This is a genomic window from Methylomonas rivi, from assembly GCF_024505165.1.
GTDB lineage: Bacteria > Pseudomonadota > Gammaproteobacteria > Methylococcales > Methylomonadaceae > Methylomonas > Methylomonas rivi.
In genome coordinates this window covers 1-57,671 of sequence record NZ_JANIBK010000004.1, presented here as the reverse complement: position 1 = coordinate 57,671, position 57,671 = coordinate 1, and the positions used below count along the sequence as shown (strand labels likewise).

The 57,671-nt window shown below is 54.0% G+C and carries 44 protein-coding genes and 1 pseudogene (1 of these 45 running past the window's edge); 27 read left to right on the top strand and 18 right to left on the bottom strand.

Going from position 1 to position 57,671, the window contains the following annotated elements; translation table 11 throughout:
• The 3 genes in view from NP596_RS01690 to NP596_RS01680 are tightly spaced (at most 51 nt apart) and all read left to right on the top strand, a layout consistent with a single transcriptional unit that may run on beyond the window.
• On the top strand, nt 1–846 hold the 3' portion of the coding sequence (locus tag NP596_RS01690; RefSeq protein ID WP_256613470.1) for a toll/interleukin-1 receptor domain-containing protein. Its footprint begins 573 nt before the window's first position; only the last 846 of its 1,419 coding nucleotides appear in the window; its start codon lies beyond the left edge, outside the window; its stop codon occupies nt 844–846.
• 5 nt (nt 847–851) lie between these two features.
• Nucleotides 852–4,556 (top strand): WD40 repeat domain-containing protein, encoded by a 3,705-nt coding sequence (locus NP596_RS01685; protein WP_256613469.1) that lies wholly within the window; start codon nt 852–854, stop codon nt 4,554–4,556.
• A gap of 51 nt (nt 4,557–4,607) precedes the next feature.
• The gene (locus NP596_RS01680) at nt 4,608–5,414 is read left to right on the top strand and encodes an alpha/beta fold hydrolase (protein ID WP_256613468.1); all 807 of its coding nucleotides are present in this window, start codon (nt 4,608–4,610) and stop codon (nt 5,412–5,414) included.
• Nucleotides 5,415–5,469: 55 nt separating this feature from the next.
• On the opposite strand, the gene NP596_RS01675 is transcribed toward NP596_RS01680, so the two are convergent.
• Complete coding sequence (locus tag NP596_RS01675) at nt 5,470–6,741, bottom strand: autotransporter outer membrane beta-barrel domain-containing protein (RefSeq protein WP_256613467.1); 1,272 nt, start codon at nt 6,739–6,741, stop codon at nt 5,470–5,472.
• A gap of 341 nt (nt 6,742–7,082) precedes the next feature.
• Here NP596_RS01675 and NP596_RS01670 point away from each other — a divergent pair, with 341 nt between their 5' ends.
• The 6 genes from NP596_RS01670 (at nt 7,083) to NP596_RS01645 (ending at nt 19,312) form a co-directional block, all read left to right on the top strand.
• Nucleotides 7,083–9,443: a penicillin acylase family protein gene (locus tag NP596_RS01670; RefSeq protein ID WP_256613466.1), complete on the top strand. Its 2,361-nt coding sequence runs from the start codon at nt 7,083–7,085 to the stop codon at nt 9,441–9,443.
• A 440-nt stretch (nt 9,444–9,883) separates the two neighbouring features.
• Nucleotides 9,884–12,241: a TonB-dependent siderophore receptor gene (locus NP596_RS01665; RefSeq protein WP_256613465.1), complete on the top strand. Its 2,358-nt coding sequence runs from the start codon at nt 9,884–9,886 to the stop codon at nt 12,239–12,241.
• 153 nt (nt 12,242–12,394) lie between these two features.
• Nucleotides 12,395–12,928, top strand: a complete 534-nt coding sequence (locus NP596_RS01660) for a TOL_0243 family YfiR-like periplasmic protein (protein ID WP_256613464.1) — start codon at nt 12,395–12,397, stop codon at nt 12,926–12,928.
• Between the two features lie 4 nt (nt 12,929–12,932).
• The gene (locus NP596_RS01655) at nt 12,933–16,232 is read left to right on the top strand and encodes a PAS domain S-box protein (RefSeq protein WP_256613463.1); all 3,300 of its coding nucleotides are present in this window, start codon (nt 12,933–12,935) and stop codon (nt 16,230–16,232) included.
• A gap of 7 nt (nt 16,233–16,239) precedes the next feature.
• Entirely contained in the window at nt 16,240–18,966 is a 2,727-nt protein-coding gene (locus NP596_RS01650; RefSeq protein ID WP_256613462.1) for an EAL domain-containing protein, read from the top strand.
• A gap of 145 nt (nt 18,967–19,111) precedes the next feature.
• Entirely contained in the window at nt 19,112–19,312 is a 201-nt protein-coding gene (locus tag NP596_RS01645) for a KTSC domain-containing protein (RefSeq protein ID WP_256613461.1), read from the top strand.
• Nucleotides 19,313–19,388: 76 nt separating this feature from the next.
• Here NP596_RS01645 and NP596_RS01640 read toward each other — a convergent pair whose 3' ends face one another.
• Genes NP596_RS01640 through NP596_RS01630 form a run of 3 tightly spaced genes read right to left on the bottom strand, consistent with a single transcriptional unit; the run spans nt 19,389 to nt 21,828 of the window.
• Nucleotides 19,389–20,894, bottom strand: a complete 1,506-nt coding sequence (locus tag NP596_RS01640; protein ID WP_256613460.1) for a cbb3-type cytochrome c oxidase subunit I — start codon at nt 20,892–20,894, stop codon at nt 19,389–19,391.
• A 3-nt stretch (nt 20,895–20,897) separates the two neighbouring features.
• On the bottom strand, nt 20,898–21,497 hold the full coding sequence (locus NP596_RS01635; protein ID WP_256613459.1) for a c-type cytochrome: 600 nt from the start codon (nt 21,495–21,497) through the stop codon (nt 20,898–20,900).
• Nucleotides 21,490–21,828 (bottom strand): hypothetical protein, encoded by a 339-nt coding sequence (locus NP596_RS01630; RefSeq protein ID WP_256613458.1) that lies wholly within the window; start codon nt 21,826–21,828, stop codon nt 21,490–21,492. Before NP596_RS01630 ends, NP596_RS01635 begins: the two co-directional genes overlap by 8 nt.
• Before the next feature lie 117 nt (nt 21,829–21,945).
• Between NP596_RS01630 and NP596_RS01625 the strand changes: the two genes are divergently transcribed.
• A complete protein-coding gene (locus NP596_RS01625; protein ID WP_256613457.1) occupies nt 21,946–22,398 on the top strand; it encodes an Rrf2 family transcriptional regulator in 453 nt (150 codons plus the stop codon).
• Between the two features lie 14 nt (nt 22,399–22,412).
• Here the strand turns inward: NP596_RS01625 and NP596_RS01620 are convergent, their stop codons facing one another.
• The 5 genes from NP596_RS01620 to dksA all read right to left on the bottom strand — a co-directional run bounded on the left by NP596_RS01620 (nt 22,413) and on the right by dksA (nt 28,397).
• Nucleotides 22,413–23,291, bottom strand: a complete 879-nt coding sequence (locus NP596_RS01620) for a DMT family transporter (RefSeq protein ID WP_256613456.1) — start codon at nt 23,289–23,291, stop codon at nt 22,413–22,415.
• Between the two features lie 5 nt (nt 23,292–23,296).
• Nucleotides 23,297–25,234, bottom strand: a complete 1,938-nt coding sequence (gene acs / locus NP596_RS01615; RefSeq protein ID WP_256613455.1) for an acetate--CoA ligase — start codon at nt 25,232–25,234, stop codon at nt 23,297–23,299.
• Between the two features lie 168 nt (nt 25,235–25,402).
• The gene (locus NP596_RS01610) at nt 25,403–26,932 is read right to left on the bottom strand and encodes a hypothetical protein (RefSeq protein WP_256613454.1); all 1,530 of its coding nucleotides are present in this window, start codon (nt 26,930–26,932) and stop codon (nt 25,403–25,405) included.
• A 143-nt stretch (nt 26,933–27,075) separates the two neighbouring features.
• Nucleotides 27,076–27,948, bottom strand: coding sequence for a tRNA glutamyl-Q(34) synthetase GluQRS (gene gluQRS / locus NP596_RS01605; protein ID WP_371927880.1), 873 nt, complete (start codon nt 27,946–27,948; stop codon nt 27,076–27,078).
• A 26-nt stretch (nt 27,949–27,974) separates the two neighbouring features.
• Nucleotides 27,975–28,397: an RNA polymerase-binding protein DksA gene (gene dksA / locus NP596_RS01600; protein ID WP_256613453.1), complete on the bottom strand. Its 423-nt coding sequence runs from the start codon at nt 28,395–28,397 to the stop codon at nt 27,975–27,977.
• Between the two features lie 112 nt (nt 28,398–28,509).
• Here dksA and NP596_RS01595 point away from each other — a divergent pair, with 112 nt between their 5' ends.
• The 5 genes and pseudogenes from NP596_RS01595 to NP596_RS01575 all read left to right on the top strand — a co-directional run bounded on the left by NP596_RS01595 (nt 28,510) and on the right by NP596_RS01575 (nt 34,819).
• The gene (locus NP596_RS01595; protein ID WP_256613452.1) at nt 28,510–29,673 is read left to right on the top strand and encodes a pyridoxal phosphate-dependent aminotransferase; all 1,164 of its coding nucleotides are present in this window, start codon (nt 28,510–28,512) and stop codon (nt 29,671–29,673) included.
• Complete coding sequence (locus NP596_RS01590) at nt 29,664–29,987, top strand: rhodanese-like domain-containing protein (protein ID WP_256613451.1); 324 nt, start codon at nt 29,664–29,666, stop codon at nt 29,985–29,987. The genes NP596_RS01595 and NP596_RS01590 overlap by 10 nt, the downstream gene beginning before the upstream one ends.
• Before the next feature lie 13 nt (nt 29,988–30,000).
• Nucleotides 30,001–30,723, top strand: coding sequence for a DUF3581 domain-containing protein (locus tag NP596_RS01585; RefSeq protein ID WP_256613450.1), 723 nt, complete (start codon nt 30,001–30,003; stop codon nt 30,721–30,723).
• A 247-nt stretch (nt 30,724–30,970) separates the two neighbouring features.
• Nucleotides 30,971–31,225, top strand: a pseudogene (locus tag NP596_RS21960) (PilZ domain-containing protein); the annotation flags it as partial.
• 18 nt (nt 31,226–31,243) lie between these two features.
• Complete coding sequence (locus NP596_RS01575; RefSeq protein ID WP_256613448.1) at nt 31,244–34,819, top strand: DUF1631 family protein; 3,576 nt, start codon at nt 31,244–31,246, stop codon at nt 34,817–34,819.
• A gap of 66 nt (nt 34,820–34,885) precedes the next feature.
• Here NP596_RS01575 and moeA read toward each other — a convergent pair whose 3' ends face one another.
• Together moeA and mobB are read right to left on the bottom strand one after the other, a co-directional pair.
• Nucleotides 34,886–36,136 carry a molybdopterin molybdotransferase MoeA gene (gene moeA, locus NP596_RS01570; protein WP_256613447.1) on the bottom strand — a complete coding sequence of 417 codons (1,251 nt, stop codon included), beginning with the start codon at nt 36,134–36,136 and terminating at the stop codon, nt 34,886–34,888.
• Nucleotides 36,129–36,653 (bottom strand): molybdopterin-guanine dinucleotide biosynthesis protein B, encoded by a 525-nt coding sequence (gene mobB / locus NP596_RS01565; RefSeq protein WP_256613446.1) that lies wholly within the window; start codon nt 36,651–36,653, stop codon nt 36,129–36,131. The genes moeA and mobB overlap by 8 nt, the downstream gene beginning before the upstream one ends.
• 79 nt (nt 36,654–36,732) lie before the next feature.
• Here mobB and NP596_RS01560 point away from each other — a divergent pair, with 79 nt between their 5' ends.
• Nucleotides 36,733–37,233: a DnaJ domain-containing protein gene (locus tag NP596_RS01560; protein ID WP_256613445.1), complete on the top strand. Its 501-nt coding sequence runs from the start codon at nt 36,733–36,735 to the stop codon at nt 37,231–37,233.
• A 432-nt stretch (nt 37,234–37,665) separates the two neighbouring features.
• The gene (rpoS, locus tag NP596_RS01555; RefSeq protein WP_256613444.1) at nt 37,666–38,652 is read left to right on the top strand and encodes an RNA polymerase sigma factor RpoS; all 987 of its coding nucleotides are present in this window, start codon (nt 37,666–37,668) and stop codon (nt 38,650–38,652) included.
• A gap of 11 nt (nt 38,653–38,663) precedes the next feature.
• Here rpoS and dnaQ read toward each other — a convergent pair whose 3' ends face one another.
• Together dnaQ and ppk1 are read right to left on the bottom strand one after the other, a co-directional pair.
• The gene (gene dnaQ / locus NP596_RS01550) at nt 38,664–39,398 is read right to left on the bottom strand and encodes a DNA polymerase III subunit epsilon (protein ID WP_256613443.1); all 735 of its coding nucleotides are present in this window, start codon (nt 39,396–39,398) and stop codon (nt 38,664–38,666) included.
• On the bottom strand, nt 39,395–41,479 hold the full coding sequence (gene ppk1 / locus NP596_RS01545; protein WP_256613442.1) for a polyphosphate kinase 1: 2,085 nt from the start codon (nt 41,477–41,479) through the stop codon (nt 39,395–39,397). Before ppk1 ends, dnaQ begins: the two co-directional genes overlap by 4 nt.
• Before the next feature lie 137 nt (nt 41,480–41,616).
• Here ppk1 and cysM point away from each other — a divergent pair, with 137 nt between their 5' ends.
• The 6 genes from cysM to NP596_RS01515 all read left to right on the top strand — a co-directional run bounded on the left by cysM (nt 41,617) and on the right by NP596_RS01515 (nt 48,384).
• Entirely contained in the window at nt 41,617–42,507 is an 891-nt protein-coding gene (gene cysM, locus NP596_RS01540; protein WP_256613441.1) for a cysteine synthase CysM, read from the top strand.
• 103 nt (nt 42,508–42,610) lie between these two features.
• A complete protein-coding gene (rlmD, locus tag NP596_RS01535) occupies nt 42,611–43,936 on the top strand; it encodes a 23S rRNA (uracil(1939)-C(5))-methyltransferase RlmD (protein WP_256613440.1) in 1,326 nt (441 codons plus the stop codon).
• A complete protein-coding gene (locus NP596_RS01530; protein ID WP_256613439.1) occupies nt 43,933–44,415 on the top strand; it encodes a L,D-transpeptidase in 483 nt (160 codons plus the stop codon). The genes rlmD and NP596_RS01530 overlap by 4 nt, the downstream gene beginning before the upstream one ends.
• On the top strand, nt 44,408–45,223 hold the full coding sequence (gene truA, locus NP596_RS01525) for a tRNA pseudouridine(38-40) synthase TruA (protein WP_256613438.1): 816 nt from the start codon (nt 44,408–44,410) through the stop codon (nt 45,221–45,223). Before NP596_RS01530 ends, truA begins: the two co-directional genes overlap by 8 nt.
• Nucleotides 45,224–45,237: 14 nt before the next feature.
• On the top strand, nt 45,238–45,555 hold the full coding sequence (locus NP596_RS01520) for a hypothetical protein (protein WP_256613437.1): 318 nt from the start codon (nt 45,238–45,240) through the stop codon (nt 45,553–45,555).
• A gap of 249 nt (nt 45,556–45,804) precedes the next feature.
• Nucleotides 45,805–48,384: an EAL domain-containing protein gene (locus tag NP596_RS01515; RefSeq protein ID WP_256613436.1), complete on the top strand. Its 2,580-nt coding sequence runs from the start codon at nt 45,805–45,807 to the stop codon at nt 48,382–48,384.
• Between the two features lie 32 nt (nt 48,385–48,416).
• Here the strand turns inward: NP596_RS01515 and NP596_RS01510 are convergent, their stop codons facing one another.
• Both NP596_RS01510 and NP596_RS01505 read right to left on the bottom strand, forming a co-directional pair.
• Nucleotides 48,417–49,061 (bottom strand): response regulator transcription factor, encoded by a 645-nt coding sequence (locus NP596_RS01510; protein WP_256613435.1) that lies wholly within the window; start codon nt 49,059–49,061, stop codon nt 48,417–48,419.
• Nucleotides 49,058–50,416 carry a HAMP domain-containing sensor histidine kinase gene (locus NP596_RS01505; RefSeq protein ID WP_256613434.1) on the bottom strand — a complete coding sequence of 453 codons (1,359 nt, stop codon included), beginning with the start codon at nt 50,414–50,416 and terminating at the stop codon, nt 49,058–49,060. Before NP596_RS01505 ends, NP596_RS01510 begins: the two co-directional genes overlap by 4 nt.
• A 200-nt stretch (nt 50,417–50,616) precedes the next feature.
• Here NP596_RS01505 and NP596_RS01500 point away from each other — a divergent pair, with 200 nt between their 5' ends.
• Nucleotides 50,617–51,081: a cupin domain-containing protein gene (locus NP596_RS01500; RefSeq protein WP_256613433.1), complete on the top strand. Its 465-nt coding sequence runs from the start codon at nt 50,617–50,619 to the stop codon at nt 51,079–51,081.
• Entirely contained in the window at nt 51,066–51,578 is a 513-nt protein-coding gene (locus NP596_RS01495) for a DUF2380 domain-containing protein (protein WP_256613432.1), read from the top strand. The genes NP596_RS01500 and NP596_RS01495 overlap by 16 nt, the downstream gene beginning before the upstream one ends.
• 15 nt (nt 51,579–51,593) lie before the next feature.
• Here NP596_RS01495 and NP596_RS01490 read toward each other — a convergent pair whose 3' ends face one another.
• The 3 genes from NP596_RS01490 to NP596_RS01480 are packed head-to-tail and all read right to left on the bottom strand — an operon-like array spanning nt 51,594 to nt 56,299.
• Nucleotides 51,594–52,229: an MBL fold metallo-hydrolase gene (locus NP596_RS01490; protein ID WP_256613431.1), complete on the bottom strand. Its 636-nt coding sequence runs from the start codon at nt 52,227–52,229 to the stop codon at nt 51,594–51,596.
• A 52-nt stretch (nt 52,230–52,281) separates the two neighbouring features.
• Entirely contained in the window at nt 52,282–53,472 is a 1,191-nt protein-coding gene (odhB, locus tag NP596_RS01485) for a 2-oxoglutarate dehydrogenase complex dihydrolipoyllysine-residue succinyltransferase (RefSeq protein WP_256613430.1), read from the bottom strand.
• Nucleotides 53,462–56,299, bottom strand: a complete 2,838-nt coding sequence (locus NP596_RS01480; RefSeq protein ID WP_256613429.1) for a 2-oxoglutarate dehydrogenase E1 component — start codon at nt 56,297–56,299, stop codon at nt 53,462–53,464. Before NP596_RS01480 ends, odhB begins: the two co-directional genes overlap by 11 nt.
• A gap of 140 nt (nt 56,300–56,439) precedes the next feature.
• Here NP596_RS01480 and NP596_RS01475 point away from each other — a divergent pair, with 140 nt between their 5' ends.
• Nucleotides 56,440–57,114 (top strand): DUF2914 domain-containing protein, encoded by a 675-nt coding sequence (locus NP596_RS01475; protein WP_256613428.1) that lies wholly within the window; start codon nt 56,440–56,442, stop codon nt 57,112–57,114.
• 70 nt (nt 57,115–57,184) lie between these two features.
• The gene (locus NP596_RS01470) at nt 57,185–57,502 is read left to right on the top strand and encodes an H-NS histone family protein (protein WP_256613427.1); all 318 of its coding nucleotides are present in this window, start codon (nt 57,185–57,187) and stop codon (nt 57,500–57,502) included.
• The last annotated feature ends 169 nt before the right edge of the window (nt 57,503–57,671 follow it).

The following is a 57,671-nucleotide window of genomic DNA, read 5'->3' as shown; positions in this document are numbered from 1 at the left end:
GCGGATACCCGCCCGAAACTGTTGTTCGATGCGTTAGTCGGACAGGGCCTGATGATTATCGGCTGCCAATTATTCGATTGGTTGGGGCGGTTTTTCGTGCGTCTCGGTAACAGGCACCGCTTGATTATTTCCAAGGAAAAAACCGATTTTTTGGTCGGCGACCAAATCCGCAAGGAAATAAACCTGGCCGAATTTCTGCTGCATTTCAGTAGCCGTACCAAAATTTTCCCCATGCAATCCATCGAGTTCGTCAACGAGTTGTATCAACGTTGGACGGCAATGCATCCTGCCGGCGTTGACGATGGCGAGCATTTCGATACGGCGGCCCGCGCCCTTCCCGTTGACAAAGCCGAACCGGTCGAACTTGTTGCCGAGCCGGATGCAAGGGAGCCAATGCGCGGCGGCGCCGTTTTTCTGAGCTACGCCCATGAAGATGAAGAAGCGGTAATAGCCATTAAACATGCTTTGGAAACGGCCGGTATTGAAGTTTGGTTCGATAGGAATACGAACGCCCTGCGGGTTGGCGACAACTTTAAAGCCCGCATCAAAACCAATATCGAACAATGCGCGCTATTCGTGCCTATCATTTCCCGCCATACCTTGACGCAGGAGCGGCGCTTCTTTAGGTTCGAATGGAAGTACGCGCAAGAATGCGCGGATTTTTATCCGGAAAGCCGGCGCTTCATCATGCCTTTGGCCATAGACGACACGCCGCCCGACGATCCCAATTTGGACGAGTATATTCGCGAGTTGCATTGGGAACGGCTGCAAAACGGTCAATGCGGCGCGGCGTTTTTAACCGAGCTCAAGCAGCTGCAGCGGGCCTACCGGCGCAATTCGGAGTAACCGTCATGCCAATGTCCGCCGACCCCGCAATAGAATACGCCCTTGTCGATGCGGAACATCCCTGGCCGGGGCTGGCGGCTTTTAAAGAACAAGAGGCGCAATTTTTCAAGGGTCGGACTCAGGATATAACCAAACTGCATCGGCTGGTCAATCGCGAACGTCTTACCGTGCTGTGCGGCGTTTCCGGCTTGGGTAAAAGTTCGTTACTGCAGGCCGGGCTGTTTCCGCTGTTACGCCTCGATCCCATGCTGCCCGTCATTATCCGGCTGAATTTTGCGGACGATGCGTTACCGCTACGCCGGCAGGTATACGCGGCCCTGGACCGGCAAGCCGATACGCATGCGGTAGAGGCGCCGGCGCGGATGGAGAGCGAAACCTTATGGGAATATTTCCATCGCAAACAGTCCGAGTTTTGGGACGCCCGCAACCGTATCGCGCTGCCGCTGCTGTGTTTCGACCAGTTCGAGGAAATTTTTACCTTGGGCCGCGAAACCCCAAACCGGCGGCGGGCTACCGATAACTTCATTACGGAGCTGGCGGACCTGATTGAAGGCCGTTGCCCCGAAACCGTGAAGAGGCGCTTGGATGAAAATCCGGAGTTGTCCGAAGATTTCGATTTTAGCCGCCACCGTTTCAAGCTGATTTTGAGCCTGCGCGAAGACTATCTGGCCAATTTGGAAGAACTGCGGCCGTTGATGCCTTCGATCATGCACAATCGTATGCGGCTGCGTCCCATGAACGGAAAACAGGCATTGGCGGTGGTCGACCAGACGCACGGCCGCTTGCTCGCAGCGGAGACAGCCGAAAGCATCGTCCGGTTGGTGGCCGGCGAGCAAGGCGAACAGGCGCTAAGCGAATTAGAGGATTTGCGCATCGAACCGGCCTTGTTGAGCCTGCTGTGCCGGGAGTTGAACGAACGCAGAATCCAAAACCGGGCCGAGCGGATAGAGGCGCGGCTGGTCGACAGCAGCCGGGAATCGATACTGGACCAGTTCTACCGGCGCTGCCTGCACGATCAAGCGCCGGCATTACGCCGGTTCATCGAGGACAGGCTGCTGACCGTCTCGGGTTACCGAAACAGCGAAGCCTACGATAATGCGCTGGAAACCCCCGGTATTACCCGGGATGCCCTGGATGCCCTGGTGCAAGGAAGGCTATTGATTTTACGCCAGGAGCAGCAGGGCGGCGTCAAACGGATAGAGTTGATTCACGATGTATTGGCCGGCGTGGTGCGTAAAAGTCGGGAACAACGGCAAATGTTGGAGAAACAGCGTCTGGACGAACAGGCCAGGGCCGAGGCCGAGCAGCGGGAGCGGCAGGCCAAGCGCTGGGCCATGGTTTTCGTCAGTTTGGCGGCGGTCTTTCTGTTGACCGCGGCTTGGGGCTGGTGGAACTGGTGGGATGCCAAACAGTCGCGTATTTCGGCCGAGCAAGCGCGCAATATCACCCAATCCGGTAAACTCGCCGCCCAGGCGGCCTTGCTGGCCGATACGGCGGCGGATGACCGTATTGTGGAACGGGCCGCGGCGCTGGCGCTCGAGTCGTGGCGTATTCAACCCAATGCGGAGGCCGCCGCCACCGCCCATGCGCTGTTGCGCTTGTTGCCCAATTATCGCATAGGGCATGAGCGGCCGATTTATGCGATCGGCATCGGCCCCGACGGAGGCTTGCTGGCAACCGGCGACGAAGGCGGACAATTGCGCGTATTCAACCGCCAAACCGGCGAGGAGATTTTTTCCATGGCGCATGACGGTTGGATCAACAGCATCGCTTTCAGTCCCGATGGACGCTTTATGGCCACCGGTTGCAGCGACCGCCAAGTCAGGATAATAGACGCGGTAAACCGGCGGACCGTGTTTCGGCTTAGCCTGGACGGCGAAGTCAATGCAGTCGGTTTCAGTCCGGACGGCCGGTTTTTGGCGGCGGCCGGCAAAGACGGTACGGCGCGCCTGATCGATGTGTCGGCCGGCCGGGAATTGTGGCGGTTTCGCCATGGCGGCGAAGTGTCGAATATCGCCTTTAGCCCTGGCGGCCGCAGCCTTGCCAGTGCCAGCCGGGATAAAACCGCCAGACTGATCGAAATCTCCTCCGGCAAGGAATTGTTGCGGCTCAAGCACGGCGCCGGGGTGACCCACATTGCGTTTAACGCCGATGGCCGTTTATTGGCTACGGCCAGCCTGGATAATCTGGCCAGCATTATCGATGCCGAAACCGGTAAGGCATTAACCCGCATCAAACACAACGAAGCGGTGGCGAGTTTGGCCTTTAGCGCGGACGGCCGCTGGCTGGCGACGGGCAGCGACGACAATACGGCCAAAATAACCGAAGTGGCCGGCGGTATGGAAGCCGCGCGGTTTAGCGGCGCGGACGATGTTTATAGCGTCAGGTTCAGCCCGGATTCGCACTTGCTGGCGATTGCCGGCCTGGACGGCAGTGTCCGCCTCCTCGAAACGGCATCCTGGCGGGAGATAGCCGGATTGATGCACGGTGGGGCGGTATGGAATGTCGTCTTCAGCCCGGATAGCCGCACGCTGGCAACCGTCGGCATGGACCGGCAGCTACGCCTGTTCGAAACCGGAAAATATCCGGACGATATCCGTATCCGGCGGACGGACAGCATTATGGGGGTGGCCTTCTATCCGCGCGGCGGTTTGTTGGCGGCGGCCAGCCAGGATAAAACCGCAACCGTCTACGATGTGGCGACAGGCCGGCAACTGATGGCGTTCCGGCACCATGATAGCGTTTATGCCGTTGCATTTAGTCGGGACGGGCGCTGGCTGGCTACCGCCAGCAAGGACAATACCGCCAAATTGATCGATATGGCCGCCGGCCGGGAAATCGCCTCGGTTCGGCATTCGGGAGAGGTGAGGGGGATCGCTTTCAGTCCCGATGGCCGCTGGCTGGCCACTGCCAGCCTGGATAAAACCGTACTGGTAATGGATACGGCCAGCGGCAAAGTGACAAACAAAATTGATCATGCCGACGAAACCAGGTTTGTGGCGTTTAGTTTCGATGGGCAGCTATTGGCCATTGCCGGCAAGAATGGCACGGTATCTTTACTCGATACCCAGGCCTGGCAACCCGTGCAAACCCTAAAATTTTCCGCGCCGGTCACGCAGTTGGCCTTTAGCCGGGACAATCGGGTTCTGGCAATAGCCGGCGAAGACAAGCGGGCAAGATTATTCGACTGGCGCACCGGCAGGGAAACGGCCGAATTCGTCCACGCCGGCAGCGTGCTTAACGTGGCTTTCAGTCCGGATGGCAAACTGTTGGCAACAGGCAGCATGGACAATGCCGTCAGATTGATCGAGCTCGCTACCGGCAAGTTGGTTTCTTTGATTAAACACGGCGGCGAAGCAAGAAGTATCGCCTTCAGCGCCAAGGGGGATTTTTTGGCTACTGCCGGCGCCGATGGGATAAGCAGAATCATCGAAACCGCCAGCGGCCTTGAAATAGACCGGATCGGTCATGGCGCAGAAGTCTGGGGCGTGGCATTCAGCCTGGACGACCCGCCGCTGCTGGCGTCGGCGCTTAGCGACGGGCGCGTCCGCTTACATGCCGCCGATCCGCAAATGGCCTTCGATGCGCTCTGCCGAAAGGCGGGACGCAATTTAAGCCCCGACGAATGGCAAGACTATTTGGGGGGAAGCTTGCCTCGGCGGACCTGCGCCGCCTGGCGGACTGCCGATGCCCTTCCGGCGGCGCCCTAAATCGGGCCGCCGGCATGAAATGGTTTGATTGCGGTTGAATCAGGTGACGCGATGAAAGGCTTATCGATCAAATGCATGGCCATCGTTGCCATGGGGGCAATCCTGGGAGGAGGCTGTACCCGCGCCGCGGAAGAATTTGCCCGCCAAGCCGATTTGCTGCATTTGCGGCGCGAGATTGTCGACGGTTCCGGCTTTCAACACGTGGTTTACAGCAAGCCGGGAAATTCAGCGAACACCTTGCATGTTTATATCGACGGCGACGGCACGCCCTGGATTGCCGGCCGCCCGGCCGACGACCCGACACCCCGCAATCCCATGATGTTAAGACTGATGAAGTTAGATCCGGCCCCCGCCGTTTATCTGGGCCGGCCTTGCTACCACGGCATGCAGTCTATGGGAGCCTGCCCGAACCGTTTTTGGTTAAGCCATCGCTATGGCGAGGCGGTGGTGGCCAGTTTGTCGGCAGCGATCAAGCAATTGCTTCGGCAGCGGAATTACCGAAATATCGCCTTGTTTGGGCATAGCGGCGGCGGGGCGCTTGCCGTGCTGCTTGCCTCGCGTTTAGCTGAAACGGTTGCCGTGGTGACCGTTGCCGCCAACCTGGACCTGGAAGCCTGGGCGGTTTATACGGCTAGCGACGATCTGAAAGGGTCATTAAATCCGGCCGCGCTGGCGCCGCTTGCCCCATCGATTCGGCAGTATCATTTTGCCGGCGCCGAAGATGATGTCGTGCCGCCGGTATTGATGGCGAACGCGGCGCGGCGGTTGGGCTCCCGCTTGACCGTAATCGAAAATTTCGATCATGCCTGTTGCTGGGAACGGCTGTGGACAAGCATTTTGGCCGATGCGGCCGAATAAGGCGCCTGTCTTGAACGAGCGGCGGCCGCATCGACAGCCAAAAGCGGGTTGTAACTTACCACTCCATTCTTACGCCCACATTGCCGCCATAGCTTTCAAAGTTGCTGTTGCCTTGTACCGTTGTAAAGTTGGCAAACGCTTGAATGCCTTTCTCCATAAGTAACGATGCCCCGATATCGATCAGGGCCCAGTCGCGGGCCGGATTTTCGGTTTGAAAGACAAAGCCGGGGCCGGTCGTGGAATCGGTGGCCTGAATGAAATGGGCGTTAATGGTGCGCGAATCGTTGGCATGTTCGTGTACCCAGGCTACGTTGATTTGCGGCACTAAAACCCCAAAGGAAAAACTATGGGCGGAAGAGGCGAACAAGCCCAGGTTGGTCTGCAGCGAGGTTTGATGTTGAGCGTTGTAACGCAACTCCAGGCCGGTGTTTGACGATTCGCGGTAACTGTCGATTTCCCATTGCCGCACGTCGACGCCGACCCGGGGGCCGAACGTAATATTGTTTATTGCGAAATCGTAGCCGCTTAAAAAGTTGAGACTGTATTGGTTGGCGTTGAAATTCCCGCTGGTCAGCCTGGAAATGACGGTAGTGTTACCGGTAAAACCGTCCGTTCCGGCAACGGCGAACCGGTCTATGGTTTGGTTCCGCCGGGTGTAACTGAGGGCCAGATTGACGAAGGCGTTATCGAAAGGCAGATAATTGACATACAACAGCGGGGTGTATGCGTTGCTGTCGAATCCGCCGCCGGAATGATAGGTCCCGTTTGTGTTGGCGTAATTGAACGCCAGCCCCACATCCAGATTATTCAAAATGGAATAACCGCCCCCGAGAGTTACCGCGGGAATGGTAGCGTTGTAGCCGTCCTCGAAGGGATTTTGATAATGGCGCAGCGTGGTGGCCCCGGCGGTTAAAAAGGTACTGAATTTATTCCATTGCGCGGCAATGACGTCGGCCGATGCCCGCGGCCTTTTTTTCTTTTCCTTTTGGGTTTGTATGTCTTTTAATTGTTGTTGGGAAATAAGCAGCGAACTGGGCTGAGACTGGCTGCCTATGCCGGATGCGGCCGGTACGCCTCCCGCTTGCAAGGCCGAACAAATACCGCCAAGTTGGTCTGTAGAATTGAAAGCGGAATCTTGCCGGCAGATACGATCGAGCTCGGCGGTGCTGGCGTCATTAAAAGTCTGCGCCGCGACAAACCGTCCACTCAAAGCCGCGGCAATAAATACCAAGGACGAAACCGTAACCGTAGGGAATCGCGGCGAAAAGCGCCAGTCTCTTGCGCATCCGCTTTGCACGGTCCCGTTTCGTTTTAAGTCATTATTCATAGCCGCCCCCTTATGATGAATACCAGTCTGAATAACCGCATTACAGTGTAGTATCTCCGGGGGATTTTGCTATCCGCATCACAAAAATTTATTAACTATTCAGCGAATGCCGGCCGCTGCGGTGCGATTGCGTAGGTCGGGTTAGTTCGATAGAGCGTAACCCGGCAATCGAAGCCATTGAGTCGCAATAAGCCGCTGCGTTGGGCTACGGCTGACGCCTAACCCATCAACCTACGCAAACCATCGATGTCGTTTGGGCTGCATAACCGACTGACATCACTGCCGGATTTCATTATCATTCGACCTATGACATTTCATAGCCTCTATTTTCAGATAATTTGATGCGCACGTTAAAGCTTGTTTCGATTACCGCTCCGATGATGGCGCTAATAGTCATTAGTGCGTTTTTTGTACTGATGCGGGCTTCTTTGCCGAACGAAGACGGCGATGCGGTGTTACCCGGCTTGAATGCCCAGGTAAAGGTAAATAGCGACGAATTGGGCGTTCCCGCCATTTTCGCCGAAAACCGGGCGGATGCGTTGCGGATATTGGGATTTTTGCACGCCCGCGACCGCTTGTTTCAAATGGAATTGATGCGGCGCAAAAGCGCCGGGCGTTTGGCGGAATTATTCGGCCGGGCGGCGCTGGACAGCGACCGCAAGCAACGCGTCTATCAATTATCGAAAACCGCCCAACAAATCGTGCGGGATTTGCCCGTCGAGCAGCGTCGGCTGTTGCGGGCTTACGTAGCCGGCGTGAATGCCTATCTGGCGCAAGCCCGCATTCTGCCGCCCGAATTTTTGCTGTTGCGGCACCGGCCCGAGCCGTGGCGGGAGGAAGACAGTATCCTGGTGATATTGAGCATGTTTCAAACCCTGAACGGTTACGAACAGGACGAGCGCATGTTCAGCGTCATGGAAAAGGCCCTGCCCAAGGATTTGCTGGAATTTTTAACCCCGGATACCGACAGTTACACTACCACGCTGGTCGGAGGCGAGACGCCGCGCCGGTTTAACCCCGGCGTTCCGCCCTGGGTTTTTGCCGGCCTGCCTGAACCCGGCGCCTTATTGGCGCAAGCCGGGGTCGATGCGGGGAATGTGGTGATCGGTTCTAATAACTGGGTGGTGGCCGGCAGTAAAACCGTTGATGGCCGGGCCATGGTCGCCAACGATATGCACCTGGGTCTGAGCATACCGAATACCTGGTATCGGGCCGGAATAGCCTATCCGAAGCGGCGCGTTTACGGGGTGAGTTTGCCCGGCGTGCCCGGCATCATCGTCGGCGGCAACGACGATATAGCCTGGGGTTTTACCAATGTCACCGCCGATTTGCTGGATCTGGTCAGTCTGGATGTCAATCCGGATAATCCTTTGGAATACCGCGCGCCGCAGGGGTGGGCCAAATTCGGCATCCATACGGAGACGATTCAGGTCAAGGATGCGCCCGCCGTCGAAATGACCGTGCGCGACACGATTTGGGGGCCGGTTTCTGAACAAAGCTTGCTCGGCAAACCGGTGGCCATTAAATGGACGGCCTTGGAACCGCATGGCGTCGATTTAGGTTTGTTGGACATGGATGATGCCCAAAGCGTGCAACAGGCCACGGATATTTTGAACCGGATCGCGGCGCCGCCGCAAAATGTGGTGATTGCCGACCGGGCAGGGCATATCGGCTGGACCTATATGGGCCGTTTTCCGCAACGAGTCGGTTTCGACGGCTTGGCCAGCCGTTCCTGGGCGGATGGCGATCTGGCGTGGCAACAATTTCTGGCGCCGGACGCATTGCCGCGCTTGATCGATCCGCCGGAAGGTTTTATCGTCACCGCCAATAATCGCACCTTGGGCCGCGATTACCCGCATGCGATCGCGCATAACTGGGCGCTGGGTTACCGGGCGTTTCGCATCGCCGAATTACTGCGCGGACAAAACCGGCTGACGGAAGGCGATATGTTGGCGGTGCAGTTGGATACCCGCAACGCCGTGTACGATTTTTACCGGCAACTGGCTTTGGACGAACTGAGCCATATCGATGTTAAGGAGCCTGTGTTACAACAAGCCGGGCAAGCGTTAACGGCTTGGGATGGCCATATGCGCACCGATAGCATAGGTGCGGCGTTATTGGCGGAGTTCAGGAGCCAATTAGCTAAAGAGGTGTTTGCCAAAATCGTCGCCGCCTGCCAAGTCTACGATGCGGATTTTAGATATGCCTGGCGCGAGATGGAAACGCCCTTGCGTTTACTATTGACGCAACAACCGGCCGGATTATTGCGGGCGCGGTATCGCGACGATTGGCGCCGAATGATAGTGGAAAGCTTGACTCGGTCCGCCCAAAAGTTACAGCAGGAATATCCAGATAAAGATCTGGCAAACTTGGCTTGGGGCGAAACCCACCCGATAATCTTGCACCACCCGTTCAACAAAGTGGCGCCGTTGCTGGGCGAGCTGTTGGACATGCCCCGTTTCGAGAGCGACGGCTGCGCCGGCCTCTGCGTAAAAGTCATGGATACCGCCCATGGCGCCAGCGAGCGCCTGGTGCTGTCGCCCTTACATCCCGAGGATGCTATTTTCCACATGCCGGGCGGACAATCCGGGCATCCGTTTTCCAGCCATTACCGCGACCAGCAACCCTACTGGCAAAACGGGGTTGCGTCGCCGATGCGGACTAATACTGTTGCGCACAGCTTATCGTTTTTACCGCGATAAACTTTTTGTCGATATATGGTATTTTTACGCGGCGGCTTGTACAAGACTTGCGCCGGGGTTGATTAGAGTGATTACCGATTTGGCTTACCGTTAGTAAAATTAGATACCAGCGGGTCGATTTGCATACTCTAAATGCTTCCAAAGTAGTAACGTCAATTCGCTTGCAAAAGTTCTGGTATGACCCGTTCGACGGTCTACGAAGCCTAAATTGATAAGAGGAGCCGCTAATGTTGCGAACCAACGTCCAATCTTGCTTGTTTTTGAATTTATCGAATGCCGCTCAGCCGGGCCGGCCTTAGTTGCCGGTTATTCGCGCCGCCCGTATTCAATTAAGCGCTCGGGTGCAAACGATGGTTTCAAACACTTTGCCGGGCTTGCTCCGCTGTTTAGCGAGGACATGCAGCGTTTTTGGGGTTTCTTTATTACCGTGTTGTTTATCCATGGCACGGGCCGGCGAACCGGCGGAACGACCCTCGATAGCCGCCGCCGAACCAATGCCGGTTCAGGCGATCGGCGTCGCGAAACCCAATTCGCCGCCCGCCGAAGAGGCGAAAGACTTGGCGGATATGGACATTACGGAACTGGTGAAAGTCAAAGTCTCGCCGTTCGAAGTATCTGCACAGCTCGACAGCGGATACAAGGCATCCAACTCGGTATCCGGTTCCCGTTTCGATACGCCAATCCGGGATCTGCCCTTTGCAATTCAATCTTTTACGAAATCCTTTATCAAGGATCAAAAACCGCGGGATATCTTCGATGTGGCCCGTTATTCGCCGGGCGTCACCTATCGCAGCAACGATTTCAATGAAGGTAACGCCAATCTGGCCATTCGGGGGTTCGCGGTCGGCTCCCTGGCCGGCGGCAACATTCAAGTTCTTCGCGACGGCGTGCATGGCCCGTCGATCTTCGATTTCACCAATATCGCCCGGGTTGAAGTGGTCAAGGGGCCGTCGTCGTTTTTGTACGGGCAGGTTGCGCCCGGCGGCATCGTCAATGTAATTACCAAAAATCCGCGGCGCAAATTCGCGGCCAATGCCGATGCCCGTTATGGCGCCTACGGCCAGCACCGTTTCGATGTGGACGTAACGGGGCCGGCCACCGATACGCTGGCTTACCGTTTTGCCGCTTCCTACGATCAGGATATCGACTATTGGAAACCTTACGATGCGCATAGCTGGAACATTTCGCCATCGATACTTTGGCAACCCAGCGATCGCCTGAGCATCACGTTTAAGTACGAAAACTTTCAAAAAATCGAAGAACCGCAACTGATGCAAAAGCCCGGCCGTAACACCCAAACCGGCGTCGTACCGACCGCAGCGGATCCGAACTTGGTGGGGGTCGATGTGCCGGGCCTGGCCAATAACTGGAATAGCATGGCCTACAGCGACTACCGCAACAGCAATACGCACAATCTGAGTACCTGGATAGACTTTCGGGCTAACGAGCACTGGAATCTGCGCAGCGGTTTTTCGCATTTGGAATACGAGGTCGACGCGCTGTTCACCGGCAACTTCGGGATGGCCAACAATACCACGCTAATGCAAGGCCGCCGTGTCAGGCAGCAGGTTTACAGCAACCGCGACGACAGCATAGAGTTGCAAGCCGTCGGCAAGTACGATTTAGGCTTCGCCAGCCTGAGGCTATTGCTGGGCGGACAATACGTCGACCGCTATTTCGCCAGAAAGGCCGGTCAGGCGCCGAACGATCCCGCCTTGGGTAATGTGCCCACCGCGTCGCCGCTGCCATTGTGGGATTTAAGCAATCCCGCCACCTGGAACCGCGATACCGGCATTCCACTGTCGTTGTTAACCGAAAGCCCCTTGGACCAACGCATCAACTACGTGGACAAGTCCGTTTACGGCGGCTCCACCCTGGGTTTCTTCAACGATCGGTTATTGGTGCTGACGGGTTGGCGTTGGACATCGACCGAAAGCCAGGTCAACGATCGCGCGACTGGGATTGCGCAATCCACCGCCAGCCGAGTCACGCCCCAATTTGGGGTGCTATACAAATTGACGCCCGAATTATCCCTGTTCGGCAGTTACGCCGAATCTTTCGTACCCGGCACTTTCCCGATCAACAATATCGACGGTACCAGTAGTATTCCGGCCCCGACCGAGGGCTGGGGCTACGATGTCGGTCTGAAGGCCAGTTTGTTTGACGGACGGGTTTCCGGCACGTTGACCTTCTTCGATATACGCAATCGAAATGTCGTCAACGATCTTGCGCAAACCAACGCACTCGGCGCGGTGGTGATCAATAACATTCAAAGCGGCGAACAGCGTTCTCGCGGTATCGAACTCGATACCACGATAAAGCTGACGGATAACTGGCAGTTATATACATCTTACAGTTACATGGACGCCCGTATCACCGAATTCAGCGGCAGCGACGCCGCCATACTCGCCCAGGATCCGAATACGCTCGACGCGGCCGGACAGGCTAACTACAAGAATGTCAGTTTATTTCACAACGCGCCCTTGCAGATGAGCGCGCCGCACATCGCTAACTTGTGGACGCGTTACGACTTTGCGCAAAACGGGCTGGAAGGGCTTTACCTGGCGGGCGGCGTCAATTTTGTTTACGACCAGACGCTGCTACCCAGCAGCCCGGCGTCGTCCCGCCAGACGTACGCGTTGTTCAACGCCACGGTGGGTTATGCCTGGGAAGCGGGCGGCCACCGCATGAGTTTGGACCTGATGGGCAAAAATCTGGCGAACGAACAATATCGTCCCTCGCAAAGTACGCGGGGCAGGCCCCGCGAGTTTATGCTTACCTTCTCGGTTAATTACTGAGTCAGCCCCCATGCCGCGCCAAAACACCGTTGCCGCCCCTCTGTCGGTGGAATATCCCGGATGACAGTAAAGAGTCCCTGGGTATCCAGCTTGCCCTCAAAGTCTGTTGACTGCTGCAAACTCAACGGCATACTAAGAACAATTGGTATCGGATTGATAACATGCCTGCTGGTGTTACCCGGCATAGGGGCGAGCCAAGACAGAAAGCACCCAAATGAAGTGGAAGCGGCTTTTCTGCGCAACTTCGCCCATTATGTCGAATGGCCGTCCCATGCATTCGCCGACGATCGATCGTCTTGGGTTATCGGTATTCTGGGCGACGACCCTTTCGGCGATATTATGGAAACCACATTTAGCAATCGTACTGAAAAGGGGCGTGCGTTCAAGGTGTTACGTGCCGATAGCCTGGATGAAATGCCCGACTGCCACATCGTGTTTATTGCCTATAAAAGTGCCGGCCGCCGCCGTTGGGCGCTGGATCAAATTAAAAATAAACCGGTACTGACAGTCGGCGATGCGCCGGAATTTTTGCGGGAAGGCGGGATAATACAATTCAACGTCGATGACAGAGTGCATATGAATATCAATTTGGACCAAGCGCGAGCGGTTGCATTGACTATTCAGACCAAGATGCTGGAGGTATCCAGCGGCATTTTGGAGCACGGTGTGATCCGTAAGGTGAGATAAGGCGATGTCTTTCCAGCACAATATTTACAACAGGCTGGCGCGAGTGCTTTGGGGGGCGGCGCTGCTGGCATTCATAGTCGGAGGTGTCGCATTCATACTCGTCGATCGCTTCACGCTGGAAACCCGGGTGCGGCAGATCATGGAACCCTATGCGCGGCTTATCTCCGTCGGAACGGACGCGGCGGTGGCCTTCGAGGACCCCGCGCGCGCGCAGGAAGTTCTGGATACTCTAAGGGCTTATTCGCAGATACGTGAAGCGCAAATTTTTTTGGAAAACGGCCGAGTGCTGGCGGGCATCAATCTCGCATCCGATTCACCGCTGCAAATTTCGAGCCTCAAATCGGACGGGATCCGCATCGAGGATGGTTCGGCTGAATTATGGCAAGCCTTACCGAACGGCGGACGCCTCCGCATGACCATGCGCTTGGAGCAACTCGGCAAGCAAACTCATTTGGCGCTTTGGATCTTCGGCGCCGGCATAGCTGTGTTGTTGACGACCACGTTCGGGCAACTGACTATCTTGCGCCGGACTATCGTGCGTCCGATTGCATTATTGACCGAAGCGACCGAGCGGGTCCGGGTTACCGCCGACTACAAGCAGCGCGTGCCTGCTACCAGTACGGATGAGATAGGCCGCCTAGGTCAAAATTTCAATAGCATGATGCAAGCCATTCAGGAACGGGAAGAACATCTACAGCGGCTCAGCATTTTTCAGCGTACCATTCTAGACGACGCGGCCTACGCTATTATCTCCAGCGATTGCGGCGGCATAATCAATAGCTTCAATCCCGCCGCCGAACGTTTGCTGGGGTACGCGGCAAAGGAGGTGATAGGTAAACAGACGCCCACACTATGGCACGATCCCGATGAGATAAGCAGGTACGCCACTCGTTTATCCGCACAGCTGGGTACAACAATAGCGCCGGGATTCGAAGCGTTTACGATCCGGCCGATGCATGATTTGCCGGAGGAAAACGAATGGACTTTCATTCGTAAGGACGGCAAGCGGATCCCGGTTAATCTGTCAGTTACCCGTCTGCGGGAAGAAAGCGGCCGGACCGCCGGTTTTGTCGGCCTGGCCTATGATCTCACCGAACGTAAACACGCCCAGCACCAATTGCAATTGCTGACCCACGCCATGGATCAGGTAAAGGAAACTATTACGCTGATGGGCGACAACGACCCTCATTTTCTCTATGTCAACCAGAGCGCCGTTACCACCTTGGGATATAGCCGTGAAGAGCTTACCGGCGGTATGGGCGTATTCGATATCGATCCCGACTGGTCGCCGGAGGTTTGGGAGAACTTTTGGCGGGAGTTGTCCATCCGCCGCCAAATGCAGTTCGAAACCAGACACCGTACCCGGGACGGGCGTATTTTTCCGGTGGAATTGACGGCGAACTATTTTGAGTTCGATGGCCGGAAATACAATCTGGCAATCTGCCGGGATATTACCGAACGCAAGCAAACCGAGAAACTGTTGACGGAATACGCCGCGATTGTCGAATCCTCCGACGATGCCATCGTAGGCAAAACGCTGGACGGCGTCATCATCAACTGGAATAAGGGCGCGGAACGCATGCTGGGATACCGGGCAGACGAAATTATTGGGCATAGGGTTACCGAGTTGATTCCCGGCGACCGGTTGAACGAAGAGCGAGAGATACAGGAGAAGATCCGCCGCGGCGAGTTTATTCGGCACTATGAAACCGTGCGCCGCCGCAAGGATGGTCGGCTAATCGATGTTTCGGTGACAGTGTCTCCGTTGAAAAACCAGCAAGGCGAAATTATAGGTGCCTCCAAGATTGCGCGCGATATAACCGAGCAAAAACGAGCGGAAGTCGAACTCAGGCGCTACCGGGACCAACTGGAAGAAACCGTGCGGCAACGGACGCAAGAACTCATGTTAACCCGGGACGCCGCCGAGGCGGCCAACAAAGCCAAAAGCGTGTTTTTGGCCAACATGAGTCATGAGCTGCGCACGCCGTTGAACGCCATTCTGGGTTTTTCCTCGATTATGCGCAAAAACCCTCTGTTGCCGGAGGCGGACAGGCGCAACGTCGATATCATTAACCGTAGCGGCGAACATTTGTTGACGCTGATCAATGACGTCTTGGAAATGGCCAAGATCGAAGCGGGTCGGATCCAACTGGAAGAGGAGGCCTTCGATTTGGGGGGTATGTTATGCGATGTAATGGATATGATGCAGGGGCGGGCCAAGGAAAAACAGCTGGAGCTCACCATTGATCAGTCTTCCGATTTTCCGCGTTACATTGTTGGCGACCAAGCCCGCTTACGCCAAGTGTTAATCAACTTGGTGGGCAATGCCCTGAAATTTACCGAGCATGGCGGTGTAACCATACGCCTGGGCACCAAAAACAACGCCGTTTCGCACTTATTGATCGAAGTTGAAGATACGGGTCCCGGTATCGCCCCGGAAGATCAACAACGTATCTTCGAACCCTTCGTGCAATTGGGTAAAACGGCGGATAACAAAGGCACCGGACTCGGCTTAAGCATCACCCGGCAATTCGTGCAGCTGATGAAGGGGCATCTTAGCCTGGAAAGCACGCCGGGCAAGGGCTCGCTGTTTCGCATCGATTTACCGTTGGGCATTGCCGACGCCGTCGATATCGGCAGGTTGCATGGCACGGAAGAACGGGATGTCTTGAGCTTGGCGCCCGGTCAACCCACGTTTCGGATACTCGTGGCGGAAGATCAGCAAGACAATCGGCTGTTGCTGGTCAACCTGCTGGAACCGCTCGGTTTTCAGGTCAAACAGGCGGAAAACGGCCGGGAAGCGGTGGAATTATTCCATAAATGGCACCCGCATTTAATATTGATGGACAGACAAATGCCGGTCATGGACGGCGTGGAAGCGACAAAAGTCATCCGTCAAAGTCCCGAAGGCCGGCGGGTAAAAATCGTTGCGGTCACCGCATCCGCGTTTTCCGAGCAGCGCACCGAAATGTTGATTGCCGGTATGGATAGCCTTATAAGCAAACCGTTTCAAGCCGGCGATATCTATGAATGTATGTCCAGCCTGCTGGGCGCAAAGTTCGTCTACGCGGAAACCGAAACAGCCGCAAATGAATCCGTAGCATTGACGGCGGATATGCTGGCCGTGTTGCCGGAGCAATTGCGCCGCGACCTGGAGAGCGCGGTGGTCAGCCTGGAAAGCGAGCGTATGGAACTGATTATTGAACGGATTGCGGATTACGATCCGCAATTACAGAACATATTAAGCCGGCTTGTTTATAATTTCGATTATCCGGCGATTCTGAAGGCGCTGCGGACCGTTTAGGATTGGCATGTCAAAGAAAAATAACATATTGGTAGTAGACGACACGGCGGCTTCTCTGAAGTTGTTGAGCGACTTGCTGAAGGCGGAAGGCTACGAAGTTCGCGCCGCTATTAATGGGGAGTTGGCCATAGAATCGACTATCGGTAACCCGCCCGACTTGGTATTGCTGGATATCCTGATGCCCGGCATGGACGGTTTCGAGGTTTGCCGCAGACTCAAGGCTAATCCCGATACCCGAAACGTGCCCGTGATCTTCATTAGCGCGCTGTCCGACACCGATGAAAAGGTGCAAGGCTTTGGTTTGGGTGCGGTCGATTTTGTGACCAAACCCTATCAGCGCGAGGAATTGTTGAGCCGGGTGCGTACCCATCTGGAAATCGATAGACTCCGCAACCATCTTGAGGAGCTGGTAACGGAACGTAGCCGGCGGCTGGCCGAAAGCGAAGCCAAGCTGAGGACAAGTCTGGATGAGCTGATGCTGGCGAATACGCAATTGCAAACGCTGTTGTATACCATCCCCGAGCCGGTTTGGTTAAAGGATCCGGAAGGCGTTTATCTGGCCTGTAATCGGCAGTTCGAACGTTTTTTCGGCGCCAAGGAAGCGCAAATCGTCGGTAAAACGGATTACGATTTTGTCGGCCGCGAGTTGGCCGATCTTTTTCGGGAAAACGATTTGAAGGCCATGGCCGCGGGCAACGTGAACACCAACGAGGAGTGGCTGACCTTTGCCGATAACGGTTACCGGGGGCTGTTCGAAACCCTCAAGACACCGATGCTGGACCGGGACGGCAAGTTAATCGGCGTCTTGGGTATCGCGCGCGACATTACCGAGCGTAAAGCGGCCGAAGAAAAAATCCAACGGCATATGCGCTTGTATGCCGCCTTGAGCCGTTGCAACAAAGCCATAGCGCATTGTAGCGGCGAAGCGGAGCTGTTTTTGGAGATATGCCGGGCCGCCGTGCAATTTGGCGGCATGAAGATGGCCTGGGTCGGCATGATCGATGCCGAAACCAAATTGATTAAGCCGGTCGCCAGTTTCGGCGAAGGAGCCGATGATTTGCAATACCTTGAGGCATCGGTAGATGCCGACAGCCCGTACGGGCACGGTCCAACCGGAACGGCCATTCGGGAACAGCGGCCTTATTGGTGCCAGGATTTTATCAACGACCCGGTCACCGCGCCTTGGAAAGCGCTCGGCGTGAAGGCTGGTTGGGCGGCATCGGCTTCGTTACCGCTGTACCGAAACGATACCGCAATCGGTGCGTTCATTCTGTATGCCGATCAAGCTAACGCCTTCGACGAAGCCGCGCGCGATCTTTTGCTTGAGATGTCGATGGATATCAATTTCGCGCTGGAAAATTTTAGCAGAGTGATGGCTCAAAAACGGGCCGAAGCCGAAATTGAACGCCTGGCTTTCTATGACCCGCTCACCAACTTACCGAATCGGCGCCTGTTGTACGACCGTTTGCAACAATCCATCGCCGGCAATGCCCGGCATGCAAATCACGGCGCGGCCTTGTTTATCGACCTGGATAACTTCAAAACGCTTAACGACACCAAAGGCCATAACGCGGGCGATTTGTTATTGGTGGAGGTGGCGCAGCGCGTGCAGGCCTGTGTGCGGGAAGGCGATACGGTAGCCAGATTGGGCGGCGACGAATTTGTGGTGATTCTTAACGGCTTGAGCAAGGATTACTCGCAAGCGTCCAACCATACCAAAATCGTGGGAAACAAGATGCTCGCGGCGATTGGCCGGCCCTATTTATTGCAAGGATTCGAGCACCATTGTTCGGCCAGCATGGGGGTTATATTATTCCGCCACCAGGACACTAGCGCCGAGGAATTGTTACGCTGCGCGGATACCGCCTTGTATCAAGCCAAGCGCTGCGGACGCAACAGTCTGCTTTTTTACGATCCGGCCATGCAGGCGGCATTGGAGAAACGCAGCGAGACGGAACGCGACTTGCGCGCGGCCTTGACCGGAGACCAATTCAGGCTTTTTTATCAGATGCAGGTAAACCAAGCCGGGCAAATATTGAGCGCGGAAGTATTGATACGCTGGATACACCCGCGGCTCGGCATGGTTCCGCCGCTGGACTTTATTCCGTTGGCCGAGGAAACCGGGTTGATCTTGCCCATGGGGCAATGGGTATTGGACGCCGCATGCGCTCAGCTGCGGCGCTGGGAATCCGACCCCGATCATGCCGCGTTGCAACTTGCCGTCAACGTCAGCGCCCGGCAATTCCATCAAGCAAACTTTGTCGCGCAAGTCCTGGATTCGCTAAGCAAGTATTCGGTCAACCCCAACCGGTTGAAACTCGAACTTACCGAGACGCTGGTGCTGAATGATATCGACGATACTATCGTCAAGATGCACCAACTGAAAAAAATCGGCGTCAGCTTTTCCTTGGACGATTTCGGCACCGGTTACTCATCCTTGTACTACCTCACCAAACTGCCGATAGACCAGTTGAAAATAGACCAATCCTTCGTCCGTAATATCGGGCTGACCCAAAGCGACGCAGTTATCGTGCAAACCATTATCGGCATGGCTAATAATTTGAAAATAGAAAGTATTGCCGAGGGGGTGGAGACGGAAGCTCAGCGTTCGTTCCTGGAAGCGCACGGTTGCCGCCTTTACCAGGGTTTTTTATATAGCCGGGCGCTGCCGGTAGAGGTATTTGAATTGCAGTTCGGGCCTGTTGCGGAACAGTCGGCTTTCGCCGATAAATGATGCGGTTATCAGGCACGGCCGAAACGGCATGGTCGGCCAGCGGATAGGGGGCGTCCAAAGCAGGTGCGACGTTTCCGCTTTCGCTTCGGAACTATTGACTATCCCCCAATACCTAACCGGCTTTAGCAGGTATGCGGGGTGTCCCATGAAAATACAAACGGTCAAATCCAGCACTATCGACGTTGTGGGATACGACGAGAAAACCCATAAATTGCGGGTGTCATTCCGTAACGACAAACCGCAAGAATTTTGCCATGTGCCTGAACAGACCTTTGAAGCATTTATTAATGCTCGCTCAAAAAACCGCTTTTTCAAGCGGCATATCCAAAACGCTTTTCCTTGTTGATTTTCAGCGCTCATGTGTCGAATTGGATGGATTGTTTAGGCAACCCATCCAGGTTCTTTCCATGATAAAAACAGACTCATTCAGCAGTTGCCGCATCGCCAATTATTGCCGCCGGCCTCTGCTCGCCCTTGCCGATTTCCAGCAAGTCCCAGAACAGCAGGCCGCCGCCCGCCGCCGTCATCAATCCGAACACCATGCGCCAGACCATGGCCTGCATGAACCAGGGATGGTTTTGGGCGGCGAAATAGCCGGCCCAAGTGGAACCTTCCACGGCGCGTTCGATAAACGATTGTTCGTAACCGGCGATCAGCAGCGCTACCGTCATGCCCAAAACGCCCAGATTTAACAACACCGCGGCGGTTTTCCAGCGCCAGCCGTTGACCAAGTCGCCGCCCATCCAGACATTGCCGCGGGCTTGTTGCACCGCCAGATAAAAGAAGGCGATGTTGATGGTGGCGTAGGCGCCGAAGAAGGCCAGATGGCCATGCGAGGCCGACCACTGGGTGCCGTGGGTGTAGAGATTGATCTGCGGCAAGGTATGCATGAAGCCCCAGACGCCGGCGCCTAAAAAGTTGCCGAAAGCGTGCGCGATCACCCAGGCCAAGGCCGGATGATTGCTGTTTTTAAACCGGTGCACGCCAGAGTCGTAAATAGAATGCACCACCATCGCCACCAACGGAATCGGTTCCAGCGCGGAGAAAAAACCGCCGATGGTGAACCAGTATTCGGGCGTGCCGATCCAGAAATAATGATGGCCCAAGCCCAAAATGCCGGAGCCGAACATCAAGGCTACTTCGATATACAGCCAGGTTTGCACCACTTGCCGGCGCACGCCAAGCAGTTTCATCAAGCTCCAGGCCATGATACAGCCTACCAATACTTCCCAGGTGGCTTCCACCCATAAGTGGATCACCCACCACCACCAATATTGGTCGACCGAAATGTTGGTAACATAAAACATACCGGCCAGATACAGGCCGGCCAAGGCGACCAGATCCAAGGTCAACACGCCGGCAATACCGGACCATTTGCCCTTGGCAAAGGTGGCGGCGACGTTATAAAAGAAGGTCAACACCACGGCGACGATACCGATGTCGGCCCAGCGCGGGGCTTCGATATATTCGCGGCCTTCGTTGATCAGCCACAGCGACGTGTCGTTGCCGGCGCCGAACTGGATGAACAGATACACCAGCACCACGATGGCGACCGCGCCGGTCAACACCCAGAATGCCAGTCGTCCCCATTTCAGGCCGACGATTTCGACGCCGCTTTCGTCTTCCAGAAACCAGTACACCGAGCCGATGAAGCCGTACAGCATCCAGACCACCATGGCATTGATGTGCACCATGCGGTTAACGTTGAAATCCAGGATTTCGTATAAAAAGCTCGGAAACAGAAATTGCAGGCCGGCCAATAAACCGAACAGCAGTTGCGCCATGAACAACACCATGGCGACCGTGAAATAATGTACCGCCAATTTTTGTCCGCCGCTCAAATGCGGGTTGGCCATGAATACAGCGTAACGTTGCTTGCAGTCCGCCCAGCAGACGGCGGCTTTTTCTTGATAGGCTTGTAGCGTCATCTGTTATTCCTCTTCGCCGATGGCTTTGAAATTATGCGGAAAACCGTTGGTATCGATGGTGGACATCCATTTCAGGAAGGCCACGATGGCTTCCGCTTCCGGCTGGGTGATGTCCAGATTGGGCATCTTGCGGTTGGAACCGAAGGTACGGGCGTTTTTTTCCGGGTCGAGCAGGAAATCCACCATCATTTGTTCGCGCGATTCCTTGGCGATCCAGCCTTGGTCCAGCCAGGCCTTGGTCAAGTCCGGCGCATAATAGGCGCCGTTGCCGAGCAGGGTATGGCAATTCATGCAGTTTTTGGCTTGCACGGTTTTTTTGCCGAGGTCGACCAGTTTTTCCGCTTCCTCTTCGCTCAAGGTCTTGCCGAATAAGGGCGCATTGCCGCCGATGACCGGCTGATAACGCTGTTTGGCTTTGTCGAAGCGGTAACTAACGTCTTTATTGATGACGCCGTACGCCTGCACGCGGGAACCGCCCGCCGTGATTTGGGATAGGGAATCGAAGGTTAAAATTACCAGCAACACGAAGGAACCGCCGGTTACCCAGATGGCGGTTTTTTTCCAAAACGTTTCGGATGCCCAGCGCGGGACTTGCTCAGTCATGACGACCTCCAGATTGATGAGAATGTTCGGGTTCTTCGGCATGGGTCGCAACGCATAGCCGCCAGATGAAACGGGGCATAAAGGCGTACCCCACCGCCAAGCTTAGCGACAGCCACAGCCAGTAACCGGTAAAATGATTAACCGTGCTGAAGATGCCGATGCAAACCAATAAAGCGGCATAGGCAAGCCATGCGCCCCAGTAAAACCGCGGGCGGGTTTTGATTTTGGCCCATGCGTAAAGCGCGGCATACAAGGCGGCGCTGAGTATGATCATGGCCGCGCTGAAAAAGCTCAAAAAGAAATCGGATAGGGCTACGGGTTCGACCAACATTAGAATTCTCCGATAATAGGGAACGTTTCTTATAAACATTCATCATATATGCATCTTATAAGAGTGTAAAACCTCTAAAGATTTATTTCAAATACATTATTAAACAACAATTAACTTATGCAGCTGACCGCGCACACGGATTACGGATTACGGGTTTTGATTTATTTGACTTTACATCCGGACAGACTGGTTACCATCAACGAGCTGGCGGAGTTTTTCGCCATATCCAAAAATCATTTGGTCAAGGTGGTGCACAATTTGGGACTGAAAGGTTTTGTGCGTACCGTGCGCGGCAAGGGCGGCGGCATTTGCCTGGCCGGCCCCGCGGAGCAAATCAGCGTGGGTCGCGTCGTCAGAGAGTTGGAAGGCCATTTTCAAATGGCCGAATGTTTCAATCCCGGCAAGCAAGGCCAGTGCGCGATTCAGCCTCATTGCGGACTAACGGGTTTGCTGGCGCGCGCGGTCGAACAGTTTTTACAGGTGTTGGACGGCGCGGTGCTATCCGACTTGCTGTCGGCGGGCAGTTTGACCGGAATTCAGGCCGGCACCGGCGTCGAACCCGGGGAATAGCGGTTTTCCGGCCGCTAGACCGGGTTTTGTCGGCGGTCCGTAGAGGCATGGATCGCCAAGGCCAGGACGATCAAACCGCTGCCGAAGGCGATTTTCAGCGTCAAGGGTTCCTGGTTGACGAAATAACCGAGCAGCAGCGAAAACACCGGCGTGATCAAGGTAATCATGGCGACCGAGGTGGCCGGCAGGTAAATCAGCAGATAGTAGAACAGCGCAAAACCGATGGGCGTGGCGATCATGCCCAGATACAGGATGGCTAGTTGGGTTTGTTGCGACACCGCAACCGGTAACGCCGCTGCGTCCAGCCAATACCAGGTGACTAAATAAGCCGGCAGCGCGAATAACATGCCGCCGCTGATTTGGGTCAAGGCGGGTAGTTCGGCGCGAATCTGTTTCACCCACACCGAGCTGACCGAATATAAAAAGGTCGCCATCAGCATGGCCAGCATGCCTTGTATGGCCAGTTCATTGATCTCCAGCGCGGAGTTGAACATCACCAACAAGCCGATTATGCCCATGACATAGGAAATCAGCTTGCCGAGGCCCAAGCTGCGTTCCTTTAAAAAAGCCGCCGCCAAAAATGCGGTCATGAAAGGGCTTAAGCCGAATATCACCGATACCCAGCCGGAGGGAATATATTGCGCGCCCCAGTAAGTGATCAGCATGCTCAGATAGAGTTGCAGGGCCACCGCCAAATAGGTTTGCAGCGCCTTGCGGTTTAATCGTAACGGCTGGCGGGCCAACAGCATCAACAAAAACAGGCAGACCGCGCCTATGCACATGCGGGCGGTGACGCCGAACACAAAACTGACGTCCACCGAACTCCATTTGATGGCCAAGGGCGTGGTGGACCATATCAACACCACGCCCAGGTAAGCCAAAAAGATACGCACGCGGATTATTGTCTGGCGCGTTGCGCCAGCAGGTCGTCCACCACCGCCGGATCGGCCAGCGTGGAGGTGTCGCCTAAATTACCGATATCGTTGGCGGCAATTTTCCGCAAGATGCGGCGCATGATTTTGCCGGAGCGGGTTTTGGGCAGGCCGGGCGCCCATTGAATGAAATCCGGCAGCGCAATGGCGCTGATTTCTTCCTTGACCAGTTCCTTCAGTTGTTTTTTTAGCTCGTCGTTGGGCTGCACGCCGGCATTTAGCGTCACATACGCGTAAATGCCTTGGCCTTTAATGGCATGCGGAAACCCCACCACGGCCGCTTCGGCGACGTCGTGATGCAATACCAGCGCGCTTTCGATTTCCGCAGTGCCTAGACGGTGGCCGGAAACGTTGATCACATCGTCCACCCGGCCTGTGATCCAGTAATAGCCGTGTTCGTCGCGCTTGGCGCCGTCGCCGGCGAAATACAAGCCGGGGAATTTTTTGAAATAAGTTTCGATGAAACGGTCATGGTCGCCGTAAACCGAGCGCATTTGTCCCGGCCAGGAGTCGGTGATGACCAAATTGCCTTCGGCCACGCCGTCCAGGATATGGCCGTCGTTATCGACAATCGCCGGTTTGATGCCGAAAAACGGCAACGTGGCCGAACCGGGTTTTAAATCGGTGGCGCCGGGCAGCGGCGTAATCAGAATGCCGCCGGTTTCGGTTTGCCACCAGGTATCGACAATGGGGCAACGCGCGCCGCCCACCACGTGGTAATACCATTCCCAGGCTTCCGGGTTGATCGGCTCGCCAACGCTGCCCAGTATGCGCAGGCTGCCGCGGTCGGTGCGGGTCACGTAGCCGTCGCCTTGCGCCATCAGCGCGCGTATCGCCGTCGGCGCGGTATAAAAAATATTGACCTGGTGTTTGTCCACCACCTGCCAAAAACGATCGGCGGCCGGGTAGGTGGGCACGCCTTCGAACATCAAGGTGGTGGCGCCGTTGCATAACGGGCCGTAAAGTACGTACGAGTGGCCGGTGATCCAGCCGATATCGGCGGTACACCAATACACGTCGCCGTCGTGATAATCGAATACGTATTTGTGGGTCATGGCGGCGTACAACAGGTAACCGCCGGTGGTATGCAACACGCCCTTGGGTTTGCCGGTGGAGCCGGAAGTATACAGAATGAACAAGGGATCTTCCGCGTCCATTGTTTCCGGTGGACAATCCGCCGAGGCTTCCGCCATGGCCGCGCGGTAGCAAATATCGCGCTCGGGATGCCAGGGTATGGCGTGTCCGGTATGTTTGATGACGATAACGGTGGTCAAGTTGGGGCACTGGGCGGCGGCCTTGTCGGCATTGATCTTGGCGGGGACGATTTTGCCGCCCCGGTAGCTTTCGTCGGCGCAGATCAAAAGCCGGCAATCGGCGTCCAGAATCCGGTCGCGCAGGGCGTCGGCGGAAAAGCCGCCGAAGACGATGGAATGCACCGCGCCGATGCGGGCGCAGGCTAGAATCGCCACCGCCGCTTCGCTGATCATCGGTAAATAAATGCACACCCGGTCGCCTTTTCTCACGCCTTGGGCTTTCAATACATTGGCGAATTTGCAGACTTCGCGGTGTAATTCGCGATAGGTCAGTTTGGCGTCATAATCCGGGTGATCGCCTTCCCAAATGATGGCGATCTGGTCGCCGCGCGTATCCAGATGCCTGTCCAGGCAGTTGACGCTGGCATTCAATTTGCCGCCCATGAACCAGTGAATATCGCCGTTAAGAAAATCGCATTGCAGCACCTGTTGCCAGGGTTGCTCCCAGTCCAGAAATTGCCGGGCTTGCTCGGCCCAAAAACCTTCCGGATCGCTTATCGATTGCCGATACAGGCGATGGTATTGATCCGCATCGATATGCGCCATGGCGGCAATTTCGGGTTTGACAGGATAAAGGTGATGTTCCGACATGGTAAGTCCTTGGGTCCGGTTCCGGTTTTTTGGCTTGTCGGCACAGCACTGGCCGATAGCGTTTTTGGGTTAGCGTAACTTAGCCTGATAAATCATCCAACAATGCCGATATTTGCGGCAACCCTTTTTTATATTCTGAACGCTTGCCGCGCCCGGCAAGCGCTGGTCTCACGAGCGAGACGTTTTGAAACAGGCGAATGCCGCCAATAGGCCCACCACGAAAAAAGCGGTACCGACCAGCGTGAAGCGCAGGTTGGAAACGTCTATAGGTAAATCGTCGGTGGCGTAAAGCATGAAAATGACCGCTACCGCCCCCCAGCCGAAAAACCGCAAGACGCCGGACAGGAACTGCTTGACCGGCGTTTCCGTCGCGGCGGCCGGCATGTCCATGCGGTAGGCGACATAGCCGCTGATAAGCGCCGGCAGAATTCCCCAGCGCAGGTGTTGGATAAAGCTGTCCAGAAATTCGAACTGCGGCCTATGGTAAAAAGTCAGCTCCAACACTACTGTCGCCGTCGTGGTGCTGACCGCGCCCCCCAGGAGCATCATGGCCATGTAAAAACCGTAATTACGCTCGGACTGTTCGTGCTGCTGTCCGAACGTGAGCGCCCGGACCACAAACACCAACACTATCGGCAACACATACATCGGTATGGCATACGCAATCCAGCGCAATGTGGTGTAGCTGAAATGCGGTAGCGGTTTGTCCGGAAACAGGATGCTGTTATGCAGCGACACCGATATTTCCCGGCCCAGCATGACGCCGATGCTGGTGACAGCGGTAAAAATCAGCACATATTTGTAGGTATGTTGCAGGCGGGACTCATTCACCTTGCCGCCAAGCTGTTTAACCGTCGCCCACATGTCGTCTTCGCTGGGGCTGCCGAAGACGATAAGCGAAGCCAGCAGGCGGCACAGCAGGCCGGTAAGATTGTCCAAGTCCTTGATTAACAGCACCGTCTTGGTGTAGTGCGGTTCCGCATCCTTCCAAATGGCGACTTTTTCCGACATTGAGTTATAGCTGATACAGATTTCCCCCCATTTTAGCGACGGCTCGTTGAAAAAGCGCCGATAAGACGACTGGTCGGCATAGTGCTGTATGCGGTCGAAGAGCAGGCAGTTATGAGCCCATTTATATTCGACCGTGGCGCCGGATTTGTCGAAATCGCCCGAGTCTATGCTCTGCACCAATAAACGGTCGGCGATTTGAGCCTTGATCCGATCGTCCACCGCCGATAACCTCGACGCCATCAGCGCGTTATAAACCTGCGCGGCCTTGGTCGGAATGGCGAAGGCGTCATGAATACTGTCCCTGAGAATCAGCAGAGGGTTGAAGCGGTTTTCCCAGTCGATAAAAAACAGAAACAAACCCGCAACGATCAGCGGAATCAAGGTGCCGCCGTCCAGCCCTTCCAGCAGATCCAGCCATTCGCCGGAACGTAGGTTGCTGACGATCAGGGTAAACAAGGGTTCCAGGGACAGCCACTGCCACGTCAGTAGCCAATAAATCGAAGCCATCAATGCGCAATACAGCGCGATACCTGTCCAGTAAGTGCTTCTGCGGCTGAAATACTGCGGCAGCGTCGGCGCATCGCCCAGCTGTATTCGGCGTTTTTGGAAGGAACGGTAGGCGAAGAACAGGGTCGCCGCCGTTCCCAGACACTGTACGGTACTATAAATTACGAATTCGGCTGTCATCGTAGCGTATTGGATTTTGTTGTTTAAGAGGTTTTGGTAATCGGAAAGGTTTCGTGGCCCTATTATAGATGGGTCGGCGTTTTGTTTATCGAGTAAGTTTCATCGATACGCCGCGGATCGAGAGGCTTAAGTGGCGTCAAAATCTAATCTTGCTGTTCCGACGTATGCATTGTACGTATTTTCTCCAGTGTTTGCGGCCGCCAGTGCGCAACGCCCCAAGCCAATTGTTCGGCAACCGGCGCCTTGCGCAAGCATAAGGGTGGGTTTTGCCGTAACAGTTGCAATAGCAGAAACAAGGTATAGGCCGGCCGCGTGTCGTCTACCGGCGCGGCCAGGGTTTGCTTGCTGAGTTTGTTGCCCAGGGGATCGACGAGCACTGGCAGGTGCATGTAGGCGGGTTCAGGATAGCCCAACAAGGTTTGCAAATAGCGCTGTCTGGTTGTCGAATCGAGCAGATCCGCACCGCGTACCACGTGACTGACCCGCTGCCGGAAGTCGTCTATGACCACCGCAAATTGATAGGCCACAATACCGTCCTTACGGCGCACGATGAAATCGCCGTGTTCGAGGGCCGGATTTTCATCGATCCAGCCCTGCAGGGCGTCATGAAAGCGTATCGACACATCCGACACTCGCAGGCGCCAAGCCGACGAACCATCGAGAGGGAAGCCGGCCTCTCGGCAGCGGCCCGGATAAACCGGTATGCCGGCCAAATCCTTGCGGCTGCAACGGCAAGCGTATATCCATTGCTGTTGCCGTAATTGTTCGAAGGCTAGCGCGTAGCTTTCCTGTTGCCGGCTTTGATAATACACGCTGCCGTCCCAGTGCAACTCAAACCGGCTAAGGCAGCGTAAAATGGCGTCGCTGGCGCCCGGCGCATTGCGAGGCGTATCCAAATCGTCGATACGCAACAGCCAGAGACCGCGATGCCGGCGGGCATCGAGATAGCTGGCCAGGGCGGTATAGAGCGAGCCTAAATGCAGCGGGCCGGTAGGCGAGGGCGCAAACCGGCCGATATAGGGTGGGGAATGTTGCGGCAGGGTTAACCCATTTGTTTTTCGCGAATTTCATCCAGGGTTTTACAGTCGATGCACAATGTCGCGGTCGGGCGCGCTTCCAGACGGCGGATGCCGATTTCGACGCCGCAGGTTTCGCAGTAGCCGTAATCGCCGGCTTCGATGTTTTTCAGCGACTCCTCGATTTTCTTGATCAGCTTGCGTTCGCGGTCGCGGGTGCGCAGCTCCAGACTAAACTCGGATTCCTGGGTGGCTCTGTCGTTAGGATCGGGAAAATTGGCCGCATCGTCCTGCATGTGATGTACAGTGCGATCCACTTCTTCCATCAACTCGGATTTCCATTTGTTCAGGATATTGGTGAAATGCTGTAACTGGGCCTCGTTCATGTATTCTTCACCTTCAGACTCTTGGTAAGGTTTGAAAGTGAATTCTGACGTGGAACTATTCATCCATTGACTCCTGGCTATCTTTTAAAAAAATCGGGGCTTTTTATCAGAATGAGCAGGGGCAAGCAAGAAGTTTGTTATCATGCCCGCGCATTAGCCCATTGGTAAGCCCATTATGAAACAGCAAGTCGCGGACAGAATGCAGGGTATTTCTGCTTTTTATGTCATGGAATTATTACAACACGCCAAACAATTGGAGCGCGAAGGCAGGGATATTATTCACATGGAAATCGGCGAGCCGGATTTTCCAACCCCGCAAGGTGTGATAGCCGCCGGCCGTGCCTTACTGAAAACAGGTGATGTTAAATATACGGCGGCGGCCGGATTGCCCGAATTGCGCGGCAGTATAGCCGAGCATTATCGCCGGCAATACGGCGTTCAACTCGATCCTGGCCGGGTCTTTGTCACGCCTGGCGCTTCGGGCGCCTTTTTACTGGCATTCGGGATTAGTTTGAATCCCGGCGAACAAGTGATGATGGCCGACCCGTGTTATCCCTGTAACGATAACTTTGTGCGCCTGTTTAACGGCCAGACCCATTTTGTCGATGTCGACGCAGGTAGCGAATACCAACTTACGGCCGATCTGATTGCCAAAAACTGGCGGCCGAACAGTAAAGGCGTCTTGGTGGCGTCGCCATCCAATCCGACCGGCACCCTGTTGAGCGGTGAAGACTTAAAGCGCGCCATAGATCAGGTGCATGAACTGGGCGGCTGTTTCTATTCCGATGAAATTTACCACGGCTTGGTTTACGATCAACCCGCCATGAGTGCATTGGCTTACAGCGATGATGCCTTTGTGATCAATAGTTTTTCCAAGTTTTTCGGCATGACCGGCTGGCGGGTCGGCTGGCTGGTGGTGCCGGAGGATTTTGTCGAGGCGGCGGAAAAGTTGGCGCAGAATATTTTCATCTCCACGCCCACCCATTCGCAGTACGCGGCGTTGGCCTCGTTTACCGAAGAAAATTTGGCCGAACTGGAGCGGCGGCGCCTGGAATTTAAAGCCCGGCGCGATTTTTTATATGACAGTTTGTTGAAACTAGGCTTCAAAATTGCCTGCAAGCCCGAAGGCGCATTTTATATTTACGCCGATTGCAGCGCTTTCACGGACAACAGTTTCGGCTTTGCCCGCGATTTATTGGAACAGGAAGGCGTGGCGGTAACGCCGGGCCGGGATTTCGGACAATATTTGGCGGATAAACATATCCGTTTTGCATATACCGCATCTATGGATAGAATGGCCGCCGCTTTAACCAGATTGGAACGATTTATATGCCGATAACACAATGTACCGCTCAACAGTTACAGGAACGCCTGCAACGAGGCGACAAGCTCCTGCTTCTTGATGTACGCGAAGCGCATGAATATGCTTTCGCCCATGTCGACGGCAGCATACACATTCCGTTAAACCGAATCCCGGAAAGGATACAGGAACTGAATAACGAACAAGACATTGTGGCGATATGCCATCATGGCATGCGCAGCCAGCAAGCTTGTTTGTTTTTGGAGCAATACGGTTTTGACCGGCTATACAACCTGAAGGGCGGTATAGATGCCTGGTCCGTAAGCTGCGATCCCACTGTCCCACGTTATTAAAAAAATAATAATCATGTTTCTGAAAGAATTTTACGATACCCACGACAGCAGCATTCGTATCGCCGCCCAGCAGGCCAGTATGTTTGCCAAGGAAATTGCTCACGATTTCAATCCCTTGCACGATGTGGACGCCAAGCGTTTTTGCGTCCCGGGCGACTTGTTGTTTTCCCTGGTGCTGGAAAAATACGGCCTTAGCGAGCAAATGCACTTTATTTTTTCCGGCATGGTGGGCGACGGCGTTTTACTGAATTTCCCGGACAGCGATGCCGAGCATATCGAAGTTACGGACAATCAAGGCAAAACCTACCTACAGATTGAGCGTTCCGGTAACGTCAGCCACGACCACGCCATGATCGAAACCTTGATAAGGGATTATGTGGCGTTTTCCGGGCAAAATTTTCCCTATGTCTTGGTCCCATTGCTGGAAAAAGAAAATGTCATGTTTAATATCGACCGCCCTTTGGTTATCTACGAAAGTATGACCTTAAAGATGCGGAAGCTGGATGTATTGAATCCCACGCTCGAGATGCTGGAGCCGAAAATGGAAGTCAACGGCAAGCGTGCCACGGCTTATCTGTATTTTCAAATCAAGTCCGGTGACGAGATTGTCGGGTCGGGCTTTAAAAAACTGGCCGTCAGCGGTTTGCGCGCTTACGAGGCCTTGCCGATGCAGGCCTTTGTGGACGATTATCTGGCGCGAAAAAACGGTTATTTGGCCGAGCTGGTGGACAGATAACCTGTCCGCATCGATCGCGATGCGTTTTTAATGTTAGTTTCTTAGCCGGATATATAGCCTGCGATTGGGCGGCAATTGTTACGTCTTGCGCCGTAGTATCTGCCGCGCGTTTACGAGCCGAAAACGCGCGGCATTGGATTCGGTTTCCAACTAGCTAAACGGCCCAATAATAACCGTAAAGGTTTTCAAAGTTGCGCTATTATTAGCAATTGCTTTTCTTCCGTACGTCATCCGATTTTATCCAGGCATGCTAATCAATAGCAAAAAACCCAAACAGCGCAGACATATTCGATACGCGACAGAACTGCAAGCTGTACTCAAAGCGGGCGAAGCGGGGCGTTTCGATTGCCTGATTCTGGATTTTTGCTCGCACGGCTTGTTTTTGCGGCTTGCCGCCAATATCGATATTGCCTTGCCCACACAACTCAAAATCCAGTTCAACGTTCCCGCCGAACGGGGCGGGCAATCGTTCGAAATCGATGCGCAATTGATGCATAGCTCCCCTAACGGTGTCGGGGTTATGGTCGATAACATGCCGCTTGCGGCCTTTAATGCGCTAAAGACACAGGCAACTCAAGCTATAAGCAACACCTCGGATGCGGAGAGCGGCGACAGGCCGTTGATGTATGAAAACTTTAAACTGTTTTTGAAACAAAGCCTGGTTGAGTCTTTAGCTAAATTAGCGACTCACTTTTTTGAAGAAATCGGCAATAACCTGGAAAAGGCCAATACGCATTCAGATTACTTTTCCAGCCGTTCCGAATTAGACGATTTAGTGACGACTTTAAAATTAAATATCGGGATCTGTACCAGCGAATTTTGCCATTCCGTTATCGACCAGGTCGATTGGATTAGCGAACATAATCAAAAAAAAGAAGACATTACGCATTTCGACAGACCTCTTTCATTGGTCGAAAAAGAGGATTTTGAAGATTGGTTGAATATGTCGGCAATCATAAGAAAGCTGAGCAATCATTTCGAAGAGCCGATTAACCAAGTGACCCGCGAGTTGAGTAGAATATTGGGGCGTTCCAAAACGACTATCAACAACCCGATTTGTCCGGCGGTACTTTGCGATTGCTTCAGGGAAATTATTCTACACTTCAAACTGGACAATAAAACCAACAAAGTGCTTTACATTTGTTTCGGTAAAACGTTGTTCGAATTATTGCCCGATTTCTACCGGCAAACTGTTGCTGTTTTAGAGGCTCGAAAATCGGCCGAGAAAAAGACTATTGATGCGGCAGTCGAATATCGGCGGGATTCGATTGCGGCCGCCCCCGGTAGCCAAGACGTTTTACACGGCGCGCAAAAACCCCCATTCTCGCGGGATAGCGGCGCGGCGGAAAGCGGGCAAAACCATGCCGCCCCTTCATTAACGCATATTGCCGGAAAATTGCTTGATATTTTAAAGGAAGCCGATTTACCGAATGCCGGGTTTTCCAAGTCCGAGTCGCAAGATAATGCAGGACTGATCGATAGGCCGGTTGATTATTTTGACGAAAATGAAATTACGGCGGCTATTTCTCAATTACAGAACGACGCCGCGGCCAAATTCATCCGCCAAGATTATGCGCAACTGCAAGAGCGTCTGCAAGAAACCTTAAAAAACCTTACCGATAAACCCAAGGTATTTTCTCATCGCGATGGCAGCCTTTTGGACGTGTACGGAAATTTTTTTAATACTTTATTCAAAGATCCTAATATTTCCACAGCGTTACAGCCTTATTTGGAAACTATATTTCTGCCCTTAATCGGTTTGCCGTTACAAGGTAACGAGTTTTTAGAAGCCGATTCCCATCCCGCCAAAACCATACTTAATCAACTCGCTGTTCTGGATCAGGCCATGCAAGGCAACAGAACCGCCAAAAAAGACAGTATCAAACAATTTTTACATCATATTACCGCCCGGATTGCCAGGGAAGTGCCGGCCAATCCGAATGTATTATTAGAAATCGAAAATGAGTTAAATAGTTTCACAAAGCAGATCACCAAAACCATTGACGCCAGAATTAAACATGTCGTCGATATTCATGAAGGGCAGCAAAAACTGGCAATGGCGCGCCAGGCGATTCAAGAAGAAATCGACAAACGCATCGGGGGACGGGCGATACCGACGGTAATTCCAATGCTGCTGGATGCCGGCTGGCAACATTTGCTGGTTTTTACCGAGCTGAATAAAGAAAAATTAAACGATAGAAAATCGGCATATTTGAATGTTATCGATGACCTGATGTTTTGGCTTTATGAGCAAGATTCGGTTCTGAAAATTCAAACCAGCAGTATTCAAACAACCATTACCTTTATTGAAGACCAACTGAGCTCAACCGGCACACCTGTTTTTGAACGCAGGCAAGTGATTGAAGAATTGACCGCATTGTTGTTAGGCGTTGGCAATCCTAGGGTTAGAAAAACCATTCAAACCATTAAAATTGCCGAACAAAAACCGGATGTCATCCAGTTGTCGGACGAAACCGATGAGTATTGGACGTTATTGATAGATCAGTTGGCCGTCGGCGAATGGTTAAAAATAAAGCAGGACTCCGGTTTGTTTTTGGCTATGAAATTAATATGGGTCGGGGGTATTCCTCTTGTTTATGTATTTGTGGATACCGAGGGCTTAAAAAGCCTTCAGTTTAATAAAAAAGAGTTAGTAGCGCTTTTTCGCCATGGCTGCGCGGAAATATCGGACAATTTGGATACGCCTTTAACGGAAAGAACCACCAATTCCATGCTACAGGATATGCATGACAAATTTGTCTTTAATGCTACACATGATCCGGAGACAAATCTGATAACGCGCGATGAGTTTATTAAGCAATTAAAAAATGAACTTCCAAAGCTCGGCGATACTCAGCACATGCTTTGCCACATCGAGGTGTTGGATTTTCGTGTAATTAAAAATATTTGCGGTCTCTCCGGCGGTACGCAAATGTTAAAATCCGTCACTCAACTAATGTCGGACCAGCTTAGGTCGTCCGACTTAATGGCTAGACTGGGCGACAGCTCTTTTGCGGTTTTATATAAAAATTGTTTGACTGATGAAGCTTTTGATTTGTCGAATCAGTTAATAAAATCAGTTAGTAATTCGCATTTTAAATGGCAGGAAAAAAGCTTTCCGATCACGCTAAGCATGGGATTAGCCGCATTTGAAAATAACTGCATCGATATTTATCAATTGCTGCAACAAGCCGATGCCGCGAGTTTGTCCGCCGAACATTCCGGCAGCAATAATGTGCTGCTGTTTGCGGGCGATAACGAGAGTTTACAATATCAAAATAAATTGCTTGAGTGGATAGGACGAATCGATACCGTTTTTTCCGAGGATAGATTATTTGCCCGTTGCCAGATGATTGCTCCGATTGAGCCGAGTCAGGATAGCCATGTACATTATGAAATTTTACTTGGCATAAGAGATGAGGATGGCAAAATTATTCCGCCTGACCATTTCATACCGGCTGTCGAACGTTGTAAAAGGATGCATGAAATCGATAAATGGGTAATTTCCACCGTGTTCGACTGGATTGAAAAAAGCAGGCATAGCTTTGACAATATGGACGGATTTTCCATTAACCTGTCGGGCGAATCTCTAAATAGTGAAGAGTTTTTACAGTTTCTCCAAGCGATTTTAAAGGTTTCCGATTTCCCGCTTGAGAAATTAGTGTTCGAAATAACCGAGACGGTTGCATCCGAAAACTTGGCATTTACCAAAAAGTTTATCAAAACCATTAAAGCGTTCGGATGCAAGTTTTCCTTGGACGATTTCGGTTCTGGCTACTCTTCTTATGCTTATTTAAAGAATTTGAATGTCGATTATCTGAAAATCGATGGCGCATTTGTAAAAGACCTCGCCGATAATAAAGCCGATTTAGCCATCGTTAAATCCATGAACGAGATCGCCCATTCATTAAATTTAAAGACGATTGCGGAATATGTCGAATCGGCTGAAATAAAAGATATTCTTAGGGAAGTCGGGGTCGATTACGGGCAAGGGTATTTTATTCATAAACCCATGCCGTTAGCTGAATTGATCGTTCAGCCAAGGGCGGATCCCGAGTTATTCTATTTTGAGGACAATTCGTTTTGGGAAATTTGACGGCCGAATTGCCGTTGTGAAAGCGTTTTATTTTTTAACGCATCGGCAAGACTGACATGCCTTGTTTCAGCCTGGGTTCCATACCTCGAAGGGTTCCACGGTTACCATGTCCCCGGCGGACACGCCGCTGGAATCGCTATCCAGGACGATAAAACAATTCGCCAAGCTGGCGGCCTTAAGCTGATGAGAGTCCTGTTGCTCGGCGGGTTTGACAGTGAATTCGCCGGGCGCGGTTTGCCTGAAAACCCCGCGTTGATACTCCTGACGGCCGGGGGACTTGCGGAGTGCCGTTTCGCAACATGCCTTGAGTTGCAAAGGCGTTGCGCATGGGGCACCGGCCAGTTGTCGAAGCGCGGGCTCGACAAATTGCCGGTAGGTAACCAGTACGGCTATCGGATTGCCGGGCAAGCCGAAAAACCAGCAATTTTTGACGCGGCCGAACGCCAGAGGTTTACCGGGTTTAATCGCCAATTTCCAAAAATTGACCTGCCCGCATTTTTGCAGGGTTCGGTTAACGAAATCGGCATCGCCGACCGATGCGCCGCCGCTGGAAATCAAGACATCAAAAGTTTCCGCGGCCGACACTAAGGTTTGTTCCAGCAAGTCCGGATCGTCCTTGATGACGCCCAAATCCGTAATCGAGTGATTGGGATCGTCCAATAGTCCGGCCAGCATGTAACGATTGCTATCGTATATTTGTCCGGACTCCAGGGGTTGCCCCAAGCCGGTTAATTCGTCGCCGGTAGAGAAAAATCCAATTTTCACCCGGTTTTTTACCTTTACCGCGGCAATGCCTGCCGCGGCCAGCAGCCCTAGGTCTCTGGCGGTTAATTTTTGGGTAGAGGCGATCAGCGTTTCGCCCCGCCGCGCGTCGCTGCCGGCCGCTCTGATGTTTTTATAGGGTTTGGTGTCGTTAGGCAGGCGGACGCCGGCTCCGGTGCCGGTAACCTGTTCTTGAGCAATGACGCTGTCGGCAAAATCGGGCACCACGGCCCCGGTAAAGATCCGCACGCATTGATTTTTTTCGATGGGGCCGGAATACGGCTTTCCAGCCCAGGATGTACCCGCGACATGCAAGGTAAATTCTTGGTTTTTAGCAATGTCCGCGCTGGCAAACGCATAGCCGTCCATCGCCGCATTACGTTGGGGCGGAATGTCGATAGGGGAGCAAACGGTATCGGCCAATACACGCCCCAAGGCACCCAGGAGCGGAACGCGCTCCTGCCCGTCAACGGGACGCACGGCGAGGCGGATATTTTGCCGGGCTTGCTCCACGGACAGCAACTCGGCGGTGTGGGGATAACAGATATCAGTCATTTTGGGCGTTGAAAAAATAATGCAAAATAAAATCGGCGATGGCCAAGGGGTTGTTCAAATCCAGGCAGGGCAGGCCCGCCGGCGTGTCCATGGGCTGGTCGCTGGCAATGGCGATAATATCCGTATCGGCGGGATAAAGCAGCGCCTTGCCCAGGCTGGGACGGTGTAATTCGATTTTGGCGAAACGGTCATGGCGAAAGCCCTCGACCAGAATCAGATCCAGTCCCGCCGTCGGGAATGCGGCGAGTTGCTCCTGCAGGCCCGCGTCCCGGTGCGGATAAAATTCGGTAATCAATGCGCGGCGGTATGGCGACACGATCATCACGGGGCTAGCGCCGGCGGAACGCAACCGGTAGCTGTCCTTACCGGGATAATCGATTTCGAAATCGTGATGGCTGTGTTTTATCACCCCGACGTTTAAACCGCGTTGCTTCAGTAACGGGATCAACCGCGTTAGCAGGCTGGTTTTACCCGTACCGCTAAAAGCGGCAAAACCTAGAATGGTTGGATGAGTCATCGACATGCCGAGTGAAAGTGAATGTACCGGTATTCTAGGGTATTATGAGTTTGGTTTTGCAGGTGGATTTGGAGTAAAGGTGATACGCATCTTATTGCTGTTGGTACCGGTGATAGCGATTTATTTGGCCATTCGCTGGTTTCAAAAAACACCTGCCGAAGAAGCGGGTAGGCGGATTAAAAAAACCGGTTGGATAATCGCTATTCTACTGCTTTTGGTGCTGGCGGGCAGCGGAAAACTGAATGTATTGTTCGCCGCGTTGGGTGTGGCGATTGCGTTCATGGTTCGATTAATGCCGGTTATTTTGCAATACGCGCCGCAATTGCACCGGTTATGGCAAAACTTGAATCACGGCAACGCGCAAGAAAGTCGGCAATATAAACGCAGGCCGGCCCGCGGAGGCATCAGCAAGGCCGAGGCGCTGGAAATATTGGGGCTAAGGCCCGGCGCCAGCCAAAAGGACATAATTGAGGCGCATCGCAAATTAATTTCCAAGCTGCATCCCGACCGCGGCGGTTCGGATTATTTGGCGGCCCAAATAAATTTGGCGAAAAAAATCTTGTTGGCGAATGGTGAATAAAGCTGTGAGTCAATTCACATTTTCTTAATTAAAACAATTGTTTATATATTTTTGTTGTGTTTTTACAACGGAAAATGCACTTTTTTTGTGCATTAAAATTTGTAAAATATGTGAACAAAATCAATTGATAACAAAATTGTTTTAAAGTTATACTGGCACTCGGTAATGAATAGCGGTATGCTAAATTCCGATTTAGATGGCCCGTATGTTGTTGAAATGACACAAGCCGGAAAAATTTTTACCGTGCTTATCATCAGCAAGGTTTAGGGTAACCGGCTTGATTCGGACCAAGCTCTTGCGGTTGCGCTAAAGGGTCGTAGCAATTCAAGAATGTCGAAAGAAGGACGATTTAACCAAAAATAATGGCAATCCGGCGTGTTTTTAGCAGTATGAATGCCGACTAAACTTAAGCCTCAAACCTGGAGATGAGTCATGATGGAAGAAGCGATTGATATAAGCAAAGACTTGGAAATGGAGATTCCCGACATCATATCTTTTGATGATATCGACGACGACAATCCTGACTTGGATGCTCCGGAACAATTGAAATTTACCGATACGGATATCGGCGAGGCGCATAATGAAAGCAACTTCGACGCCACTCGCGCCTATCTGAACGAGCTCAGTAAATCTCAACTTCTTACCGCGGACGAAGAAAAAATCCACGGCAAGCGCGCACTGGCGGGCGATCCCGATGCCCGCAAAATCATGATAGAAAGCAATTTGCGCTTAGTGGTTAAAATTTCCCGCCGTTATCTCAATAGAGGATTACCCTTACTGGATTTGATAGAAGAGGGCAATCTGGGCTTGATCCGGGCGGTGGAAAAATTCGATCCCGAACGCGGCTTTCGCTTTTCAACCTATGCCACTTGGTGGATCAGGCAAACCATCGAGCGGGCCATCATGAACCAAACCCGCACCATTCGCCTGCCGATACACATCGTCAAGGAAATGAATGTTTATCTGAAGGCCCAGCGCAATTTGGCCCAACAGCTGGACCATGAACCCACTGCGGACGACATTGCCAGACATCTGGACAAGCCGGTCAAAACCGTCAACAAGATGTTGAAACTTAACGAACGCGTGACTTCGGTCGACGTCTCCTACGGCAAGGAATTCGACAAACCCTTGCTGGAAACCATCACCGAAGAAGAAAGCCGTTCGCCGGCTGAAATTCTGCAAGATAATCTGATTCAAACCAATGTCACGCAATGGGTTTATCAACTTGCCGATAAACAACGCGAAGTCATTTGCCGCCGTTACGGCTTGTGCGGCTTCGAGAGCGCTACCTTGGAACAAGTGGCCATGGAACTGGGCGTTACCCGCGAACGGGTCAGACAGATTCAAATGGATGGTCTGAAACGCTTGAAAGAAATTCTGGAAGATACGGGGTATTCGTTCGAATCGATTTTCAATTAACGTTTAGACGGTCACTCCCGCAACCAAAGACAATCGCCGCTGACCTTGGCGATCTTTTCCAGACGCTGCCGGTGGCTGGCCAATTCTTCCTCTGAACAACCGATTACCTTTAATTTGGGACGGTCGGCCGACAAGCGCACCAACTGGTGTTGCTCCGCGGTGCGCATTTCCTCGTTTTCATCCAGTAACGACGCCTGACCGCCGGTCATGATTAAATACACGTCGGCAAGGATTTCCGCGTCCAGCAAGGCGCCGTGCAAATCCCTGTGGCTGTTGTCTATACCATAGCGTTTACATAACGCATCCAAACTATTACGCGCGCCCGGGTGCTTCTTGCGCGCATAAGCCAGGGTATCGAATACCGTGCTATTGCTTTCCACCGAACGGGTTTCGTTGGGCAACTGCGCAAGTTCGTGGTTCAAAAAACCCACGTCAAACGGCGCGTTATGAATAATCAGTTCCGCGCCCTGGGTAAAGCGCATAAAATCATCCACGATATCCGCAAAACTGGGTTTATCGCGCAAAAACTCGTTGGTTATGCCGTGCACCTCAATCGCACCGGCATCGATTTCCCGGTTAGGATTCAGATAGACATGGAAACGGTTTTGCGTTAGCCGGCGGTTGACGAGTTCCACGCAGCCGATCTCTATGATTTTGTGGCCTTCCTTGGGGTTGATGCCGGTGGTTTCGGTATCCAAAACCACTTGTCTGTGATGTTTGGAGGGCATGGACGAGGCGGCCGTCATTGGGCGAAAGCCTTCAGCAATTCGGTTTGCACCTGATACAGCGGTTCGCCGCCGGGCGTTGCCCGCAGGTATTGACCGTTGCTTTGCAACAGCCAGGCTTGCGAATTATCGTTTAAATTGGCGTGTAAATCGTTTAAAACCCGACCGCTGGCTTTTTTATCTTCCAGCGGGAAGCAAACCTCCACGCGTCGGAATAAATTCCGGTTCATTAAATCGGCGCTGGAGGCGTATATGGCCCAGTCGCCACTGTTCATGAACGCATAAATCCGGGTGTGTTCCAAAAACCGGCCTACAATGGAGCGTACTTCGATGTTTTCCGACACGCCGGGCACGCCGGGCCGCAAGCAGCACATGCCGCGCACAATCAATTTGATTTCCACGCCCGCCTGCGAAGCGCGGTACAAAGCCTGTATCGCTTGTTCCTCAACCACTGCATTGACTTTGATGATGATCTTGGCCGGTTTGCCTTTTCTGGCCTGTTCGATTTCGCGCTCTATCATTTTCATCAAGCCCTGGTGCAAGGTAAAAGGCGATTGCAACAGCTTGTTAAGCTTGCTTACCTTGCCGAGGCTGGTGAGCTGCATGAAGACCCGGCGCACGTCTTCGCTCAATTCTTTTTCGCAGGTAAACAAACCGTAATCGGTGTATAGCCGCGCGGTTTTAGGGTGATAATTGCCTGTCCCCAGGTGTACGTAATTGCGGAAAGTATTGCCTTCCTTGCGCAGCACCATGCACATTTTGGCGTGGGTTTTGTAGCCTACGACGCCATACACCACATGCGCCGCCGCTTCCTGCAGCTTGGCGGCCAAGCCGATATTGTCCTTCTCGTCGAAGCGGGCCCGCAACTCGATCACCACGGTAACTTCCTTGCCGGCGCGCGCCGCCTTGATCAAGGCGGCCACGATGGGCGAATCGACGCCGGTGCGATATAACGTTTGCTTGATGGCCAGGACATCGGGATCGGCAGCGGCCTGCCGCACGAAATCCACCACGGGATTGAAGGATTCGTAGGGGTGGTGCAACAAAATATCCTGTTTTTTGATGCAGGCGAAAATATCCTTGTGTTTCTTTAATATGCTTGGCAAGCCCGGTTTAAACGGCATAAATTTCAGATCGGGACGGTCGACCATGCTGTAAATGGCTTGGATGCGGCTCAAATTGACCGGGCCGTTGGCCAGAAACAGACGGTCGGGAGTCAACTCAAAACGGGCCAATAAAAAGCTGACGGTTTCTTCGGGACAGTTGGCGTCGATCTCCAGCCGCACTTCATCGCCGTAGTTGCGCATGGCCAGTTCGCCTTCCACGGCCAGCATCAAGTCGTCGATGGCATCGTCGTCGACAAAAAAGTCGCTGTTCCGCGTCACCCGAAATTGATAGCAACCTTTAACCGTCATGCCGTTGAACAACTCGGAAACGAATTCATGAATTATGGAGGATAAAAATACGAAATCATGCGGACCGCTATCGGTTTCGCCGGCTGGAATCTGCACGATGCGCGGCAAGGCTCGGGGCGCTTGCAATACCGCGCGTCCGCTATTGCGGCCGAAGGCATCCTTGCCGGTCAGCGAAATAATGAAATTTAAACTTTTATTCAATATCCGCGGGAAAGGGTGCGCGGAATCCAACCCCACCGGGGTTAGAATCGGCAATAATTCTTCATTGAAATATTTTTCCAGCCAGATTTTTTGCGCCTCGCTCCAACTTTCGCGTTTTAAAAAGCGGATATTTTGCGATTCCAGACTGGGAATCAAGACGTCGTTTAAAACCCGGTACTGTTCGGCAACCAGCTCATGAGCCTTGGCGGAGATTTTTTCGAATTGCTCCTGAATACTCAGGCCGTCCACACTGATGGCCGTGGAATCCATCTCCCCCATCTGTATCAAACTGGCGACGCGCACCTCGTAAAATTCGTCCAGATTGGAGCAGGAAATACATAAATAATTCAGCCGTTCCAATAACGGTAGATGTTCATCCAGCGCCTGCGCCAGTACGCGGATGTTAAATTCCAATAAACTTTGTTCGCGGTTGATATAAAGCTCGGGGCTGTTCAATGATGGGATGCTAAATTCCGGGGTATCCATGTGCAATATGGGTTGAGTATGACGACATCGGGATTATAGAGCAATTAGGCGATGCGTACTGTTACGGTTAGCGGGCGCGCCGCGGATAATGCGTATTTGTTATAATTAACCATCGTCCATCGTTCCCCTCAAAAAACATGATTTTTCCTACTATCGAGTCCCAAGTCGGTAACACGCCGCTGGTGCGCCTGCAGCGTCTGCCGGGCGAGACCGGCAACATCATTTTGGCCAAGTTGGAAGGCAACAATCCGGCCGGTTCGGTCAAGGATAGGCCTGCGTTGAGCATGATCAAGCATGCCGAAGCGCGCGGCGAAATCAAGCCCGGCGACCGTCTGATCGAAGCCACCAGCGGCAATACCGGCATTGCGCTGGCGATGGCCGCCGCGATTAAAGGCTATAAAATGACCCTGATCATGCCGGATAACATGAGCGCCGAACGCATCGCCTCCATGAAGGCCTACGGCGCCGAAATCATACTGACCCCGGCTCAAGGCAGCATGGAGGCGGCGATCGATTTGGCCCGTAGCATGGAAGCCGATGGCCAGGGCCGCATATTGGACCAATTCGCCAATCCGGACAATCCGCGCGCGCACTACGAAGGCACGGGCCCGGAAATCTGGCGCGACACCCAAGGCAGCATTACCCATTTCGTCAGTGCCATGGGCACCACCGGCACCATTATGGGTACTTCCCGCTATTTGAAGGAACAAAACGCAGCGGTGGAAATCGTCGGCGTGCAGCCGGAAGGCGCCTCGAAAATACCCGGCATTCGCCGTTGGCCGCAAGAATATCTGCCTAAAATTTACCATGCCGACCGGGTCGACCGTATTATCGAAGTCAATCAAACCGACGCCGAAAACACCACCCGCGCCCTGGCCGCGCAAGAAGGCATCTTTGCCGGCGTCTCCTCGGGCGGTGCCGTTTTCGCCGCCTTGCAATTGGCCAAACAGGTGGAAAATGCCGTCATCGTGGCCATTATTTGCGACCGCGGCGACCGCTACCTGTCCACTGGCGTGTTTCCAACCTGATTCATGTAGGCCGGAATAAGCCGATAGGCGTTTCCGGCTTAACCCGATTGCCGGAAACGCTTGCGCTTATTCCGGCCTACGTGCTTTTTACATTCTCGCAATAATGGCCCATAAGAAAAAATTACCCCTAGACCCCGTTACAGTTACCATAGAATCGCTGTCGCACGACGGCCGCGGCGTTACCCACGTCAACGGCAAAGTGGTGTTCATAGACGAGGCCTTGCCCGGCGAAACCCTGGAGTTTATCTACACCGATAGCCGCAAGGACTATGCCGAAGGCAAGGTGGCAACATTGCTGACCCGTTCCGAACATCGGGTCGATCCCGCCTGCCCGCATTTCGGCGTTTGCGGCGGCTGCAGCTTTCAACACGTCGATGACGCGGAGCAAATCAAGTTCAAGGAGGCTTTGCTGCAGGATCAATTTCGCCGCATCGGCAAACTGGAGATTCCGCAAATTTGGGAAGCGCTGACCGGCCCGCATTGGGGTTATCGCCGCAAAGCCCGCATGGGGGTGAAATGGGTGGCCAAGAAGGGCAGGGTATTGGTCGGATTCCGGGAAAGGCGCAATCCTTTTTTAGCGGAAATCGATAGCTGTAAAGTCATGTATCCGCTGGTTGGCGAAAATCTGCCGGCTTTGGGCGAGATGATCGCCGGCCTGAGTATCAAGGACAAAATTCCGCAAATCGAAGTGGCGATCGGCGACCGCGACGTCGTGCTGGCGTTTCGGGTGCTGGAGCCGCCCACCGATGCCGACAAACAGCGGATGCGCGAATTCGGCCGCCAACACAATCTCAGTATCTGTTTGCAGCCCAAGGGACCGGATACCATAGTCCCGCTTGACGGCGAACCCGAAGTGGTTCCAAGTTATGCATTGGCTGATCAGGGGGTGACCTTCAACTTCCGCCCGGCCATGTTTACCCAGGTTAATTACGACATCAACCAAAAAATGGTCAGCCGCGCCTTGGCCGCGCTGGAGTTGACCAAGGACGACCGGGTACTGGATTTGTTCTGCGGCCTGGGCAATTTTACCCTGCCGCTAGCCACGCTGGCCGGACAGGTGGTCGGCGTGGAAGGGGATTTGCCGTTGGTGAAACATGCCCGGGAAAACGCCCGCTTGAACCAGCTGGACAATGTCGAATTTCATGTCGCCGATTTAAGCAAGGATGTCAAGGAACTGCCCTGGTGCAAGCAGAAATTCAGTAAAGTGCTGCTGGATCCGTCCCGTGCCGGTGCCGCCGAAGTGTTGCACAATTTCAAACATTGGCAACCCGAACGCATAGTCTATGTATCCTGCAATCCCTCCACGCTGGCGCGCGACGCCGGCATTCTGGTGAACGAACGGGGCTATAAGCTGGTCAAGGCCGGCGTCATGGATATGTTTCCGCAAACCGCGCATGTCGAATCGATAGCCCTGTTCGTGAAAAAATGAGCCGTTCGTTGGATATTTGCATCGCCAGCCAGCAATTGACCGTACTGGAAAACGAGCGGGTTATAAAGCGTTACCCGGTCTCCACCGCCAAGAAAGGCCCCGGCCAGTTAAAAGGTAGCGAATGCACCCCCACCGGCAGACACAAAATACGCGCCAAAATCGGTGCCGGCGCGGCGATCAACAGCGTATTCATAGGCCGCCGCTTCACCGGCGAAATCTATACTCCGCAACTGGCCGCGGCAGAGCCGAAACGCGACTGGATACTCAGCCGCATACTCTGGCTGAGCGGCTTGGAGCCGGGCTTTAACCGATACGGCGAAGTCGACACGGCCTGGCGCTATATCTACATTCACGGCTGTCCGGACCACTTGATGCTGGGCATGCCTGCTTCTCACGGCTGCATTCGTATGCATAATGCCGATGTGATCGAATTATTCGATAGTATCGACGCCGGTTGCCCGGTTTTCATTCATGAGTGACGGCGTGGCCCGCATCGTTTTAGGCATGGAATACGACGGTACGGCCTATGCCGGCTGGCAATGGCAAGCCGGTAAACCTACGCTGCAAGCCGAATTGCAATCCGCCCTGAGCAAAATCGCCGACCGGCCGATTACCGTGCACTGCGCCGGCCGCACCGATGCCGGCGTGCATGCGCTGGAGCAGGTGGTGCATTTCGATTGCGCCGTGCAACGCGATTTGCAGGCCTGGCTGATGGGCGGCAATAGCCAACTCCCGGACGATATTCGCATCACCTGGGCCAAACCGGCCGTGGCCGATTTTCATGCCCGCTACAGCGCTATTGCGCGTTTTTACCGTTATGTGATATTAAACCGGCCCATGAAATCAGCCTTGCTGCGCACCCAGGCGACTTGGTGTTATCACCCCTTGGACGCCGGTAAAATGCATGCTGCCGCCCAATATTTGATCGGCGAACACGACTTTTCCTCGTTTCGTGCTCAAGGCTGCCAGTCGCATAGCCCGAACCGTTATATGCATTTTATCGACGTGTACCGGCGGGAGGACAGGGTTATCATCGACATCTGCGCCAACGCTTTTTTGCATCACATGGTCAGAAATATCGCCGGCGTATTGATGCACATAGGCATGGGTAAGGCGCCCGTCGATTGGACTGCGCAATTGCTGGCGGTCAAGGACCGGTCGCAAGCCGCCGCCACCGCTCCGCCGTACGGTTTGCATCTGGGGGGGGTGTTTTATCCCGAACGGTATGGGATCGCCGGACACGCCGTGTTTGCTAAGCTGCCGGCGGATGCCAAGCGATTCGATTAACCAGGAATAGCCGTATGAGTGACGAATCTTTTCAAGGTTTAAAAGCTTTACCGTTTAAATTCCCCAGAACATGCGGCAATTGCGGCCGGGTGTACCAAACCGAGGCCGAATTTCTCGAACAAACCCAAGACCTCAGGAACGGCCGTTCGCCGTTTAAAGCCTTTGAAGACGACGATGGGCGGGTGATTTTGGAAGTGTTCAGAAACTGTGTCTGCGGTTCCACCCTGATGGACGAGTTTCATTCCCGCCGCGATAATTCGCCGGAAGGGCAAAGGCGCAGGGAGGCCTATGCCCAAGCCCAAGCCTTGCTGGCAGGGAAAAAGCCGGAATAGCCCTGGCCTTGTCCGGGTATGAAGACGCAGTTAACCAAAAACTGCGTATTCGGATCAAAACGGCCATTGATGCCGACCTCAAAACCGCCCAGTGTTCCGATTCGGAAACCGCCGCCAATTCCGATGTAAACCCGGCCTGATTTTGCGGGACTGGGTCCGGCCACTAAATGCTATGCATAGTTACGGAATAAGTATGGTTTATAGCCTATTTTGGTTAACATACTCACTCTGTCTGTTAATGGGGGAGATATGTGGGCGTTTTTTAATGAAGCTTTGAACCTGACAGGCCTGGTTCCCCACGGTTTCTGTCTGAAATGGAACCCGCTTCTGCTCTGGACCTTGGTGGGTTCGGACTCCGTCATCGCGGTATCGTATTTCTCCATTCCCTTTGCGCTTTGGTATTTCACCCAAAAAAGAGCCGATATTCACAACCGCTGGTTATTCATATTGTTCGGTTTGTTCATCGTGGCCTGCGGGATTACGCACCTGCTGGATGTGGTAACCATCTGGCGGCCCAATTACTGGGCGAATGCGCTGGCCAAGGTGCTTACAGCCGGCCTCTCTTTTGGAACCGCGGTTATCATCTGGCTGAAAATGCCCCAGGCTTTACTTGCCCCGTCCGTGCAGCAAGTGGAGCAGGCCAAGTCCGCACTGGAAATATTGAATGCCGAGCTGGAAAAACGCGTACGGGAAAGGACGGAAGCGCTGGCGGACTCCAACAAACAACTTCACGCCACTTTAAGCGAAATGACCGCGCTGCATGAACGTTTGCAAACCGAAAAAGCCCTGTTGCGCGGCCTGATAGACAACATTCCGGACTACATTTTTATTAAAAACACCGATGGCACCTATATGGCCTGCAATAAGGCGGTAGAAAACTATTTCGGGGCGCCCGAAAGCGAAATTATCGGTAAAACCGATTTCGATTTTGTCGATGCCGAAACGGCGGCATTGTTCCGGCAAAGAGACAAGGAAACGCTGGCCGCCAATAAAGCCAATCTTCATGAAGAATGGATCAGCTATCCGGACGGCAGACGATTTTGCCTTGAAACCTTAAAAATACCTTTTAGGGATGAACACCGGAAAACCTTGGGATTGATCGGGGTGGCCCGCAATATCACCGAGCGCAAGAAAGCCGATGTCAAGCTGCAGTTGGCGGCCAGGGTTTTTACCCACGCCCGCGAAGGCATCATGATAGCTGATGCTACGGGCACCATCATCGACGTCAACGAGACCTTTACCCGGATTACCGGTTATAGCCGGGAGGAAGCGGTCGGGCAAAACCCGCGCATACTTCAATCCGGCCGGCAAGGCGCGGATTTCTATGCCGCTATGTGGAAAGCATTGCTTGAGAAGGGACACTGGTATGGCGAGATCTGGAATCGGCATAAAAACGGTAAAGTGTTTGCCGAGATGATCACTATCAGCGCCGTGAACGATACCTCGGGACAGGCGCAAAACTATGTCGCCCTGTTCACCGACATCACCGCAATGAAGGAGCATCAGCAACAGCTCGAGCATATCGCGCATTATGACGCCTTAACCGGCTTGCCGAACCGGGTATTGCTGACCGATCGGCTGCAGCAGGCCATGCTGCAGAACGAAAGGCGCAATCAATCGCTGGCGTTGGTGTATCTCGACTTGGATGGGTTCAAGGCAGTCAACGACAATTACGACCACCAAGTCGGCGACGAACTATTAATCGCCATATCCAGGCGCATGAAGGAGGCTCTTAGAGAAGGCGATACGCTGGCGCGAATCGGCGGCGACGAGTTTGTGGCGATTTTAGTCGACCTGCAACAGATTACCGATTGCGAACCGGTTTTGGCCAGACTGTTGCAAGCCGCTTCCAGTCCGATTCGGTTGGCGGATACCGAGCTACAGCTTTCCGCCAGTATCGGCGTCACGCTGCATCCCCAGGATAATGTCGACGCGGACCAGTTGATACGCCATGCGGATCAGGCCATGTATATTGCCAAGCAGGAGGGCAAGAACCGTTACCATCTGTTCGATATAGCGCACGATGCCGCGATCAAGACCCAGCAAGAGCGCTTGGAGGACATACGAGGCGCCCTGGGTAACCGGGAATTCGTGCTGTATTATCAACCGAAAATCAACGTCATCACCGGTGAAGTCATCGGCGCGGAAGCGCTGATTCGTTGGCAACATCCGCAGCGGGGGTTATTGACGCCGGCCGAGTTTTTGCCGTTTATCGAGACCCACCCGTTAAGCGTAAGCCTCGGCGAATGGGTGATAGATTCGGCCTTGGCCCAGATGCGCGACTGGTATGCGCAGGGTATAGACATCGTCGTCAGCGTCAATATCGGTGCCAAGCAGTTTCAGCAAACCGACTTCGTCGATCGCATTGCCCGGCTGTTATCGGCGCACCCGGATGTGCAGCCTTCCCGGCTGGAGCTGGAGGTGCTGGAAACCAGCGCGCTGGAGGATCTGGCCGCGGTATCTAAAAAAATCAAGGCCTGCCGGGAGATGGGGGTTCGTTTTGCGCTCGACGATTTCGGCACCGGATTTTCCTCGCTGACCTATCTGAGGCATTTGCCGGTCGACATTCTTAAGATAGACCAAAGCTTTGTGCGGGACATGCTGGTCGACCAGGACGATCTGGCGATAGTCAATGGCGTGATCGGCCTGGCCAATACCTTTTCCCGCCAGGTGATAGCGGAGGGCGTGGAAACCATGAACCATGCCAAAAAACTGGTGGCCATGGGTTGCCAGTTGGCGCAAGGATACGGTATCGCCCATCCCATGCTGGCGGCCGAGTTGCCGGACTGGGTAAGCAAATGGCAAGCGAACGAATACTGGAAACGTTAAGGCGCGGGATGCCGTGGCATTAAGGTTTCGGCTTATGCCAACAGTTCGAGTACATGCAGTTTAATGGCCAGTTTCGTCAGCTCGATATCGCTGTTCGCCCCCAGTTTGCGTTTGATCAGATAATGGCAGTTGCAGGCGGTTTTGGCGCTGATGTTGAGTATGCCGGCAATGTCGGCATGGCTTTTCCCCGCCACCAGCAAACGTAAAATTTCAAACTCTCTTAGCGTGAGAGACTCCAGGGCCAGCTGTTGGCCGCCCAATTTTTCAAGCGCCAGTATTTGGGCAATATCGGCACTCAATACATGCCGGCCGGCATAAACGTCCCGGATGGCATGCAACAAAACCTCGGGTTCGCTGCTTTTAGTCACATAGCCCAAGGCGCCGGCGCGTAGCGCCCGCAGGGCGAACCCCGGATTTTGATGCATGCTGAACACCAGTATTGCGGCACTCTCGGTATGCTGCTTGATGCGGGCGATTAGTTCCAGGCCGCTGCCGCCGGGCAGGGAAATGTCGGTAATCACCAGATCGGGCTGGAGATTTTTGAACTGCCGGTAGGCCTGAACGGTATTGCCGGCCTCCGCGATTACGGCCAAATCAGGCTGTTTGGCCAATAATGCCCGATAGCCTTCGCGGACGATAGCATGGTCATCGACCAATAAAATTCGGATGGCCGTCATGCCCGCATGCCGGTAACGCCGAGGGGCAGTTGTATGGCAACGATCAAGCCCCGAGGCTCGGCTATCGCCAACTCGAGTTGCCCGTGCAGGGCCGCCACGCGTTCGCGCATGCCGGACAAACCGATGCCGCCGCTATCGGCAAACGGCAACCGGTTAGCCTTGCCGTCGTCCCGGATGCGCAAACCGGCGGTATCGGCGCGGATGGTTAAGTCGATCCGGGCTGCGGATGCTTCGGCATGCTTGGCGATATTGGTCAAACATTCTTGGGTAATTCTGAACAGGCCGATGGCTTGGGCGTCCGACAATACACCGCAATCACCGCTGATATGCAACTGAAAACGGGTTTTGCCTTGGCTGCGCCCATTCCAGCCGGCAATCAGGCTGCCGAGACTGGCGGCCAAGCCCAATTCGTCGAACTCGGCCGGCCGCAGTCGGCCCAGAAGTTGGCGCACGCTATCCATCATGTGCGCGGTAATCCGGCCGATACGGTCCGTTTCCTCCAGCAATTGCGGGCATTGCCGCGCGGCCGTTTGCCGGATGGAAGCGGTTACCGCCTGAATGGCCGCCAAGCATTGGCCGAATTCATCGTGCAGTTCCCGGGTCAAGTGGCGGCGCTCCGCTTCCTGCAGCGTGATTAACTTCGCGACCAGTTTCCGGCGTTCGTCCAGTAATTGCTGCTGGCTGGCCGCCAGTTGGTTAATGGCCGCCGCGATACGTTGCCATTCGTTCAATTCGAAGGCGGGCAAACGGAAATCCAGCCGGCCCGCTTCCATGGCTGCAATGCCTTGAACGATGGTTTTTGCCGGGTTTAAGGCGCGGCGTAGACTCAGATAAACCAGCATGCACACAGCAAAAAGAGTGACGCAAGACAAAGCCGTCAAGCTCAGCGCAGTATGCCAGGCTTCGGCAATTTCCAGTTCGGCGCTGGGGGTAACCGTCAGCGATCCGTGGATCCGGCCTTGCAATTCAATGGGCCTCACGGCCGGCTGGCCGGGATTGAAAGTCCAACGGTAGCCGCTATCGAAGAATTCGGGCCAGTCCGCCGCGCCCGGTTTTGTTCCGGTACAAAGGCTGCGCGCCATCGGGCCGCCGGCATCGGCATAGCTCAGACAAACGCCCGGTTGGCTGCCGGACTGTTTCCAAAACTCGAAATCCGGGAAGGGTCTGGCCAGACCGATGCCGGCCTTGTTCAGCAATAGCTGCGACTCCAGCAGTTTGCCTTGCGAATCGGCGATTCGCCAAGCGGCTTGCATAGCCTGCCGGTGGCTTTTAAACAGGGCGTAAGCCGAGATCGCCAGCAAGCATGCCAAGGCAATGGCCGCGATCCTGCTCAACAAATGCAATTGTAGATTCATGGGTTGCCTGTGTGTCGCATCGGATGATGCCGCATTGTAAGAGTTGCCGGCCCAACTTAACAGCCGGCGCGGCAATCGCGGGCATATTGCCCGGGGTTTCCGGGCGAATATCGGCTTACAGGCGGATGGGCAACGCATAAGCTATCGACCACCGCAAGCCCGCTGGGGCCGGTTTTATCCATTCACTAACGAGGACGCCCATGAATCACTTCAGTTTCGACGATAGCCGCATTCACTGGCAAGCTCTGCCGGAGATTGCCCATTTACAGTATTCGATTTTGGATATCGATCCGCGCCACCGCATCATCGATGTGTTGTTTAAATTTGCCGCCGGCCGGCGGATTGTGTTGCATCGGCATAAAGTGTTGAACAAAACCTTTGTCGTTCAAGGCGAACACCGCCTGTACGAGGCGGACGGTACGCTGATGGAAGCCAGGCCGGCCGGCCGCTATACCAGCAGCGAAGCCACGGAAAAACCGCATAGGGAAGGCGGCGGCGGACAGGATGCCATCGTGCTGTTCAGCATTCGCGGTGGAGACGGGGTTTTGTACGAGATTCTCGATGACGATATGCAGCGGATCGGCGAGCTGCACTGGCAAGATTTCGTCGATCTTTATCAGGCGCAACTTCAGGCCGGCAAGGAGGACGCATGCGGCAACGGCTGAGAGCGTTCGGCGCCTTACTCTGTCTGGCGGCCGTTTTTAATGCTGCCGCCAAGCCGCGTATTGCGGTATTGAATGTCGAACTTAACGATATGACCATACTGCCGAATACCGAGCGGGAACGGCAACGTACCGCCGGCATGCGGCCGTTGCTGGAACAGTCGCTAGCGCAAAACGGCGAATACGAAATCGTCGGTATCGATGCGGATTCGCAGGCCGCCGCTAACGTCGGTTTCGGCTATTTGTTCGCTCACCACGATGCGGCCGCGAAACTGGGGCGGCGGTTCGGCGCCGATTGGGTGCTGGTTGGCCAGCACGGTAAACCCAGCTTTCTGTATTCGGATCTGATGATGCATCTGATTGACGTCGAAAGCCGAACCTTGGCGGCACGCTACAGCATCGAGTTAAAAGGGAATAACGGTATTGTTACGCAGCGGGGCGTTGATAAACTGGCGGCTAAAATAAAGGTTTTTTTCGCCGGTAAAATTCCAATGCCTTGAAGAAAACGGTATTTGCTACCTTACCGCCACGAAGGGGTTGCCGCGCATTTCGGCGGCAAAGGTGGACATGGGGCCGTGGCCGGGGATGAAGGCGATATCGCCGCCCAGCGGCCACAATTTGAGCTGAATGGAGTCGATCAGGGTTTGGTAGTCGCCGCGCGGAAAGTCGGTACGCCCAATCGAGCCTTTGAACAACACGTCGCCGACGATGGCCAAGCGTTCGGCCGGGTTGTAAAACACCACATGGCCGGGCGTGTGGCCGGGGCAATGGATGACGCGAAACTCTTCGGCGCCTACCCATACGGTGTCGCCGTCTTCCAGCCAGCGGGAAGGGATAAACGGCTCGGCCGGGGAAAAGCCGAACATCCGGCATTGTTCCGCCAGGCTTTGTATCCAGAACTCGTCGTCCCGATGCGGGCCGATAATCGGCAAATTCAATCGCTTGGATAATTCGGCCACGCCGCCGATATGGTCCATATGGCCGTGGGTGACTAGGATAGCTTCCAGCTCGACGCCTTGTTCGGTCACTTCCCGCAACAGAATATCCAAATCGCCGCCGGGATCGACTAGCGCGGCTTTGTTGGTTTTTTCGCACACCAGCAGCGTGCAGTTTTGTTGATAGTCGGTGACCGGAATGATGGTATAGCGCATGAGTGGGCTTAAAGTGTAGGCGGCGCGCGGCAGGCCGGCGCGCCGGTATGAATTAAATATTCAGCAGCAGGTGGGCCGGCGATTCCAGGCATTCTTTGACAATGCCTAAAAATTGCACCGCTTCCTTGCCGTCCACCAGGCGATGATCGTATGACAAGGCCAGATACATGATGGGGCGAATCACGATTTGGCCGTCTTCGACCACCGGCCTGTCCTTGATGGCATGCATGCCCAGGATGGCGCATTGCGGCGGATTGAGGATGGGGGTGGACAGCATGGAGCCGAAAATGCCGCCGTTGGTAATGGTAAAGGTGCCGCCGCTCAAATCTTCCACGCTGATCGAGCCGTTACGGGCCTTGCTGCCGAAATCGTGTATGCCTTTTTCAATGCCGGCAAAGTCCAATTGGTCGGCATCGCGCAAAATAGGCACAATCAGACCGCGAGGGGTGGTGACAGCGATACCGATGTCGTAATAACCGTGGTAAATGATGTCGTTGCCGTCGATCGAGGCGTTGATGGCCGGGAAGCGTTTCAACGCTTCGATGGAGGCCTTGACGAAAAACGACATGAAACCGAGTTTGACATTATGCTTGGTCTCGAAACGTTCCTTGTACTGGTTGCGTAATTCAATCACCGCAGACAGGTCGACCTCGTTGAATGTGGTCAGCATGGCGGCATTTTGTTGCGCTTGCAGCAAACGCTCGGCAATCTTGGCCCGCAAGCGGGTCATGGGCACGCGCTGTTCCGGGCGCAAGCTGGCTACCGCGGTTGCGGATAACGGTACGTGGCTGGCTTCGGCGGCCGGCGCCGGTTGTTCCGGTTCCGTTTGTTGCTCGTTTAAAAACTCCAGCACGTCGGTTTTCAGAATTCGGCCGTGTTTACCGGAGCCGCTAATGCTGGCGGGGTCGATGTCGTTTTCGGCCACCAGTTTGCGCACCGAGGGACTCAGTGGCGGTTCATCCTTGTTGGCTGCTTTGGCGGACGAATCTGGCGCCGCGTTCGGTTTTTGCAAATCCAGCCGGGCCAGCAGTTCGCCGCCGACCACGGTTTCTCCGGCGGCGCGGACGATTTCCTGGATAACACCGCTGGAAGGCGCGGGCACTTCCAGGATTACTTTATCGGTTTCAAGGTCGGCCAGATTGTCTCCGGCCTCCACCCAGTCGCCGGGCTGTTTGTGCCAGGCCACCAGCGTGGCGTCGGACACGGATTCGGGGAGACTGGGAACCAGAATGTCAAAACTCATGTTTTATTCCTTCTTTGCTGCCGTATAGGGCGGTGTGAACCACGTTTTTTTGTTCGCTTAAATGGGTTTTGTAACTGCCGACCGCCGGTGCCGCCGACGGCGGGCGGCCAGCATATATAACCGGCGTGCTGTCGTCAACCAAGTCGTAGATATGGTGTTTGCTTTGATACCAGGCGCCCTGGTTTTTCGGTTCTTCCTGGCACCAGACCACCAGCTCCAAATTGGGAAACTTATCGATTTCCGCTTTAAAGCTGTCGTTGGGAAAAGGGTAGAGTTGCTCGATGCGGATAATGGCGATATGTTTCAGATCGTCCTCGCGGCGGGCTTCCAATAAATCGTAATATACTTTGCCGCTGCAGAGTATCAGCCGGGTGACATGGTAGGGATCGATATCGTCGATTTCGCCGATCACCGGTAAAAAGCCGCCGCCGGTCAAATCGGCCAGCGTGGAAACCGCCAGCTTGTGCCTGAGCAGACTTTTAGGGCTCATGACTATCAGAGGCTTGCGGAATTGCCGAATCAATTGCCGGCGCAGCAAATGAAAAATTTGCGCCGGCGTGGTGGGGTAACACACTTGAATGTTATGGTCGGCGCACAGTTGCAGGTAGCGCTCCAGGCGAGCGGAAGAATGTTCCGGCCCCTGGCCTTCGAAGCCGTGCGGCAGCAGCATCACCAAACCGCTGAGCTTGCCCCATTTGGTTTCGCCGGAGGTGATGAATTGATCGATGACCACTTGGGCGCCGTTGGCGAAGTCGCCGAATTGGGCTTCCCAAATCACCAGCTTGTCGGGTTCGGTGGAACTGTAACCGTATTCGAAGCCCAGCACCCCGGCTTCCGACAGTAGGGAATTGAATATTTGCGGGCGGCCCTGGTTTTCGCTCAAGTGCTTGAGCGGAATATAGTTTTCGCCGTTCTTCTGGTTCAGTAAAATGGCATGCCGGTGCGAAAAAGTGCCGCGGCCGATATCCTGGCCGGTCAAGCGGACCTGATAGCCTTCGACCAACAGCGTGGCGTAGGCCATGTTTTCCGCAAACCCCCAATCCATCGCTATCTCGCCGTTGGCCATTTTGTTACGTTCTTCCATGACCTTGGCAACGCGGGAATGCAGTTCGAAATCCGCCGGCAGGTCCTGCAGCCGCTCGTTGCAAAACCGAATGCGTTCCAACGGCACCGAGGTGTCGGCCGGCTGGTCCCAATCCTTATTCAGGTATTTGTCCCAGCGGGCCGAATAGCCGTAATTGTTGTTGACTACTATGGGGCGGGAGACCACCTGGCCTTCGCTGAGTTTTTGATAATAGTCCTCTTCCATGGCGTTCACCGCTTCCTCGCTCAGTACGCCTTCATTGACCAGTTTTTGGGCGTACAGTTGGCGGGTGGAGGGTAAATTGCGGATTTTTGCGTACATCATGGGCTGGGTGGCCGCTGGCTCGTCGGCTTCGTTATGTCCCAGGCGGCGATAGCAGATCAAGTCGATGACGACATCCTTATGAAATGTCATGCGATAGTCCAGCGCCAGTTGGGTAATGAAGGCCACGGCTTCGGGATCGTCTCCGTTGACGTGAAAAACCGGGGCCTGGATCATGTTGGCCACGTCGGTGCAATATAAGGTGGAACGGGCGTCGAACGGATTGCTGGTGGTAAAGCCGATCTGATTATTAATGACGATATGCACGGTGCCGCCGGTATGGAAGGCGCGGGTTTCCGACATGTTCAAGGTTTCCATGATGATGCCTTGGCCGGCAAACGCGGCGTCGCCGTGTATCAGTACCGGGATGATCACATCGGTGCCGCCGACGCCGTGCCGGTCTTGCCGGGCTTTGACCGAGCCTTCCACCACCGGATTGATGATCTCCAGATGGGACGGGTTGAAAGCCAATGTTAAATGGATGGGGCCGCCGGGCGTGGCAATGTTGGAGGAAAATCCCATGTGGTATTTGACGTCGCCGGTCAATACGCCGGGAGACGAGGTGTGGGTGCCCTCGAATTCGCCGAATAGAGCCGCCGGGCTTTTGCCCAGAACGTTGACCAGTACATTCAGGCGGCCGCGGTGCGCCATGCCGATCACGATTTCGGTGGCTTTGTTTTCGCCGGCCCGTTGAATCAATTCGTCCAGGATCGGAATCAACGATTCGCCGCCTTCCAAGGAAAAACGCTTTTGGCCGACATATTTACGGTGCAGGTATTTTTCCAGGCCTTCCGCGGCGGTCAACAATTTCAGCAAGCCCAGGCGCTTTTCCGGATGGCTGGCATAATCGGGTTTGGCGCCTTCCAGTTTCTTGCGTATCCAGTTTTTAGGTTCGGCATCGACGATATGCATAAATTCGCTGCCGATACTGCCGCAGTAGATTTCCTTCAAGGTGCCGATGATGGCGTGCAAAGGCAGGCGATCTATGCCGCACAAACCGCCGGTATCGAACAGGGTTTTCATGTCGGCGTCGGTCAAGCCGTAATAGACGGGTTCCAGATCGGCCGGCATGGCCGTCTGGTTGCCCAAGGGATTGTTATTGGCGATTTGATGTCCCTTGACCCGGTAATGATTGATCAGTCTGGCGACGGCGGATTGTTTTTTAACGCTTTGTTCGGTAAAGCCCTGCATTTTGGCCAGTTTGCCGGGTTCGGAAATGGCCAGTTTTTCGAAACGGTCCACGATCGCGCTGTGGGGCGTGTCGTCCGTGGAACCGCAATGGATAGCGTCGAAACGTTGGCGCCAGTTGCCGGAGACCGAGTCGGGGTCGCTCAAATACTGCTCGTAGAGGTATTCGATGTAGTTGGCGTTGCCGCCGTAATACGCCGAGGTTTCTTCAAACAGTTTAAGCAGGTTGCTCATACAACATCCGGGTTTTCAGCAAGTGATGCGCATTATGGTAGAGCTAAAATGGTATATTACCAAGGGAAAAATGCAGCAAAAACGCGCGCTCGCGGTGCATCCCACGCGTCGCTACCTTAGTCAGTAAAAAGAGAACCAGCATGGCGGATAATCGAGTTGTGATTAAAATAAATTATGACAAAGACAAACAAAGAAAGGCGCTCATCGATCCTAAAATGGTGACCGTTTGGCATACTGGGCGCATATTATCGGCGGTTTTTATTTTACTGGTTTTGATACTTGGAGCAATTTATATGTTCTCCGGCAAGGATGCCGATGAGAATCCCGCCCAGGCTAACGAAAGTATTACCCCTGCCGGAGTTACTCCGCCCCAAACACCCGCCATACTCGAAGCGGAATTGCCGAAACCGCCGCCGGTTCCCGGTGATCTAAGTAATACCGGGAATGTAGAGGTTGTCAAACGTCCGCAGGCTATTATTTACGATAGAAGGGTGGTCAGGGCTTCGCTAAGCACCGCGCCTAAAAACGATGAGCCGGGTAACCCTGTTAAACAGCCGGTAATTCTGGGTCCAAACGAATCGACGGAATTATTTTATTTTAGCCAAATTAAAAACCTGATGGGGCATACTCTATTTCATGCCTGGTATAAAGATGGGCAATTGATTAATAAAAAGCAGTTTGAGGTAAAAAGCAACAATGCCAGGCTTGTTTCCAGCAGAAAGCTAACCGCGCGGGAAGCGGGAGAATGGCGGGTGGCCTTATTGGATAAGAAAGGCAAGAAGCTCAGCGAGGTTAATTACTCGGTTAATCATTAAAATTAGGTGTTTATTATTAATTGATTTGAAGTTACAATTAAAATGCATTTTTTGATTTAACGAGGAACACATGACTGACTTTAATAATTTATCCGAGACTGAAATACAAGCACTTATTGACAATGCCGAAAAAGCTTTAAAAGAAAAGCAATCCAGCAAGCGCAAGGAAGTGATTGCAAAAATCAAGGAATTGGCGGCCTCTATTGGGGTTGCCGTGGAATTGGTCGAAGGCGATAAAAAAGTCGAGAGAAAAACCGGTAAAGTGGCCGCCAAGTACCGCAATCCGGCGGATGCATCGCAAACCTGGACCGGCCGCGGCCTGGCACCGAAATGGATGCAGGATTTATTGGCCGCCGGGCGTAATAAGGCCGAGTTCGAGATTAAGTAATCTTCGGCTGCATGCCAAGCTGCTCCACCCAGTCTTTTAGATGTTTGACCGCCCAGTCCGGGTCGTCGAGCGTCAGATCATGGCCAGCCCAGGGATGCGACTTTAATGGCAGGCGCCAGTGGGTTTGAATGGCGTCCGAGCAGGCCGGGGCAACCAGACGGTCGCCCCG

Bases quoted from the DNA above. Each gene is read 5' to 3' on its own strand.
- NP596_RS01650 (WP_256613462.1), top strand. From the start codon at position 16,240: ATGTCAAAGAAAAATAACATATTGGTAGTAGACGACACGGCGGCTTCT.
- NP596_RS01640 (WP_256613460.1), bottom strand. From the start codon at position 20,894: ATGACGCTACAAGCCTATCAAGAAAAAGCCGCCGTCTGCTGGGCGGAC.
- acs (WP_256613455.1), bottom strand. From the start codon at position 25,234: ATGTCGGAACATCACCTTTATCCTGTCAAACCCGAAATTGCCGCCATG.
- dksA (WP_256613453.1), bottom strand. From the start codon at position 28,397: ATGAATAGTTCCACGTCAGAATTCACTTTCAAACCTTACCAAGAGTCT.
- NP596_RS01520 (WP_256613437.1), top strand. From the start codon at position 45,238: ATGAGTGACGAATCTTTTCAAGGTTTAAAAGCTTTACCGTTTAAATTC.
- NP596_RS01470 (WP_256613427.1), top strand. From the start codon at position 57,185: ATGACTGACTTTAATAATTTATCCGAGACTGAAATACAAGCACTTATT.
- moeA (WP_256613447.1), bottom strand. From the start codon at position 36,136: ATGACTGATATCTGTTATCCCCACACCGCCGAGTTGCTGTCCGTGGAG.
- NP596_RS01680 (WP_256613468.1), top strand. From the start codon at position 4,608: ATGAAAGGCTTATCGATCAAATGCATGGCCATCGTTGCCATGGGGGCA.
- rlmD (WP_256613440.1), top strand. From the start codon at position 42,611: ATGGCCCATAAGAAAAAATTACCCCTAGACCCCGTTACAGTTACCATA.
- NP596_RS01510 (WP_256613435.1), bottom strand. From the start codon at position 49,061: ATGACGGCCATCCGAATTTTATTGGTCGATGACCATGCTATCGTCCGC.
- dnaQ (WP_256613443.1), bottom strand. From the start codon at position 39,398: ATGACGGCCGCCTCGTCCATGCCCTCCAAACATCACAGACAAGTGGTT.
- NP596_RS01595 (WP_256613452.1), top strand. From the start codon at position 28,510: ATGAAACAGCAAGTCGCGGACAGAATGCAGGGTATTTCTGCTTTTTAT.
- NP596_RS01495 (WP_256613432.1), top strand. From the start codon at position 51,066: ATGCGGCAACGGCTGAGAGCGTTCGGCGCCTTACTCTGTCTGGCGGCC.
- NP596_RS01625 (WP_256613457.1), top strand. From the start codon at position 21,946: ATGCAGCTGACCGCGCACACGGATTACGGATTACGGGTTTTGATTTAT.
- truA (WP_256613438.1), top strand. From the start codon at position 44,408: ATGAGTGACGGCGTGGCCCGCATCGTTTTAGGCATGGAATACGACGGT.
- NP596_RS01530 (WP_256613439.1), top strand. From the start codon at position 43,933: ATGAGCCGTTCGTTGGATATTTGCATCGCCAGCCAGCAATTGACCGTA.
- NP596_RS01665 (WP_256613465.1), top strand. From the start codon at position 9,884: ATGGCACGGGCCGGCGAACCGGCGGAACGACCCTCGATAGCCGCCGCC.
- odhB (WP_256613430.1), bottom strand. From the start codon at position 53,472: ATGAGTTTTGACATTCTGGTTCCCAGTCTCCCCGAATCCGTGTCCGAC.
- NP596_RS01685 (WP_256613469.1), top strand. From the start codon at position 852: ATGCCAATGTCCGCCGACCCCGCAATAGAATACGCCCTTGTCGATGCG.
- NP596_RS01515 (WP_256613436.1), top strand. From the start codon at position 45,805: ATGTGGGCGTTTTTTAATGAAGCTTTGAACCTGACAGGCCTGGTTCCC.
- NP596_RS01500 (WP_256613433.1), top strand. From the start codon at position 50,617: ATGAATCACTTCAGTTTCGACGATAGCCGCATTCACTGGCAAGCTCTG.
- NP596_RS01505 (WP_256613434.1), bottom strand. From the start codon at position 50,416: ATGAATCTACAATTGCATTTGTTGAGCAGGATCGCGGCCATTGCCTTG.
- NP596_RS01575 (WP_256613448.1), top strand. From the start codon at position 31,244: ATGGTCGATAACATGCCGCTTGCGGCCTTTAATGCGCTAAAGACACAG.
- ppk1 (WP_256613442.1), bottom strand. From the start codon at position 41,479: ATGGATACCCCGGAATTTAGCATCCCATCATTGAACAGCCCCGAGCTT.
- rpoS (WP_256613444.1), top strand. From the start codon at position 37,666: ATGATGGAAGAAGCGATTGATATAAGCAAAGACTTGGAAATGGAGATT.
- NP596_RS01480 (WP_256613429.1), bottom strand. From the start codon at position 56,299: ATGAGCAACCTGCTTAAACTGTTTGAAGAAACCTCGGCGTATTACGGC.
- NP596_RS01490 (WP_256613431.1), bottom strand. From the start codon at position 52,229: ATGCGCTATACCATCATTCCGGTCACCGACTATCAACAAAACTGCACG.
- NP596_RS01675 (WP_256613467.1), bottom strand. From the start codon at position 6,741: ATGAATAATGACTTAAAACGAAACGGGACCGTGCAAAGCGGATGCGCA.
- mobB (WP_256613446.1), bottom strand. From the start codon at position 36,653: ATGACTCATCCAACCATTCTAGGTTTTGCCGCTTTTAGCGGTACGGGT.
- NP596_RS01590 (WP_256613451.1), top strand. From the start codon at position 29,664: ATGCCGATAACACAATGTACCGCTCAACAGTTACAGGAACGCCTGCAA.
- NP596_RS01475 (WP_256613428.1), top strand. From the start codon at position 56,440: ATGGCGGATAATCGAGTTGTGATTAAAATAAATTATGACAAAGACAAA.
- NP596_RS01610 (WP_256613454.1), bottom strand. From the start codon at position 26,932: ATGACAGCCGAATTCGTAATTTATAGTACCGTACAGTGTCTGGGAACG.
- cysM (WP_256613441.1), top strand. From the start codon at position 41,617: ATGATTTTTCCTACTATCGAGTCCCAAGTCGGTAACACGCCGCTGGTG.
- NP596_RS01645 (WP_256613461.1), top strand. From the start codon at position 19,112: ATGAAAATACAAACGGTCAAATCCAGCACTATCGACGTTGTGGGATAC.
- NP596_RS01585 (WP_256613450.1), top strand. From the start codon at position 30,001: ATGTTTCTGAAAGAATTTTACGATACCCACGACAGCAGCATTCGTATC.
- NP596_RS01630 (WP_256613458.1), bottom strand. From the start codon at position 21,828: ATGTTGGTCGAACCCGTAGCCCTATCCGATTTCTTTTTGAGCTTTTTC.
- NP596_RS01635 (WP_256613459.1), bottom strand. From the start codon at position 21,497: ATGACTGAGCAAGTCCCGCGCTGGGCATCCGAAACGTTTTGGAAAAAA.
- NP596_RS01670 (WP_256613466.1), top strand. From the start codon at position 7,083: ATGCGCACGTTAAAGCTTGTTTCGATTACCGCTCCGATGATGGCGCTA.
- NP596_RS01655 (WP_256613463.1), top strand. From the start codon at position 12,933: ATGTCTTTCCAGCACAATATTTACAACAGGCTGGCGCGAGTGCTTTGG.